Genomic DNA, 56,631 nt, shown 5'->3' on the forward strand with positions numbered 1-56,631 from the left:
TGCGCCGCTTTGCGGACCAGGTATTGGCCGCCGGCCCGCAGTTCCTGCCCCTGGACTTGAGCGGCCTGGCCGCTGGCGCTTACTACTGCCAGGTACGCGAAGCCCAGCGCAGTGGCTCCCGCATTGTGGTGGTGGAGTAAAAAGGCTAAGTGCCAGTAAATAACCCACAATGGCTCCGGCCAGCTTCTGAGGAGCTGAACCGGAGCCATTGTGGCTTCGGCAGATTTTCGTGGAAAAAAGGCAGCCCCGCGCCGGCCTTTTGCGTAAGGCGATACGAAGGCGTTAGCCGCCTCGTCCTCTGTCCCTCACGTTCCTCCTTTTTTCCTTACAGCTTTATGGAAGCGCAAATCGAACAACAACTCGAAAAGATTTTGCCCGAAGACCTCGCCCGCACCTTCGAAAGTGCCTATTATGTGTTTCAGGGCCAGCACGAGCACATGGACGACCTGCTGAAGCACGGCGGCGTGCTGCTGCGCAAAGCCGCCCAGAAATTCACGCCCACCCAAATGATACTCGGCATTGCCGGCCTCGCGGCCGTGGCCGTGGTGCTCATCAACCGCGCCACCGGCGACGACCACGAAGGCGAAGCCCAGGACGTGAGCGACAGCAAGCGCCAGCTAGGCAGCAAAGACGATAAGGACAAGAAATAAGCTTGTCAGCAACTAGCAAACGGCGGCTTCCGTCACCGAAAGCCGCCGTTTTTGGTATGGGTGTGTCACTCTTGTCATCCTGAGCAGCGCGCAGGATGACAGACGCTTCCCAATAGCTTCCGTCTGAATAAGCCGCTGCTGGTCAGCGGATATCAATGACCACCGGCACGGCCAGACGCACGGCCACGGCCTGCCCATTGTGGCGGCCCGGCTCAAAGCGAGGCAGGCGCAGGGCTGCGGCCAGTACGGCCTCATCTATTTCACTGCCAATGCTTTGCAGCATTACCGGGCGCGTTACGCGGCCGTCGGGCTCTACCACGAAACTGACCTGGCCGGTACCGTTTGGGGTGCGTTCGGGGTAGGAAATCAGCTCGGCCAGGGCCGACTGCAGGGCATCGGGGCCGCTGTGGCCGGGCAGCGTGGGCATCTGCTCAACTTGGCTATACACTTGGTGGTCGGGCACGGGCGGCGGGGTGCCAGCGGGCGGCGGGGGCGGGCTGAACCAGATATTTAGCGTTTGGTACACGGATACGGGCTGGTCGTCGTAGCCCAGGGCGGGCTGCCAGCGCGGAAAATTACGCACGAGGCGCAGTGCCTCGTCGTCGCAGCTGGGGCAGAGGGAGTTGATAACTTCGACGGCGCCGGGGCGGCCATCGGGTTTCAGCACAAAGCGTACCACCACCCGCCCTTTCAGGTCGCGCTGCTTCACCTCGGCGGGCGTTGCGCGATTTTTTTGCAGGTACTGCTCCAGGGCCGCATCGCCGCCCGGAAACTGAGCTTGACGGGATACTTCGGTAGCTGCGTACACGTGCCGGGGCGACAGAAACATGACCGGAACGGAGAGCAGCACCGCCACTGGCTGGCCTTGGTAAAGGCCCGGCCGCAGGCGCGGCATGCGCTTCACGGCGGCCAGGGCGGCGGCATCGCAGGCGGGGCTGAGCGACTGCACCACCGTGGCCTGCCGGGCCACGCCACTCACGCCCACCACCACGCGCACGAACACCCGGCCCTCGGTGCGGCCCTCGCGCACCTCAATCGGCAGCTTCACTTGTTGCTGCACCGCTTTCACAAGGGCCAGATTGCCCCCGCCGCTGGGCAGCGAGGGCATCTGGTCTACGTAATTGAAAATCTGAGTAGTATCGATGGCATACTGCCCGTAGTATTGGGCTGCGGCCGGGCGAGAAAGGCTCAGCAACAGGAGAAACAGTAGGCAAGATGGTTTCGGAAAACGACGGCGACTACCATCATGTTGCCAAAGCAGAAGGCGACGAATATCCATACCGCAAATCTATAGCAGACGCCTTTTTTAAGAAATAAGGCCGAGAAAGCCAGCAAAATCACCCCGAAATGTCCTGCTGAGCTTGCCGAAGCATCTCTACCGCGAAGACCAATCCAATCGAAAGGATTACTACAGCGGTAGAGATGCTTCGGCAAGCTCAGCAGGACCGTCCAATGGTTTTTCCAACACACCCCAAGTCTGGTTTGCAGCAGTGGCTCATACGCGTATTCAAACGCATGTCATTTCCCCTGCAACGTCCACGCCGTCGCTACCCGCTTGTTTGGCTCATCCGCACTGCGCAGAAACACCAGCTCATCGAGCTGCCCCACGCGCCAGCTTTCCAGCATGTCGTTGTAATAGCGTGAGCCGGGGTTGCCGCTCTGGCCGCCAGGGTATACGCCGTAGGCGCGCACGTGCGGGCCCAGGGCCACCACCATGCGCCAGCTGGGGCCCGTGCGCTCGGTGGTGGCGTTCACGATGCCTGCGCCACCGCCGCAGTCCACGTCCAGCACGCCAAAGCCGGGCAGCTTGAGCAGGTGCAGCACGTCGGTGCTTTTTTGGCTGGCCCAGCGCCACTTGTCGCTCTGGGTGCCGTATTTGCGGGTGAGGCTGTCCACGGCCCACTTCAGGCTTTGGCGGGCCAGCAGGGGCAAGGTTTCTCGGGCGCGGGTGCGGCGGTCGTCAATCCAGCGGCTGGTGTCCTCGCGCAGAATCAGGTTGTTGGTGCGGTCGCGCGCGGGGTAGCGGTAGGCTGGGCCCTTGGGGTCGGTGGGAAAGTCGTCGTCCCAGAGGCGCTTTACCAGGTTATCGTACCACAGCTCAAATAGGCTCGGGCCGATGGCCTCGGCGGTGTAGTGGTAGTTCCAGGAGCGCAGGGCGGCCAGGGCCCGGCCCTCGGGCGAAGTGGCTGGTAGCGTACCGGCTAGGGCCAGCAGGCGCGGCAGCATTAGCTGGGCATTCATGCCAAAGTTGTCGTTCTGGAGCTGGCGCAAGCTGTCGGCCGTCACGCGGGGCATCTGGCCCAGGCGCTGGTTGATGCGCCGGCCGCGCTCCGACGAGCCGTAGTCCCAGTTCAGGTAGTAGGGGTAGTCCTCGGGCCGCACTGACGACTGGTTGGCCGACGACACAAAACCCCGCGCCGGATTCCGGACGTGTGGATTCTGGGCCGCCAGAATCCAGCCCTGCCAGTCCTGGGCCGGGTCGCGGCCATCGAGCAGGTACTTGCCCTGCTCGCGCCATTTCAGGGGGAAGTGGCCGTTGGGCCAGAGGGCAATGTCCTGCGCAGCATTCGCGAAAATAAAGTTCTGGGCCGGTGCGCCGTAGGTGGCCAGCGCGGCCGTGTAGTCGGCGTAGCTCCGGGCGCGGTTGAGGCGGTAGAAGGTCAGGAACTCGTTGGCCGCGTCGTGGGCGGTCCAGCGGGCGGCGTAGCCGATGGGCGTCTGGGCCAGGAAGGGCTTCTCCTCCCGCTCGTATACCACCGGGCCGTGGTGGGTGTAGAGCACGGTATCGAGACGGTCGGGCTGCCCGCGCACCTTAATACGCTCCACCACGCGACGCACCGGTTTCCACTGGCCCGCGTGCCAGTACTCGCGCCGCGCCACGTCCCGAAACTGCACTTGGTACCAGTCCAGCACATCGGCGTAGGTGTTGGTCACGCCCCAGGCCGCCTGCGCATTAAAACCGATGATGACCGTGGGCGTGCCCGGAATGCTCACGCCGTACACGTTCACGCCGGGCGCGGCCAGCTGCTCCTGGTACCAGATGCTGGGCAGGTTGAGCTGCAAGTGCGGGTCGTTGGCCAGCATGGGAAAACCGGTCGTTGAGCGCGCGCCGCTCACGGCAAAGTTGTTGGAGCCCAGCTCCCGGGCCGGCTCCTGGTTTGGCTGATACGGTGCCTCGGCGGCAGCAAATGCGGCAGGCACGGGCGGCACGGCCAAGGGCTGGAAATCGAGCGGCGTGCCGGCGGGCACTACCGGCGACTCGCGCGTGGGGTAGTCCGGAAACAGGTCGCGCATCACCGCCGGCCCGTATTTGCGCAGGGCGTTGCTCATGCGCAGGTCATCGGAGCGGCCCGTCAGGTCGAAGGCCATGTACTTCAGAATGAGCGCGCTTTTCAGCGGTTCCCAAGGCTCGGGCGCGTAGTCGAGCAGCTTGTATTCAAACGGGGTGGTGGCCGGTGTCAGGCTGTTGATGTAAGCATTCACCCCATCGGAGTACGCCCGCACCACGGGGCCGCTCACCGGGTCGGCCAGGGCCGCCGCGTTCGATTTCTGCGCGCCAAAGCCCAGGCCCATGCGCCGAAAAAATCGGTCGGTTTCCAGCCGCTCCGGTCCCACAATTTCGGCCAGCCGCCCGGCTGCCACGTGGGCCACAAAATCCATCTGCCAGAGCCGGTCGCGGGCCGTGAGGTAGCCCTGCGCCAGGTACAGGTCGTGGTCGTTTTGGGCGAAGATGTGCGGCACGCGGCGGTCGTCGTAGCGCACCGTCACGGGCTGTTGCAGGCCGGCCAGGTCCAGCGTTTGCTGCGCGGGGAAGTCCTCGGGCCGCTCGCCGTTCTGCCAAAAGCCCCGGTAAGGGCTCAGCAGCTTGCCAAAGGGCGGCAGCTGGCCGTGCTTGGTGTTCAGCACCCAAACCAAGGTACAGGCGGCGGCCAGGGCCAGTAGCGCTTTAATCATTCCAGTTGTCCGTTATTGGTTGTCCGTTGTCAGGCCTGTGGGCAAAAGCAAAGGCCAATTAACGACAACGCCGTCAATTGGCCTTCAGAAACTTCTGTTCAACTGACCTGCTGACCACTTTTAGCAATCAACCTGACAACAGACAACTAATAACGGACAACTAACAACCTACCGCAGGGCTACTTCGCGCACCAGCCCGCCAATGCCCCATACCAGCAGCTGCTGGCGCACGGCTTCGGCTTCGGGGCGCTCGCCAAACTGGCCCACGAGCACGCGGCTGCGCTGGCGGCCATCAACGAGGTCCTGCGAAATATTCACTTGCAGTTCGGGCATCAGCGACTTGATGCGGGCCTGCACGCTTGCGGCGTTGGTCGCATCGATGAACGAACCGGCCTGAATGAAGAAGCCCGACGGGCAGTTCACCGATTCGGCGGCCGTGATAACTTCGGCCTTCGTCTCGGCGGAAGCGGCAATGAGCTGGGCCGTGGCCGCAATCCGAGCCACTGAGTCGGCGGGGCTGATGGGCGCATCCGGGAGTACCGCATAGGTGGTGAAAGCGGCTTCAGGGTTGGGGTCGGCAGCATAGAGGGCGGCGAAGTTGCCGGGCGTGGTGGCCGGGCCCAGCGGGGCATCATCGGCTACTACCTGGGCAATGACGGTGGCGGCCCCGCAGTCAACCACCCCCAGCGGACGGGCGGCGGCTTCCGACAAATCGAGGATGCGCTGGTGGCGGAACGGGCCCCGGTCGGTGACGCGCACCACAACGGATTTGCCATTCTTCACGTTCGTGACCCGCAGGCGCGTGCCGAAGGGCAGGGTTTTGTGCGCGCAGGTGTACTGGAAGCGGTTGTAGCGCTCGCCGCTGCTGGTGCGCCGCCCTTGGAAGTAACCGCCATACCAGGAGGCCCGGCCCCGAAATACCGTAGTGGCGGCGGAGCTAGGGGCAGGGACTGCTGTGGTGCCAGGGGTAGGGCGGGCCGAAGCGCCCAGCAAAGTCAGCAGGAAAAAAAAGCAACTGGAAAGGACGAGTACTTGTAGGCGGCGAAATAAAATCATGCGATTCGCAGATGGTGAGCAAAACAAACATAGGCTCATCCACCCCAGCAATACTAAATTTTAGCGGGTGCTGCTAATCGAATTAGGTTAAAAATTGTTCAAAACAAAGAAAACTTGCATTTAATTAATCTTCATGTTAGCCGAAAAAGTAGCTGTGACGTTGCCTCAAACTATATTTTGCCAAAACAGGCCCGACCCATTGCGCAGACGCAAAAATTAGATTATGCGACGGGTATAAAATTTGGGCATCGGCGCTACGAGAACTTTGGAAACCGGGTTGCATAAGTCCCGGTTTTTTCGTAAGCGCAGTAGCCGCCCGCCGGCCCCAACCCTACCTTTGCCCCATGGATTTTGGCCGCCTGCCCGACCTGCGCTACGTTGATTTTAGCCTGCCGCCCGACCACCCCGAAACGGCCCGGGTGCTGGCCCGCGCCCGGCGCACGCAGCCGGCCCCGGCGCGCCTGCACGTGGGCTGCCCCATCTGGACCAATAAGGAGTGGCTGGGCACGTACTTTCCGGCCGGCATTAAGGAGCCGGATTATCTGCACTATTACGCGCAGCAATTCAATAGCATTGAGCTGAACACCACGCACTACCGCATTCCGGATGCCGCCACCGTGCGGCGCTGGCGCGCAGCCGTGGGGCCGGATTCCGGCTTTAAGTTTTGCCCCAAGCTGCCGCGCAGCATCAGCCACGAGCGGGAATTATTCCAGACCGATGACCTGGTCGTGACCACGGCGCGGGCTTTTGAAGGGCTAGGCGACAACCTGGGCTGGGCATTTTTGCAGTTGCCGCCGCACTTCGGCCCCGAGCACCTGCCGCGCCTGGAGCGCTTCCTGCTTGACTTTCCGGAAGCCGTGCCGCTGGCCGTGGAGCTGCGCCACCCGCGCTGGTTTGCCGACACGGTGCTGGCCGATGCCGTGTTTGCCACCTTCGAGGCCCTCAACAAAACGCTGGTGATAACCGACGTGGCCGGCCGGCGCGACGTACTGCCCATGCGCCTCACCGCGCCCGTCGCCTTCATCCGCTTCAATGGCCACGGCCTGCACAGCTCCGACTACCAGCGCGCCGATGCCTGGGCCGAGCGCATAGCGGCCTGGGTGGCGCAGGGCGTGCACGAGGTGTACTTCTTCATTCACCAAAAAGACGTGCGCCACGCGCCGGTTCTCACGCAGTACCTATTAGAGAAGCTGAAAGGCCTGACGGGGATTGACGTGCCACCGCCGCGCATCATCCCGCAGCCGGTGCAGGGTAATTTGTTTGGGTTTTAGGCAATGGGCCTAATAAGCAGGACGTGCTGCTACGAACTAACCGGCTGTTGTAGCAGCGGCCCCAGCACCTGCCACACGTTCTCGGCCAGAATTTTTTGGCCGGCCGCGTTGGGGTGCACGCCGTCGGCGAGGTTGAGCTCGCGGCGGCCCAGCACGCCTTGCAGAAGGAAAGGCACGAAGGGCAGGCTGTTTTTCTCGGCCAGGGAGCGGAACAGGGCTTTGAACTCGGTGGCGTAGTGGGCCAAGCGGTGGCCGCCCAGGGGGCCGAGGTCGAAGGGGAATTCCAGGCCGGCCAGGATGATTTGCGCGTGCGGGTGCTGCCGCCGCACGGCATCGACGATGAATTGCAGGTTCTGGGTGGTTTCGCGAACGGGAATGCCGCGGATGCCGTCGTTGGCCCCAAGGGCCAGCACAAATACATCGACCGGGTGCCGGGCCAGCACGGAAGCCAGCCGCTGCCGGCCGCCGGCGCTGGTTTCGCCGCTCACGCCGTAGTTATAAGCTTTATAAGAAAGCTGCTGCGCGTCGAGCCGCTGCTGAATCAAGGTGGGAAAGCTGGCGGCGGCGGGCAGGCCGTGGCCCGCCGTGAGGCTGTCGCCAAAGAAGATGATGTTTTTCATGGTGTGCTGATTTAACAGCACGGAGGCCGTTTTCGTGCCTAACATCTGCGGCAATGGAAGGCAATTGCAACGGTCACGCTAAGCTGGTCGAAGCATCTCTACCGCTTCGTTGTAGCGGCATTGATTAGTTACGCAGTAGAGATGCTTCGACCAGCTCAGCATGACGGGCGTTCAATCCCTCCGCTGCTGACTTGCCTACTCCATCACCTCCAGCACGGTGCGGAAGGAGACGTATTTGCCCGCGAAATGCTTTTCCATGTCGGCGCGCAGGGCGGGGGCGCAGATGTTCTGATAGTCTTCCAGCTGCTCCAGGCTGAGGCAATAATACTGCGCGGCGTAGGTGATGCCGCCTTCTTCTTCGTTGAGCAGGCGGCACAGCTGGCTTTTGATGAAAAAGCCGGTTTCCATCACCTCGGGCATGTGGGTGGCGCGCATGTAGTCCAGCCACTCATCGGCGACGCTGGGCTCGATGCTGCTGGTGACGTTGTAGAGAATCATGGGATATTAGTTGTCAGTTGTCAGTTGGTTGTTGTCAGGCTTGTATGAATTGAGAAAGGCAGAATAGCCTGACAACTGACAACAAGCAACTAACAACCACTCAGTTCAAACTCGCATGGTGTCGAACTGAAAATCGGTAATACGCGCTTGAATGTCTTTGGGACTAAGTTTTTCCTGCGCGGCGGTCTGGGCCAGGGCGGGCAGCTCGGCATCGCCGGCCAGGCGCAGGCTCAGGATTTGGCTGAGGCTGAGCTGCTTCTCAAGCGGGGCGAAGCGCTGGCCGCTTACTTCAAAGTAGCGCTGGCGCACTTCAAGCCGGCAGATGCGGTCCTGCAAGCGCAGGGCGTAGTGCTGGCGCAACATCACGAGCACGCCCAGGCCAATGACGGCCAGCGCCGCGACCGTGAACCACAACCGGGCCGTCTGGTCGTCGTCGCCGGCTACTTTGGTGTAGCGCGTGATGGCGTAGCCCGCCATCAGGAAAGCCAGCGGCAGCAGCACGAAATGGTGCCACGGGTAGTACATGGTCGTGTTTTTGGTGGGGGTGGCCATAGCATGGGGCGAGGGTTGAAAGGATGAAAGTAGGTAGGCGTGCCGGAAGGCGAGGCATAAAAAAACTCCGGCCGGAGCCGGAGTTCTAAGGAAAGACGGACGGGACAGGCCGTTACTTCATTTCTTTGGCGCGCTTCTTTTCGGCTTTGGCCTGTTCGTGGGCCAGATGCTCCTGCTTTTTGGCTTCGCTGGCGGCGTGGCGCTGCTCTTTGAGCTGGTCTTTCTGGGCGCTTTCCTGGTGGCGCTGCTCGCGGAGCTGTTTTTTGAGGTCGCTTTTCTGGTTGGCGGTTTCCTTTAGCTGGTGGCGGCTGTCGCGCACGGCCTGGTCGCTGTTGCTGCTTTGTTGTTTCTGTGCATCATAGGCCGCTTTTGCTGCATCGGAGCGCTGCTGCTGTTGCTCGGCCGTGAGCGGTACCGTGGCAGGGTCGGTGGGGAGGGGAGCGGTTTGGGCCTGGGCCGCGAAAGCGGTGACGGCGAAAATGGCCAGCAGGCCAAGGGTCTTTTTCATGGAGGGGGACGGTAAACCCATTGGGGCTAGGCCGTGTACGGCGCGCTTTCTGCAAGGTTTTTAATATGTTTCCTTCAGAAATTGCCGAAGCCATGCACGGTCAGCCGCCAGCGCTATTCCTCCACATAGTCCAGGTCTTTGTGGAAGCTTTCGGGCAGCGTGCTCACGGCCCAAAACGCCACCAGCAGCGTGAGGCCGCCCAGGCAGGCCGCGCCGGCCAGGCGCCCGCCCAGGTGCGCCTCGGCCCAGCGGAAGGCCGGCACCAGCGCCACCACCGAGCCCCGCGCAAAATTGGGCGCCGTGGTGGCCACGGTAGCCCGCAGGTTGGTGCCAAACTGCTCGGCCGCCACCGTCACAAACAAGGCCCAGAAGCCCACCGAAATGCCCATCACGAAGCATACGGCATAAAAAGTGGTCTGCGAAGCCCCGTGCAGCCCAAACAGGTACACCCCTACCATCGTCGTGCAGAAAACCAGGAATACCTGCAAGGCCCGGTTGCGCGAGTGCAGCACCTGGCTGAGCGCCCCGCTGGCAAAATCGCCAAACACCAGCCCGAAGTAGCACCAGAACACCGCCAGCCCCGCCGAGAGTGGCTCGGGGCCCGGCTGCACACCCAGGGCTTCGCCAAACTCGGGGGCAAACGTGATGAGGATGCCCACCACAAACCACAGCGGCACCCCAATCAGCAGGCAGCGCACGTAGCGCCCCAGCCGGGCGGGGTTGGTGAACAAGCTCAGGAAGTTGCCCCGGTTGACGTGCGTGGCCGCCTGCGCCTTCTGAAACATGCCCGACTCGAACACGCTCACGCGCAGCAGCAACAGCGTGAGGCCCAGGCCGCCGCCCACGAAGTAGGCGTTGCGCCAGCCCCACCGGTCGCCCACCCAGTAGCCCAGCAGGGCGCCGCTCACGCCCACGGTAGCTACTATCATGGTGCCGTAGCCGCGCTTGCTCTGGGGCAGGCTTTCGCTTACCAGCGTAATACCGGCGCCCAGCTCGCCGGCCAGCCCGATGCCGGCCACCAGCCGCAGCCAGGCGTATTGGTCGAGGGTCTGCACGAAGCCGTTGGCAATGTTGGCCAAGGAATAAAGCAGGATGGAGCCGAACAGCACCGACAGCCGGCCCTTCTTATCGCCCAAAATGCCCCACAAAATGCCGCCGAGCAGCATGCCGCCCATCTGCATCGAAATCAGGTATTCGCCTTGGGTTTTGAGGGCCGCTTTGCCCACCACGCCTAGGCTGGTCAGGCTCTTTACACGCACGATGCTGAACAAAATCAGGTCGTAGATATCAACAAAATAGCCCAGCGCCGCCACAATAACGGCGGCGGTGAATACGGTGCTTTTGGGTGGGATGGAGGCTTGCATGGCCGAAATGTAGCAAGCCCTAGCGCGAACTTTGTGGTTCGCGTCCCCGCGCATTTCGCAATCACTTTACTAGCGCGGGCACGCAAACGACAAGTTCGCGCTATTGGTGAGCCACTTCTGTCGCTACTTCGCAGTGGCTGTGGCAGCCACCGGGGAGCTCGCCGTCCTCCACCTGCACCGTGCTATGATGGATATGAAATTCGGATTCTAAGCCTTTGGAAAGGGCTGCCAGCCACTGCGCATCGGCCCCACCGGGGCGCACGAGGTGGGCCATTAGGGCAGCATCGTGTCCCGAGCTGCTCATGCTCCAGATGTGGAGGTCGTGCACTGATTCCACTTCGGGCTGGCGCAGCAGGTAGGCGCGCACGGCTTCGGGGTCGATGGCATCGGGCACGGCCTGCAGGCCCAGGCGCAGGCTGTCGCGCAGCAGCCCCCACGAGCTATAGGCAATGATACCCAAAATGATAAAGCTAATAGCCGGGTCGAGCCACAGCCAACCGGTGAGCAGTACCAGCCCGCCGCCAGCTACTACGCCCACGCTCACCAACGCGTCGGTCATCATGTGCAGGTAAGCCCCGCGCACGTTCACGTCGCCCTTCTGTCCGCTGCGGAACAGCAGCGCCGTGATGCCGTTGACCAGAATGCCCACGCCCGCCAGTATCATCACCCAGCGCCCATTCACCGGCTCGGGATGGCGCAGGTGGTCAATGGTTTCCCACAGAATAAAGCCCAGTGCCGCGTAGAGTAGGGCGGTGTTGAGCAGCGCCGCCTGAATGGTTGCCCCGCGGTAGCCGAAGGTGTAGCGCCGCGTGGCCGGGCGGCCCGCCAGCCAGGCCGCGCCCCAGGCTAGGGCCAGGCTGAGCACGTCGCTCAGGTTGTGGCCGGCATCGGAGAGCAGGGCGCTGGAATTGGCCCAGAAGCCGCCGATGGTTTCGGCGATGACGAAGGCCAGGTTGAGGGCAATGCCAATGGCGAAGGCGGCGCTGAAGCCGCCGCCGGGCGGCGGGGCGGCGTGTGAGTGGCCGGCGTGGTCGTGCGAAGAATGGTCGTGGGGCATAAGGGAAAGCGTTGGCGCTACGTGAAGAACGTAAACGGCTGGGCTTTCGGTGCGGTTTGGGGATTTTACCGCAATGCTACCGCAAAATGTTTGATGTAAGGAGTGGCTTCTACGACGCCACGGAAATTCTGACGCTGCACTTGCTGCACATCAACTTGCATGCTGTCGCCGGGCAGAAAATTATTGATGCTTCCAATGTCTACACTTGGACCTTTGACGATACAAGGAGGATTAAGGAGTGTATCATTACGCAGAAAGCTAATCTGAGAAAGAGAAACCCTATTGCGTGCATCGTCAGGCATGAAAAACGAAAAATAATAAGATGGAATAGCTCTCAAATTCAGACGTCCTTCCCACTCTTCGCCAGGTTTAAGGTCCGTAGGCTGGGTGTTGCTATAAAAGCATTCTACAGTAGGGAGTGGTGGCGCCACCGCTCTGAATACATGCTTAAACACCAATCCCTGCCCTCGATAAGCCGACATTATAACCACTGAGTCAGAAGGCACAATCAGCAACCGCCGACGCTTGGCATCGAGCCGGACCGTGGCTCCGGTAGCTGTGAAGCGAATGGGCAGTTGGCCTTTGCGTGGCTTGGCTGGTGCAATCAGCGGGTTCTCGCAGTTGAGGAACAGGCGAATGGAATCCGGCTCGATATCCCAACGGACAGCGGTAGGAACCAATTTCAATACCTTTTTACCGGGCTTTGCCGGTCCCCAGTCATCCCATTCAGCGCGCTCGGTCACCATCTGGTACGTCATCCGCCACGGCCCTAGCGGCCGGCCCTGCGCCCGCAAGCGCGGCACGGGCAGCCACAGGCTCAGCAGAAATAAGGCTGGGAGGAAAAGGCGGACACGCATGGAATAGCAGAGAGAGCTACGCTTAAATGTAAAGCGGAAAACGCGGCTGCGTATGCGGTGGTATGCATAGGGCGAACTTTGTCGTTTGCGTGCCCGCGCCGTTCGAACTGCTTTAACGGCGTGGGGGCGCGAACTACAAAGTTCGCGCTACAGTGCTACGGCCGGGTCAGCACCTCGTCAATCAGGCCGTATTCCTTGGCTTCGTCGGCGCGCATCCAGTAGTCGCGGTCCGAGTCGTCGTGGATTTGCTGGTAGGTTTTGCCGGTGCGCTCGGCGTAGATGCCGTAGAGCTCCTGGCGCAGCTTCACCACCTCGCGGGCCGTGATTTCGATGTCGGCCGACGGGCCCTGCACGCCGCCGCTGGGCTGGTGAATCATGACGCGGGCATGGGGCAGGGCCGAGCGTTTGCCGATGGCGCCGCCGCAGAGCAGGAAGGCGCCCATGCTGGCGGCCAGCCCGGTGCAGATGGTGGCCACGTCGGGCTGCACGTACTGCATGGTGTCGTACATGCCGAAGCCGGCGTACACCGAGCCGCCCGGCGAGTTGATGTAGAGCAGAATGTCCTTCCGCGCATCGGCCGATTCGAGAAAGAGCAGCTGGGCGTTGATGATGTTGGCAATGTGGTCGTCCACGGCCTGGCCCAGGAAGATGATGCGGTCCATAATGAGCCGCGAAAACACGTCGATTTCGCGAAAATTCTGCGGCCGTTCCTCGATGACGGAGCGGGTCATGTTGTTGATATAGGGCCGGGTCAGGCCCTCGGTGTGGGCGATATACTGGTCGACGCGCAGGCCGTTCAGGCCTTGGCCGTGCACGGCAAATTTTCGGAATTCGGTTGGGTTCAGCATGGGGGTGGATTGGGGTGAAAAAGGGCCAAACAGCACCTGCCTTGCGTAAAAGCAAGGGTGAAAAGGCCCGCAAAATGGCGAAATCAGAAGCGGGTAGAGACGCGGCACTTCGCTTCTTGTCGTTGAATAATGGGGGGCAGAATTGCCTGATGGCGCAGATGCCGAGACGCGAAGTGGCGCGTCTCTACAGCGGCCAGCAACGGCGAAGCCGCGCCCACCAACTGCCATACAGCCGCGCATGAATCTGGCGCAACTCCTGGCCCAATTGCCGACGGCCGGCCCGGCGCAGGCCGTGGTAGAGCTGCTGTTGCGCCGCCGCATCGGCGGCCAACTCGCCGTCAAGCAACTGGCGCAGGCGCCAGTCCTCCGCCGGCAGGGCGGCGGGGCCGTTTAGCAGCTGCTGCTCAATCAGCCGAAGGCGTTCTAGCTCGGGGCGCATGGCTTACAATTCAAGGGTTTCAGACCGCCATGCCGCCCGCACGGAACTACGCAGCCGCTCCAGGCACTTGAATTTTTGCACCGTGGCCGAGCGCACAGAAGCGTAGCCGTTGGATTCGGCAATCTGCGTCAGGGGCTGCTGGAAATAGTAAAAGCTCAGCAGCACGTCTTTACATTTCTTGCCCAGCCGTTCCACGTAGTCGAGCACGGCGATGGCTGGTTCGGTAACGGCTTCCGAATCTTCCGAGGCCAGGGGTTCAAAGGCGTCGGATAGGGACTGCTCCGGCAGGCGGGCCCGGCGGCGCTGCTCGTGGTGCCACAAGTTGCGGGCAATGCCCACGAGGTAGGTGCCGGCCGAAGACGTAAGCACCAGCGTGCCGCCCACCGCCTGCTCGTAAAGAATGACCATTGCATCATGAAAGATGTCCTGCGCATCCTGGGCCGTGCCACCGTGGCTGCCCACGTAGCGCCGCACCAGCGGAAAGGCCCGGCGGTAAAGCCGGGTCAGGGCCTGCTCGCGGTCGGCGAGCAGGGCATCGCGCAGGGCGGAAGCGGGCGGCGGGGAGGGGGGTAAGAGCGTCATTGGAGCAGGCTTGTACCAATTAATCCATTTCCAACGGAAGTATCACCCGCGCCTTGAAAAAAAGTTGCCCGCCTCCCCTGCCATGCGTGGGCAAGTGTGCATCAGCCAGGCATAAACTCAGCCAGGGCTACTTGAAATGTAGCGGCACCACCAGCCGCACACTCACGTTACGGCCCTGGTTGAACACGCCGGTGCGGCCATTCGCCACGTTGTAGTCCGCGTATTTCAGGCGGCTCAAGTGGCTCTGGTAGCCCACATCAAACAGGTTGTTGGCCGTGAGGTACAGCGAGAACAAGGTTTTGCCCTGCGCATTGGCCAGGTCGGTGCCGAGGCCGGCGTTTACCAGCGTGTAGCCGGGCGTGGCCGTTTCCGTATCAAAAGCCGAGAAGTAGCGGTTCTGGGCGAAGGTGTGCTCCAACTGCAGGCGGGCGTAGGGGTTGGCGAGGCGCTTGCCCTGGCGGCGGAAGTTGGCCCGCAACTCCGATTGCAGCCGGTCGCCGGGGATGAAGGGCAGGTATTTCTGGTCGGCCGGCACGTTCAGCTGCTCGGCCCGCACCATCGAAAACGAGTTTTCGAAGTGCAGCCAGTCCAGCGGGTGGGGGTGCAGGTCGAGGCTGACTTCGCCGCCCACCAGGCGGGCCTGGCCCTGCGCGTACTTATAGGCCGCCGTGCCGTCGCGCAGCGAGTCGGCGCCGCCGGCCGTGAGCAGCCGGCGGGTAAAAATGTAGTTGCTGATGCTATTCTCAAACGCGTCGACGCTGAACCGGACATGGTCCGTGACGTAGCTCACGCCGGCGTCTACTTGCAGGCTGGTTTCGGGGCTGAGGTTGTCGTTGCCGATTTCGTAGCGGATGGTGCCCTCGTGCTTGCCGTTCGAGCCCAACTCGGCAATGTTCGGGGCGCGGAAGCCGCGCGACAGGTTGCCCTTCACCGTCAGTTTCTCGCTCAGGCTATACGCCGCTCCCAGGCTGCCGCTGTAGTTGCGAAAGGTGCTGATGAAGCCCGGAAACTTCGTTTCATCCGGAAAAAGGGGGAAAGTCGGTCCCGGCTCGCGCGGCAGCAGCAGCTTGTCGGCCGAAATCTGGCGCACATCGTACCGCAGGCCGCCGCTAATATCCAGCGCACCAATGGTTTTCTTGCCCACCGCAAACACGCCTCCCTCGCTCACGCGGTAGGCCGGAATCAGGAATTCCTGGCCCAGGTTGCGGTTTTGTTGGTGCAGGCCGCTGGTGCCCACGGTCAAATTCCAGCCGTTCTTTTCGGGCAGGAAATAGCGCAGCGAATAATCCACGGTGCGCAGCTGGAAGTAAAGCGACGTTTCGGCGGGGGCAAGCACGTTGCCGTACTCGCGCCGCAGGTTTTGCTGGTAGCTCACCTGCAAGGCCAGCCGGCCCCCATTCGAGCCCAGAACAAAGCTGTTGTCGGTGCCAACGCGCAGGTGGTTAATCTGCTGCTGGGGCACGGCCAGGCCGTAGCCGCGCAGGTCGGCGTCGCTCACGGGCACACTCAGGGCCGAGTCGCCGCTGGGCACGTCCTTCAGAAAGCGGCCGGTTTGGGGGTCGCGGGCGCCTTCCGTCAGCCCCAGGCGCTGGTTGAACGTGCTGAAGGTGAGGTGCGAATAGCCCCAGCTTTTGTTTACGCCCACGTAGCCGTTGGCGTCCCACTCGTTAAAGCCCGAGTTGTACACCCGGCCATCGTAGCGGTTCTGGTAGTCGCCGGCCACTTTGCGGGTGCCCCGCGCCAGCCAGTTGAAGCCCTTGATATTGCCCGCGTTCTGAAAGGAGTAGCCCTGCTGGTGGTTATTGGTCTGGTAGCTGGCCGTGGCCAGGCCCGTAATGTGGCCTTCGGCAATGGGCTCGGGCGCCAGAAAGTTGATGACGCCGGCCATGGCATCGGAGCCATACAGCAGCGAGCCGGGGCCTTTGATAATCTCGGCCCGGTCCACGCTGAACTCGTCAATCTCAATGCCGTGCTCGTCGCCCCACTGCTGGCCTTCCTGCTTGGCCCCGTTGTTGAGGGTGATGACGCGGTTGTAGCCCAGCCCGCGCACCACGGGCTTGCTGATGGCCGCCCCGGTCGTAATCTGGCTCAGGCCCGGCGTGTGCGCAATGGCATCCACAATATTCGAGGCCGAGGTTTGGTTCAGCCGCGTGCGGTCGACCACGGTAGTCGGGATGGGCGAGCGCCGCAGCTGCGTGGCCTGCGACACGCCCGTGACCACCACCTGCCCAATTTCGGTGGCCGCCACCGTCAGCTTAAAATCCAGGGACTGGCCGCTGCCCGTGTCCACGGTTTGCGTCACGGTGTTGTAGCCCAGCGAGCGCACCTGCACCGTGAAGCGCCCCCGCGGCAGGCTCGAAAAGCTGAAGCTGCCGTCGGGGCCGGCGGCGGTGCCCTGCTTTAAGTCATCAAAAATAATGTTGGCGCCGGGCAGGGGTTCGCCGGTAGCAGCATCGGTTACGCGCCCGGTAAGTAGCGGTGCGGCAGTGCGCGGCGCGCGCGCGGCAACCGGCAGCTGCTGAGCCGGCAGCCATGACGGCACGGTCGCCAGTGCCAAGGGAAAAAGAAACTTATAAAAAGCTGATTGCATGATAAATGCCAAAACAGCCAGCCCCGCCGACCAGCGCAAGAGCGCCGCCGCGGGTGCAGGCAATTGTTACCAATAAGAAGAAGGAGCGGACGCTAGGCGCGGCTGGGCGGCCCCCGCAGGGAGCGCGCAAACAGCTGCTCGCCAGCTACCAGCTGCACGGGCGGCAGGGGCGGAGTGGCCGTATAGCCTGGACCTGTGCGGGGCACGGGGGCCACTACGGGAACGCCCGCCTGGTACGCCACGTTGTAGAACTGCTCCACCTCGCAATGCTGGTGCTTGGCGCTAATCAGGTCCTTGCCCGCGCGCTTAAACGCCGGGGCATGCGCGGGTTCCTCGGTGGTGTGGGCGTGCGGGTGCAACGCCAGCATCCACGCCTCGGGCAGCAGCGTCCGCACCAGGCAGAGCAGCAACAGCAGAGCAATATGGGAGCGCAGGGCTTGCACGGTGCAAAGATTGAGCACAAAGCCGGAAGCTGCGCGCAGAATTAAAAAGGATAGTTTTGGCCATTAACGAAATCCGGTTCGGTGCGGTTTTTCGTAGCCCCTATTATACCTTCGTCCTTTATGGCTGCAAGGCCCTTTCTTTGTGATAATTAATAACATTTCCGACCTTTCTTTGCAATATGACGAGCCGCTGGGCTTGCTGCGCGTCGAATGGGCTTCGGGAGATGATATGCGGGGCTTCCGCAATAGCGCCGAGCAGCTGCTTTATTTGGGCCAGCAGTTGGGCGTGCGGCACCTGCTGCTCAACATGAATACCTTTCCCGACATCTCGGTTTACGACCAGGTCTGGCTGGGCACGCACTGGATATCGGGCTTGCTGCAAATGCCGCTGGAGCGCGTCGTGCTGGTAAACCACCGCCGGCGCCTACACAACCAGATGGCCATCGATTCCCTGATTGCCATTGCCCGTCCATTCATCCGGTTTGATATTCAGTATTTTCCGCAGCCCGTGCCCGGCCTGCATTGGCTCAGCGACCACTCCTCGCGGCTGCCAGCCCTGCTGGCCGAATGGGACGCGCTGCACGGCCCCAACTCCCTGCACGGGTCGGAAGCCGCCGAGTACCGACGGCTCCACCGCCCCCAGGCCTAGCCGCTGGCCTGCGTAAAGGTGGGTTCGAATCCGTTTCACGCCCACGTGCAACGCGTGCAGGACAAATTTCGCTGTCAATCTGACAGCCCTGTCTCCCTTGGAACAGCCTTTGAAAGCTACGGAACCCGTGGCGCGGGCCTTCGCGCCCGGCCATTCCGTCTGTATTCAACCGTTTCCACTTTGTACCATGCAAGAAACCGGCTCCATCTCCATCCATACCGAGAACATCTTCCCCATCATCAAGAAGTTCTTGTATTCCGACCACGAAATTTTCCTGCGGGAACTGGTTTCGAACGCCGTCGACGCCACCCAAAAGCTGAAAAGCCTGGCCCAGCTGGGCGAGTATAAAGGCGATTTGGGCGAGCTGAAAGTGCGGGTGACCGTGGACAAAGAAGCCCGCAAAATCACGATTTCCGACCACGGCCTGGGCATGACGGCCGAAGAAATCAAGAAGTACATCAACCAGATTGCCTTCAGCGGCGCCACCGAGTTTGTGGAGCAGTACAAGGACAAGGACGCCGCTACGAAGGACCAGATTATCGGCCAGTTCGGCCTGGGCTTCTACTCGGCTTTCATGGTAGCCAAAGAAGTCGAAATCTTCTCGCAGAGCTACCAGGAGGGCACCGAAGCCGCCCACTGGACCTGTGATGGCAGCACCTCCTTCACCATTGAAACCACCGAGAAGGCCGAGCGCGGCACCGATGTGGTGCTGCACGTGGCCGAAGATTCGGACGAGTTCTTGGAGGAGGCTCGCCTGCGCACCATCCTCACTAAGTACTGCAAGTTCCTGCCCATTCCGATTGAGTTTGAAGGCGAGGTCATCAACCAGACGACCCCCATCTGGACCAAGCAGCCTTCGGAGCTGACCGACGAGGACTACAAGAAGTTCTACCAGGAGCTGTATCCGATGAGCATGGACGAGCCCTTGTTCTGGATTCACCTGAACGTGGACTATCCGTTCAACCTGACGGGTATTCTGTACTTCCCCAAGGTGAAGGACGAGCTGCAGTTCTCGCGCAACAAGATTCAACTCTATTCCCGTCAGGTATTCATCACCGACGAGGTGAAGGACGTGGTGCCCGAGTTCCTGATGCTGCTGCACGGCGTGATTGACTCGCCCGACATCCCGCTGAACGTGTCGCGCAGCTTCCTGCAGGCCGACGCGGCGGTGCGCAAAATCAACACCTACATCACCAAGAAAGTGGCCGATAAGCTGAGCAGCCTGTTCAAGCAGGACCGCGCCGGCTACGAGGAGAAATGGTCCGACATCGGCCTGTTTGTGAAGTACGGCATGCTCTCGGACGAGAAGTTCTACGACAAGGCCAAGGATTTCGTGCTGCTCAAAAACGTGGCCGGCAAGCTGTTCACCCTCAACGAGTACACCGAGCACATTCAGGCCAATCAGAAAGACAAGAACGACAACACCGTGGTGCTCTACACCAACGATGCGGAGCAGCAGCACGGCTTCGTGGCCGCCGCCCAGGAGCGCGGCTACGACGTGTTGGTTTTCGACCACATCCTCGACCCCCACTTTGTGGGCCAGCTGGAGCAAAAGCTGGAAAAAACCAGCTTCAAGCGCGTGGACGCCGACACGTTGAGCAAGCTCATCGAGAAGGACGACACCACCGAAAGCGTGCTGAGCGAAGACGATACCAAGAAGCTGGAGGAAACCTTTACTACCGCCATTGCCAACCCGGCCATGCACGTGAAGGTAGCCGCCCTCTCGCCCCAGGACGCCCCGGTCGTCATCACCCAGAATGAGTTCATGCGCCGCATGAAGGACATGCAGCGCACCGGCGGTGGCGGCGGCATGCAGATGTTCGGCGCCTTCCCCGAGTCGTACGACGTGACCGTGAATGCCAACCACCCGCTGGTAACCAAGGTGTTGGCCGACGGCGGCTCCACGCTGGCCAAGCAAGCGTTTGATTTGGCGCTGCTGGCCCAGGGCCTGTTAAAAGGCGAGGCGCTGACGCAGTTCGTGAAGCGCAGCACGGAGTTGCTGTAAGCACGAGTGCCGCGAAGCTGTGCTTCGCCTCGCGGTGGTATCGTCCAACAATCAAGAGGCCCAATGTCGGAAAGACGTTGGGCCTTTTGCTTTGAGTAGGCTCTCTGGCGGCGCGGGCGCGAGGCGAAGCACAGCTTCGCGGTACTCGTTCTAGCGCTTCGCTACGGTGCCCTGAGGCTGCACCAACCGCCGCAGTTCCTTTCCCGTCAGCACCGTCACGCCAACCTCACTCGCCAGCCACAACCGCTGCTGTTTATCAACCTCCAGCAATAAAGGATTCCCTGCGCTCGCTGGCAGGCTCACCGGCCTTAGCAGTCGCTTGGGCTCCACTTTGTCAGTAGAAGGAGAAAAGCTGGCGAATCCGGTGGGCTCGTTGGGCAGCAGGAGCAGGCCCTGGGCGGTGGCAAAAAGGCGGCCCACGCCGGGCATGGCGGCCACGCCAAAAACCTCGTTGCCAGGCCGGCCGATAAACTTCACGGTGGGCAGCTCTTCCTCGGCCGCGCCGCGTTGGCCGCCATTCTCAAATACGCAGATGGCGTCCGACATCACCACCCAGAGGTTGCCGGCGTTGTCGGGCAGTAGCTTTTCCACAATGTTGTCGGGGATTTCGTGGTTGGCCACGCCTTCCTCGTTGTAGCGCGTCCATTCGGCGCCTTGCTTGCGGCTGAGGCCGATGCTGGTGGCAATCCACACGGAGCTGTCGGGCGTGGCCACGCCACCATTGATAGCCGGCGTGCGCAGTTCTTGGATGAAGGTATTGTTGGCCCAGCGGAAGACGCCCTGGCTGTTGGCACCCACCCACACAGTGCCCCGCGCATCGCGGAACAGCGCCGTGATGTTGGGCGCGGCATCGGCGCCAGGCAGGGCCAGTGGGCGCGGCCAGAAGGTGCTCGTATTCAGGCGTAGTACGCCCTGGCGGGTGCCCAGCCAGAGCACGGTGTCGGCCAGCGTAGCGCATTGAATAGTGCTGGCAAGTTGCTGCTTGCGCACAAACTCCTGGCCTTCGAGCCGGAATACGCTGCGTTCGGTGATTAGGTAGGTAGCCTTGCCGGAATGAAGCATTGCCACCGGTTTTTTAGCGCCGGCCACGGCGTAGTGCGGGCGCGGGCGGGCCAGCGAAATCGGGGAAAAGCTCAGCAGCAGCAGTGCCGAAAGAAGCGAGGGAATGAAGGTGTTTTTAGTGGAAAATGGCATAGCCCAGAGCCAGTGAAATGGTTCTGGCAAAGGTATATTTTGTATTGCAATGGCCTGATTATGTAATCATTATCAAATCATGGGATTGGTGCTGCATTCTTAATGGATGGTTGATGCCGGAGTAACGCGGGCCTCACGGCAGCCGCCCAATTTTGCCGCCGGATAGCATTCCACTCATCAACCCCAACCGGCTTTTATGAAAGCGAAAATTTTACTTAGCAGCGGCCTGGTGCTGGCGGCCCTGACCGGCGGGCAGGAAGCCCGCGCCCAGGCAGCCAACAACAACGTCATCATCTACATCGGCGACGGCTTTGGGCTGGCCCCGAAAACGGCGGCGCGCATGGCCATGGGCCAGGGCACGACCGGCAAGCGCTTCCCCTCGGACGCCGGCTTTCAGGTCCTGAACCTGGACAAGCTGAAGTACAATGCCACCGTCACCACTCACTCGCTCAACTCCTGGATTACGGACTCGGCGCCCGGTGCTTCGGTGTACGCCTGCGGCAAGCCTGGCAAGCAGGACAACGAGGTTATTGCCCTGAACCCCGGCTCGGGTGCGGCCATCGAAACCATTCTGGAGGCGGCTAAAAAACAGGGCTACGCCGTGGGCCTGGTGAGCACGGCCCGCATCACGCACGCCACGCCGGCCGCTTTTGCCAGCCACATCTGGTTCCGCGACCTGGAAGACTACATTTCGGCCCAGTACATTGCCTCGACTCAGGCGCAGTACGAAGCCATTTTCAACAGCAGCCCCACCACCTCGTACCGCTACACGGCGGCCCGCGATTGGGTGCTGCCTACCCCGAAAGTAGGCGTGGAGCTGGACGTGCTGCTCGGCGGTGGCGCCCGCCACTTCATGCCCCGCACCCGCACGGCGGCCAGCGCCTACGAAACCATCGTGGACCGCAACGGCACGGCCATCATCGACCCTGCCACCGGCACGGCGGCCACCCTGCGCGGCAACCGCGCCGACGATGTGGACCTGGTGAGCTACGCCGTGAACCAGCGCAACTACGGCTACGTGAACAGCCGCGATGCCCTCAACAACATCAACCTGAGCCAGTACGGCGTGGGTGGTAAGAAACTGCTGGGCCTGTTCAACAGCTCGCACGTCAACTACGAGCAGGACCGCCAGACGGGGGCCGCCTGGGAGCCTTCATTGGCTGAAATGACCCACATGGCCATTGAGGTACTGAAGGCCAAGAGCAACGGCAAAGGCTTTTTTCTGATGGTGGAAGCCGGCCGAATCGACCACCTGGAGCACGCCAATACCGGCGGTATTTCGGTAGTAGCCGGCGCCAACGGCAACCAATACACCGTGGATGCCGACCGGCCGACCTACGCCCCCGGCGGCGGCGAGGCCAACTACACGGCCACGCCCACCACGGTGCGCACCACCAACGTGTACGCTTCCGACTACATGATTAAGGAGGTAATGGCCTTCGACTACGCCGTGGCCGAGGGCCGGGCCCTGCTCGCCACGCCTGCTACCACGGGCAATACCCTCATCTTTAGCACTTCCGACCATGAGTGCGGCGGCTTTGCCGTGACGGGCCTGCACGACGAGGCCGATGCCCAGGCCAATGGCACCAAAATCCGGACCTACTCGGGCCAGATTACCAAGTCGGTAGCGGCTGAAGCGGGCTACGCCACCCCCACCAACCTGGTGCGCGGCGACGGCGGCGCGGGCGGCTGGTTCCCTGATTACGTGATGAATACCTTCCAGGGCAAGGACTATCCGCAGCCGGCTTCGGCCACGGGCAAGCGCATTGTGGTGGCCTACGGCTCGAACCCCCTTACCAATGGCAACGGCACCCGCGCCAGCACCGGCGTGGGCACCAACCAGGGTGCCACACCCGGCAACCACACGCCCCAGGACATTTGGGTAGGCGCCGAAGACAACACCAACAACCCTCTCCACGCCGCCGCCATAGTCGGCCAGGGCCTGCTCGACAATACTTCCCTGACACCGGTTATGGCCCGGTTCCTGAACCTGACCACCTTCTTTACTGCCATCACCACCCTGCGCGCCACGCCCAGCCAGCCCGACCAAACGACTGGCCTGCAACTCAGCCCCGTGCCCTTCCTCAACCAGTTCGACGTTGCCTTTACGCTACCCACGGCGGGCGCCGTCACGGTGGAGCTGTTCGACGAAATGGGCCGCCGCGTGCAAAGCGTCGTCACGAACCAGAACTTCGGCACCGGCGCTCACGCCGTCACGGTAGACGGCAGCCGCCTCAACTCCGGTCTCTACATCGCCGCCGTCACCATGAATGGCCAAGTGGTGAGCAAGCGCACCATTAAGCTGTAGACTAGCTTTGGCAAGACGGGCCGACAAAGCCCAGAACGTCATGCTGAGCTTGTCGAAGCATCTCTACCGCTAATAGTAATTAGTTGCTTGCGCGGTAGAGATGCTTCGACTGCGCTCAGCATGACGTTCTTTTTATTCGGCCTACTTCACGTTGCGCGCCACCACAAACATGCGGTCGCCAAACCGACCGGTCAGCTTGTTCAGATAATACGTCGGGTACTGCCCAGCCAGCTTACTGGCCTTCTCCAACAGGCTGCCGCCCAGGCGAATGTTCTTCGGTGGTTTCACCGGGTTCAGCAGCTCCATCACTTCGAAGCCCTGCTTCTTCAGCATTTTGGTGATGGTGGCCGGCGTGAATTCGAAGAGGTGGTAGGGCGGAATATCCATCTTGCGCTCTTTGCCCAGCACGCCGTAGGCGGCGAAGCCCAGCCGCACGGTGGGCAGGTTGAGCGTAGCGGGCAGCGCCAGCACCAGCAGCCCGCCCGGCTCCAGCATGCGGTGGAACTTGGCCAGCGTGGCGCTGGGCGAAAGCAGGTGCTCCAGTACGTCGCCCATGTAGGCCAGGTCGAACTGGTTTTCGTGGAAATCTTCGGTGGTTTCGATGTTGCCGGTCACCACGGGCAAATGCAGCTCGCGGCGGGCAAAGTCGGCGGCGTGCTCCGATATTTCCAGGCCGTGGGCCTCCCAGCCCAGCGCCTCCAGGCTTTTGAGGGTGTAGCCGGGGCCGCAGCCCACGTCGAGGTAGCGGAACCGGCGGCCGGGGTACTTGGCCAGGATGTAGCTCGTGAACTTGTCGGACCGAACCTGGTTTAAAGCAGCCTGCTTCTGGCCTTCTTCGATGAACACGACCTCCTGCTGCGTCCGGTCGTAGTTGGGGCGCTCGGTGAAATAGTCTTTGCCGTAGAGCCGTTCCAGCTGCGCGGGCGTGGGCTGGGGGTCGAGAAACATCAGGGCGCAGCTGCGGCACTGGGTGCCTTGCAGCCGCTGGCCTTCAAATTCGTAGTAGAAAGGCAGCTTCTTAAAATCGGTGCTGCCGCACAAGTCGCAGGTACGCATGGCGCAAAGGTAGGAACGCGCCACGGCGCGTTCGGCGGCCGCACCGTTCGGCTGCAATTATACACCAATTAACTGTGAGGCCGGGCTACTCCCCGTGCAACGACCGAGCGCGCCACGGCGCGTTCCTACACCGCAAATTGTTTATCTTATTATGCTCGACGCTCTCATCATCGGGGCCGGCCCCGTGGGCCTGGCCTGCGCCCTCGAAACCCAACGCAAAGGCCTCAAAACAGCCATTGTCGAAAAAGGCGCGCTGGTCAATTCCCTGGTCGGCTACCCCACCAACATGGAATTTTTCTCCACGCCCGAGCTGCTCGAAATCGGCGGCTACCCCTTCCCCACGGCGCACTACAAGCCCCTGCGCGAAGACGCCCTCGACTACTACCAGCGCGTGGCCAAGTCTGAAAAGCTGGACATCCGCCTGCACGAAAAGGTGCTGAAGCTCGACGGCGAGCAAGGCCGTTTCACCATCACCACCGACAAAGGTGAAATTTCGACCCGCAACGTCATCGTGGCCACCGGTTTCTACGACCTGCCCAACCTGCTCAACGTACCCGGCGAGGACCTGTCCCATGTAAGCCACTACTACAAGGAGCCTTACCAGCACGTGTTGCAAAACGTCGTGGTCATCGGCGCCAAAAACTCCTCGGCCAAAGCCGCGCTGCAAATGACCCGCGCCGGAGCTAAAGTCACGCTCATCGTGCGCGGCCCGGAGGTGAGCCATTCCGTGAAATACTGGATTCGCCCCGACCTCGTCAACCGCATTGCCGAGGGTCGCATCACGGCGCATTTCAATGCCACCGTCACCGCCATCCGCCCCGATGCCGTGGAAGTTCTTACCCCCGACGGTCCGCTCACGATTCCCACCGATTTCGTGTACGCCCTCACCGGCTACCACCCTGATGAGGCGCTGCTGGGCTGCCTCGGCGTGCAGCCCGACCCCGATGACGAAGCCTGCGCCCCGCTCTTCGACCCCACCACCCACCAAACCACCCGGCCCGGCTTGTTCGTGGCCGGCACCGTGTGCGGCGGGCGCGCCACCAGCCGCTGGTTCATCGAAAACGGCCGGCACCACGCGCAGCTGATTGCCGCGCACCTGGCTGCGGAGTTTGGCACCAGTGCCAAAAACAACGCCACTCCCAAGTTTTAAGGGTTGGTGCCGCTTACATTTTGCGACACGTAACGGTGTAAGTATAGGTGACGGCGGGTGTGCCGGCGGTCTGGCTAAGGGTGAATTTAAAAGAAGTATCAGTCAGCTCTACAATGTTATAGTTTTGTGGCGCGCTTCCTGGTACAGCTACGGTAACAATCGTTTGGTCCGAATTGAGGGCCCAGGTGCCGGTGGTCGTCTGGGGGTCGGTCGAATTGCATTTGGTAGCACCTTCATCGTTTTTGAGGATGTTGGGATTTTCAAACCGAAAAAAATCATCCTTATTGCAAAGGCTGAGCTGAGCGTATAGGTCGGTGATGTACGCCCCTCCCAAGGAGATGCCGGGACTCATGGTGTAAGCCGTGATAATCCAGTTGCGATTTGTGAGCAACAAAGCACGGTTAAGTTGGATTACTAATGGCGGCAGGGTGTTGGTGGCACCGGCAGGGAAGGTCACCGCCTGCGTGTTGGGAACTGGATAACCGGGAGACGTGGCATAAGCTATGGTGTAATTTCCTGCGGGCAGGCCGGCAAAAGTGTATTGACCCGTGGCAGCGTTGATGACCGCCGCATAGGGAGTCCCACCCCCGGCAGGAGTAGCCGTTGCTCCAAAAAGGGCCAATGCGGGGACAATTTGCCCCGTTATCGTTCCGGGTTGTGGAGGCGACGGCTCGCTGGTTTTGCTACAGGCACTAATCCACAGCCCTAACCCCACCAGGAGACCCAAAAGGAGGGAACGTAAAGAGAAAGTCATAGTAGTAAATATAGGGGCTGGATAATAACCAGTGTATGAGTGCCCTCAAGCCCGGCCTGTTCGTGACCAGCCCCGTGTGCGGCGGCCGGCCACCAGCCGCGGGTTCATCTAAAACGGCCGTCACCACGCGCAGTTAATTGCTGCGCAACGGGCTTTCGCTGGTTAGTCAGGAAACGGCCGCCTAGCTGGTAACCAGTTGGTTTATGCTTGCTCAGCAAACGCGCTACCGCGCTGTATAGTGTGCGGCGCCCCGTTGCTGGGCTTATGCTCAACGGCACGAGAGGTCCTTGCCGAATCCGGCCACCAACATTCGCCATCTCACAAAAAAGCACCTTCTCCAGATGGAGAAGGTGCTTTTTTAATGGCCTGATTGTAAGCTTGCTGGTTTACTGCGGGAACTGCACTCCGCGGTAAGCATTGGCATCGACTTGCCGCAGCGAACTGCCGTATTTAGCGTTGATGACTTTTATTATTTCGTTGGCTACCACCGCGTAACCACGCGGCGTGGGGTGCACGCCATCGAGGCTGAACAGGTTGCCGGAAATAAAGCCAGCCGTGTTGTTTACGGCGTTGGTGACGTAGCCGCCCTGCGCTACCCCGCGGAAAAACGTGTTGGAATCGAAGATGGCCAGGTCGCGGCTGGTAGCGGCGGCGGTCAACGTCGCATTAAACGTGGTGGTAGCCGAAGCGACGGCTGCCTGCTCGGTGGGGTCCAGCACCAGCGTGCTGGGGAAGGGGTTGCCCGAACTTTGGCCAAATGCCTGCGTGGTATCGACGCCCATGCCGCCTAGGAAAGCATTGAAAGCGGGGTCGGTCGGTCGAGTTGGGTAGGCGCCGGTGGCTTGCCGGTAGAAGTCGCGCCAGTACTTGCCGCTTACTTTGCCGTAAAAACTCACGTAGGGCGAGGCGGTAAGCATCAGCAGCAAGTTGCCACTGCCGCTGGCATCACGAATGCTGGACAGCGTAGTAGTAACGCGGGCATTGGCGCCGGGGGTGGCGCTCGGCGCCAGCGTGCCGGTGGTATAAATGAAGGGTGCGGCGGCCACCGGCACCTTATTCAAGTCTAGGTTGGCGCGGAACGAGGGACCTACCGCTGTAAAAAACGGAATGTTCGTCACGTCCGGAATGGTGATGACCACGCCTTTGGCTCCGCCGGATGTTAGAGCATCCAGCACATAACCGGTATTGACCGCAAAGGTGACGGCGGGGGTTATCGAGTTAGCCGCCCCGCCTGCTGTGGCGTAGCCCAGCACGTCGTTGTTGCCCAGCCACTCAGTGAAGAACGTAGGTTTGATGGAAGCCACCGTGCGCTTCACCCGGTCCAGGTAGCTTTCGTTGCTGTTATCGGGGGTAATGCGCTCGAAATACGAGTTAAAAATGGACGTCGGCGCCGACGCCGTGCCCCCCGTGAGCGCCACGTTGCCAAACCCCGGGGTCAGGATGTCCGACATGCGAATACCGCTGATTCCCAGATTATTTACCTCCGAAAGGTCTTTCGTGTAGATGGGCTGCGGATTGGTGGCCGGGTTGGAACGGGTGACCACGGCCCCGCGGACGGCCAGCTTCGAGGTCACGCTGGCCGTGAGGGGCGCGGACGTCGCCGTCGGCGTGGCCGGCGTGAACCCGGTCAGCTGCAGGTAGCCAGTGCCGTTGGATTGCGCCTCGCTGAACAGCGGTTGTACGAACGGGCCGCCGCCCACCTGGGCAAATTGCTGGGCCAAGATATTGGGGTAGGAGCTCAACTGGCCTTCGCGGTAAAGGCCGCCGTCCGAAACGCCTGCCGTGAGGGAGTTGCCTACGGCGATGTAGCGCGAGAAATCAGCTGAGCCAGCCGTTGCGGCGGGGCGGTTGTCGTCCAGCGTGGGCTGGCAGCTGCCCAACGTCAGGCCCAGCAGGGCCAGCGCAGGCAAGGTATGTTTGGAGGAGAAATTCATGGTTGAACGTCGAAAAGCCGGTGGGAATTAGAATTTAACGTACAGCCCCACGCCGGGCACGGCAATGGTCGTTTTGTAGGTGCCGGCCACGCGGTCGGTGGTGCCGTTGTTCACGAGGTCGGCCTGGCTCTGGCTGCGCTTCATGAAGTCCTCAAACAGGAAGGAGGCATCCACGCCGAAGTGCTTGCCGAAATCATACGACAAGCCCGCTGTCAGGCCGATGCGGTCGGCGTCGGGGGTTTCGGGGCTCACGTAGCCGTCCTTCACCGCCGACTGGTCGAAGAAGCCGCCGGCGCGCACCGTCAGCCCGTCGGTCACTTTGTACTGGCCGCCGAGGCGGAAGCACAACGCATCCTGATAATAGCGCTTGGCCGAGGAAGTGCTGCTGCCGCCCACCAGGCCAGGCGTGGTGCCGTAGCCGTTGTTGCCGCTGAACGTGAAGTCCAGCGTGTGGTACACGTTCCAATACACCAAGTTAGCTTCGACCGAAAGGGTTAGCTTGTCGTTGGGCATCACGGCCAGGCCCACGCTGGCGGTGGCCGGCAGGGGCAGGGTGGCGCTGAAATTGGTGGCCGTAAAGTTGCCGCCCGTCGAGGCAATCACGTCGCGCAGGCGCACGTCGCCGCCTTCAATCTTGGCGTCTACCTGCGAGCGGTAGCTGGCGCCTACGCTCAGCTTGTCGCTGGGCTTGAAGAAGATGCCCACGTTGTAGCCAAAGGTTTGCTTGGCCTTGCCGTTGAGGGTGATGTGGGGCGTGGGTGCGCCGTTCTGGGCCGCGAGCGGAATGTCCTTTTGCAGGTCCACGTCGCCGTAGGCCAGCATTACCAGGCCCGCGCCGATGCTCAGCTGCGGCGTGATGGCGTAGGAACCCGTTACCTGGGCGAAGATGGCGCGCAGGTTGATGTCGGTGAGGGCGTAGCGGCCTTCCCAGTTGTTGGCGTAGTGCAGCTCGCTGCCGAAGGGCGTGTAGGCGCCGACGCCAAATTTCCACTTGCCTTCCTTGGGGCCAAAGGCGGCGTAAAAATTGGCCGGCGTCACGGTCGTGTTGCGCAGGTTGCTCTGGCCGCCCCCGGTTTCGGGAATGAACGCATTGCGTGCAAAGGCAAAATTGGCCCCGATTTGGACCCCGCTCTCGCGCACCATGGCCAGGGCGCCGGGGTTGTAGAACATGGCGGCCTGGTCGAGCGAAAGCGCCACGCCTACACCGCCCATGCCATTGTTTTTCTGTCCGTTAAGGTTCACTTGGAAGCCGCTGGCAGATGCTGCGGACGCGCTGACTAGCAGCACTCCCCCCGCGAGGAGTAATTTTCTAACCGTCATAAAAAACGAGTTTGAGGGTGGGATGAGTGTTTCTGGGCTAAAAGTAACAGATTTTTTTGCGGCAATTAGTAGGCAAGCCGAATAATATCTTTCGTTTCAGCCGTTTGTGACGACTTTCGCCCGCCTTCCGGCGATGCCTTACCTTTGCCCGCATGATTCTCCGCGCCGACCACCTTGTCAAAAAATACAAAGCCCGCACCGTCGTCAACGACATGTCGGTGACCGTGGAACAAGGCGAAATCGTGGGCCTGCTGGGCCCCAACGGCGCCGGCAAAACCACTTGCTTCTACATGATGGTGGGCATGGTGAAGCCCAATTCGGGTCGTATCTTTCTGGATACCACCGAAATCACGACCATGCCCATCTACCAGCGGGCCCGCCTGGGCGTGGGCTACCTGGCCCAGGAGGCCAGCGTGTTCCGGGACCTGAGCGTGGAGGAAAACATCATGGCGGTGCTCGAAATGACGAGCATGAAGAAGGAGGCCCGCCACGACAAAGTAGAGGAGCTGCTCAACGAATTCAGCCTAACCCACGTGCGCAAAAACCTGGGCAAAGTGTTGAGCGGCGGCGAGCGGCGGCGCACCGAAATAGCCCGCGCCCTGGCCGTCGACCCCAAATTCGTGCTCCTCGACGAGCCCTTCGCCGGCGTCGACCCCATTGCCACCGAAGAAATTCAGGGCATCGTGGCCAAGCTCAAGCACCGGGGCATCGGCGTGCTCATCACCGACCACGACGTGAACTCCACGCTCAGCATCGTCGACCGGGCCTACTTGCTCTTCGAAGGCAAGCTGCTGAAGGCCGGCACCGCCGAAGAACTGGCCAGCGACGAAACGGTGCGCCGCGTGTACCTCGGCAAGAACTTCGAGCTGAAGCGCAACGTGTAGAAAAGGGTAGAGAATAAGCAAAAGCACGTCCTGCTGAGCGCAGCCGAAGCAGGACGTGCTTCCAGTTTTACCCAACCACATCCCTAACGCATGCTCGACCAACTCCTCGCCCGCGCCGTTCAATGGAGCAGCCTCCCCCGGCTGGCGCGCGTGCGGGCGCAGCCCGAGAAGTTGCAAAGCCAGTTGCTGGCCCACTTGCTGGCCCGTGCGGCAGGCACGGAGTGGGGCCGCCGCTACGGCTTTGGCGAGAAAATAACGGCTGCCGATTTTGCCCGCCGCGTGCCCGTAAGCACCTACGAGCAGCTGTATCCGGAACTGGAAAAGGTGCTGCGCGGCCAGCCCGACGTGCTGTGGCCGGGGCGCCCACAATGGTTTGCCAAAAGCAGCGGCACCACCAATGCCCGCAGCAAGTTTATCCCCGTCACGGCCGAGGCGCTGCACACCTGCCACTACCGCGCCGGCCGCGACATGCTGGCGCTGAGCACCCATTTTTACCCCCAGGAGCGGCTGCTGGCCGGCAAAACCCTTTCGTTGGGCGGCGCGCACGGCCCCAATCCGTTCCGGCCGCAGGAGCCGGCCTCGCGGGTGGGCGACGTGTCGGCCGTCATCATGCAGCAACTGCCACCGTGGGCCCAGTGGCTGCGCACCCCGCCGCTGGAGTTGGCGCTACTGGATGAATGGGAGGAGAAAATGGAGCGCATTGCCGCGCATGTACTGCGGCAGGATGTGCGTGTGCTGGCCGGCGTGCCTACCTGGATGGTGGTGCTGCTGCGCCGCGTAGTAGCCCTGGCCGGCGCCGACGACATTACTCAGGTGTGGCCGCACCTGCGCCTGTTTTTGCACGGCGCGGTGGCCTTCGGGCCCTACCGGGAGCTGTTTCGCCAGCTCGTTCCCGATGCCCGCATGCGCTACCTCGAAATCTACAATGCTTCCGAGGGTTACTTTGCCATTCAGGACCAAAGAGATAGCGAGGACCTGCTGCTGCTGCTCGACCACGGCATCTACTACGAATTCCTGCCCGCCGACCAGTGGGCGGCACCCGACCCGCGCCCCGTTTCCCTAGCCGAAGTGGAGCTGCACCGGCCTTATGCCTTGGTCATCAGCACCAATGCCGGGCTGTGGCGCTACGTGGTGGGCGACACCGTGCGCTTTACCTCGCTGGTGCCCTACCGGGTGCGCATCACGGGCCGGACCAAGCATTTTCTCAATGCTTTCGGCGAAGAAGTCGTAATAGAGAACGCCGAAGCGGCCGTGGCGGCCGCCTGCCAAGCCACGGGCGCGGCAGTGCGCGACTTCACGGTGGCGCCCATTTGGTTTGCGCCCGGCAGCGCTACCTCCCGCGGCGGGCACGAATGGGCGCTGGAGTTTGCTCCCAACTCGGCCCCGCCCAACCTGGAGCAGTTTGGAGCGGTGCTTGATGCCACGCTGGGCGCTGTCAACTCTGATTACGCAGCCAAGCGCTACCGGAATATGGCCCTGGCGCCGCCCATGCTCCGGGCCGTGCCCGCAGGCACGTTTGATGCGTGGCTGGCCGGGCAAGGCAAGCTGGGCGGCCAGCACAAAGTGCCGCGCCTGCTCAACTCGCGCACCGTGCTGGAAGCCGTACTCACGACGGCTGCCGCCACCCCGAGCCGGGACTAACCCACAGGCAGCAAGCCTTCCGGCTGCATCAGCTGCGCCAAATCTGAGGTTTAATCGTGCCGGTGTGAATTACTCTGGGGATAGGTGGAATTATATCAACGGATAATTGGTAATATTACAGTAATATTCCCGCCCTGCCCTATTTTTCCAACAAGCCCGTGGCCCAAAATTCGGTATACAAACGCCCATACAAATCCCGAAAGCAACGCCGTGAATCGGCTCGTCGCAAACACGACGAATCCAAGGATGCCAAGTACCTCTTGCGCGTAGCCGGAGTAGTTGGCGTTGTGCTGCTCGTGGCCATTGTTTTTGCCATCAAAGGCTTGGCCGACCAATCAGCGGCTGTCTCGCAGGCCCTGCACTAAACGAAGTTAGCTTTCTGCAAAGAAGGGCTTTTCGGTTGGGCTATTCGTCGAGGATGCCGCCCAGCAGACTGCCGAGGACGCCGCCGCTTTCTTTCTGCGCATTGCCGCCGCTTGGCGCAAGGGCCCGAATGAGCTTTTTGACGGGCATCGATTGTATCCACACGCGGCCGGTGCCGCGCAGGGTGGCCAGCAGCAAGCCCTCGCCGCCGAATATCATCGACTTGAGGCCGCCGGCCCGGGCCACGCTGAAATCGATGCCCGGCTCGAAAGCCACCACGCAGCCGGTGTCCACGCGCAGAAGCTCGTTGTTGAGCTTTTTCTCGATAATGGTGCCGCCGGCGTGCACGAAGGCTTTGCCGTCGCCGGTGAGCTTTTGCAGGATAAAGCCTTCGCCCCCGAACAAGCCGGCCCCAAATTTCTGGTTGAAGTGCAGGCTGATTTTGGTGCCCCGCGCAGCGGCCAGAAACCCGTCTTTCTGCACGATGAGGCCAGTGGGCAGGTCCCGCAAGTCGATGGGAATGATGGTGCCGGGGTAAGGGGCCGAGAAGGCGACGCGGCTTTTGCCGTACCCGCCGCGGTGCGTGAAGTGGGTGAGAAACAGCGACTCGCCCGTGATGAGGCGGGTGCCCGCCGAAAACAGCTTGCCCATGAATCCCTGGTCGGGCTCGGAGCCGTCGCCCATCTTGGTTTCGAACGCGATGCCTTCTTCCATGTAAACCATGGCGCCGGCTTCGGCAATAACGGTTTCGTTGGGGTCTAGCTCAATTTCGAGAACCTGAATGTCGGAGCCAAGAATGCGGTAGTCGACGTCGTGCGAGTTCATAGCAAAGAACGGGGCGAATGATGCGGCCAAAGATAGCCGCAAAGCCCACTGGCTCGCCTAAAAGCCGTCCCAACTTCGGCAGCGGGCACACAATATTTTTCAATGACGGCGTTAGGAAAAAGATTTCAACTAATTTTATAGTTAAACTTAACGCTCTCGTCGTATGCGCCTTTCCCGCTGGTTGTTTCTTAGCTACGTAGCGTTGCTAGCTTCGTGTGCCGGTACCAAGTACAGCCCCCACGGTTTCTGGAAGCCCAACCGTTCGGACCGGCACGGGCTAGCCAGAGGACGCTGGCGCACCTATTACGACGATGCTAATAAGCAACCGTTCACCGCCGGGCAGTACCGACACGGGCGGCCCGTGCGCACCTTTCGCTACTACGCGCCCACGGGCCAGCTCGACCACTCTGAGGAGTATGGCCGTGACGGCTATTGCGAAGTAACCTACTGGCACGCCGGTGGACAGGTAGCGCGCCGGGGCCGGGCCCAATGGGTGACTGGCAAAGGCAAGGCGCCGCGCTTCTATTGGTACGGCCCTTGGACGAGCTACGACCCCGATGGGCAAATCACAAGCATTCAAAACTATACTGACGGCACTTTGAGCCGTACTGAAACCTACGAGCACGGCCAACTGACGCAGGTGGAAACCTACGAGGCCAGCCGAAAAATCCGCACTGAAAGCTATGCCGATGGCAAACTCATCAAAGTTGAAAACTTTGAGAACGGCCTCCGCACCGGCACCACGCACACCCTGTAACCCCCCGCCGCGTTACTCCTCCAACGGCAGTTCGCCACGGGTTTCGGCAGCTTCTTTTTCGGGGTCTTCCACTGTCTTTTTGCGCTTGGCCTCGCGGCTGGTGCGCTTGATAAATTCTTCGTCCGATTCTTCGGGCTCGGCCTCGTGGTGTCCGTCTTCGATGGGGAAGGCGTCGTCCTCGGTTTCGCCGGGAGCCGGCTTTTCGCCAAACTGGCCGGCCCGGTCGACCAGCTTCTTGTCGCGCACGTGGCGGCCCAGAAACTGGTTGATTTGCTCAATGCTGTAGTTGGACGTGATTTCGCCCAGCGGATTCACCCCAATCTCAAAGCCCTCCAATTCCTTGTGGACGCGGGCTTTTTTGGCAGGGTCGGCTGCGGTTTTCTTGGGCTTGACGGGTTTCTTGGCCATGACAGAAAGGGAGAGAAACAGAGATGGACTTTGCTTTACGCGAAACAGTGCCGACAGGTAGTGGGTTAGCCTGGCTTCAAGTAAAAAACCAACATTGTCCCACTTGTTTGGTCAGTGGCCGGAAATAAGCCGGGGCGGCGGCTACCTGCCGCCGCCCCGGCAACTGGTAGCGCCTGCCTGGAAAAGCGGTGCAGCCTTAGCCCAGCGCGACTACAGCGGCCCGCAACCGCTCAACTACTTCGGGCACGCCCAGAATCACCAGCGTTTCGAACAAATCGGGGCCGGCGGCAGCGCCGGTTACGGCCACGCGCAGGGCTTGCAGCACCTGGCCGGGTTTAAGGCCCTGGGCCGCCATGGTGTCGTTGAACAAGGTTTTCAGGTCTTCGGCCGAAACTGCGGGGGCACCAGGCAGGGCGGCGGCGTAGGCCGTGAGGGCAGCGCCTACTTCGGCATTCCACTTCTTGCTGACCACGGCTGGGTCGTACTCGGTAGGGGCCTGAAAGAAGTATTTGGCTTCCTGCCAGAAATCTTTCGGAAATGAAACCCGTTCTTTCATCACGCCCACAATCTGCTCGGCTTTTTCCGGCGAGCACACGATGGCGTGCTCGTGCAAGGCCTCCAGCAGGTAGGGCGCCAGCTCGGCGTTGGGTTTGGCGCGGAGGTAGTGCTCGTTGAACCACTTCACCTTGTTCTGGTCGAACTTGGCCGGCGACTTGCTCACGCGCTCAATGGAGAAGGCCTGAATCAGCTCGTCCATCGAGAAGATTTCCTGCTGCGAGCCAGGGTTCCAGCCCAGGAAGGCCAGGAAATTCACCAGTGCTTCAGGCAGGTAGCCGTCTTCGCGGTAGCCGCGGCTCAGGGTCGGCTCGCCGGTGTCGCCGTCGATGCCGTGCCATTCCAGCGGGAACACGGGGAAGCCCAGGCGGTCGCCGTCGCGCTTGCTGAGTTTGCCGGTGCCGTCGGGCTTGAGCAGCAGGGGCAAATGGGCAAACTGCGGCATGGTCTTCTCCCAGCCCAGGTAGCGGTAGAGCAGCACGTGCAGCGGCGCACTCGGCAGCCACTCCTCGCCGCGGATGACGTGCGAAATCTCCATCAAATGGTCGTCCACAATGTTGGCCAAGTGGTAAGTGGGCATGCCGTCCGACTTCATCAGCACCTTGTCGTCGATGGCGCTTGAATGCACCACCACCCAGCCGCGAATCAAATCCTGAAAGCGTACTTCCTCCTTGCGGGGCACTTTCAGGCGAATCACGTACTGCGCGCCGCCGTCGAGCAGGGCCTTCACCTCGTCCTCGGGCAGGGTGAGGGAGTTGCGCATCTGGGCGCGGGTGATGCTGTTGTACTGCGGGTTGGGCACCTTAGCGGCCTGCAGGCGGGCGCGCATGGCGTCCAGCTCCTCGGGCGTGTCGAAGGCGTAGTAGGCGTGGCCGTCGGCGATGAGCTGGTCGGCGTACTGCTTGTACATGGGCTTGCGCTCGCTCTGCTTGTAGGGCGCGTGCGGGCCACCCACGCCCACGCCTTCGTCAATCACGATGCCGCACCAGGCCAGGGCTTCCAGAATGTATTCCTCGGCGCCGGGCACGAAACGGTTTTGGTCGGTGTCTTCGATGCGCAGCAGCATCTTGCCGCCCAGTTTGCGGGCCAGCAGGTAGTTGTATAGCGCGGTGCGCACGCCGCCAATGTGCAGCGGCCCGGTGGGGGAGGGCGCAAAGCGCACCCGAACTTCTCTCTCAGTCATAACAGAAAAAAACGCGCTCCCGAGTTCGGAACGCGTCGCAAAGGTAAGGCCGTTGGCAGTAGCGTGGACCCTGCAAGCCCGCGGAAGCGGCAGGGCCAACCAATGCGCGGACTTACGGAGCCCACGCTACACTACTCGCCCCAGGGGTATAAGTCAGGCGGCCCGCTTTCGGTTGCCTGAATGGCCAGCGGGTGCAGGGCGCTGGTCTGGTCCGGGAACATAAACGCGTCGTACCGTTCCGGAACATCCGACAGCACGTAGTTGCCGAATTGCTCTGCCTGGGGCCGATACCCCACCCCAATGGCCCGATGCCCCAACGGCAGTTCGAAGCGTGCGTCGGTTTTCAACTCTTTGGATAGCAGCAGCGCATTTTGACCGTTGAGCTTGGTGTGCAGCTGGTCTTCCCAGGAGTTCCGAGTGGCCGCCGGCACGGGCATTTGTTCTATCGGCGCGCCCCATTTCTTGCCCGCAATAACGCCGCCTTGGTACGAGCCAACCCCCACGATGAACACCTGTCAACTGGGTGTAGGGGCGGCCGGCCGCCTGGCGGCGCAGCGTTCGAAGCTAGCCGTTGACTTCATGCTGGCAATCTTCCGACACGAAGGCCACGGCGCGGGCATATTCCTACGGGTCGGCGCTGTAGGGCTCGAAGCAACGGAAGGCTTGGCGGGCAGCCGTTGTGGCACCCTCGCCCTGCTGCTCCGCGTGGTGCAGCACTGCCTGCAACGATTCCCAGAGGCTGTACACGTCCAGGCCGTAGAAACCCACGCGGCGTCATTTCGTTCTCGAAGCCGGGTTGGTTGTCTTGTTGCGGCGGCAGGGAGGTAGGCTTGCGTTCCATGGAAGTAAGAGCAGAGTCAAGGTCGATGACCAACCGCCCGGTTCTACCAGTCAGCGTGCTCTCCCCTACGCCCGCTCACCAAGCTTTGTTAACACCGAGCTTGGCGCTACAAGGCCCTGCAAACTGCTTTTTTCTGCTTTGCGCTACGCATGCGCTGCCCTGCCACTCACGAGGAAGCAGCAAGGCAGCGCCACCGTATGCCAGGCTAAAGCAATGTTAATCACGGTTTTTGAAACCCAGCCAGAGCACCAGGCCCAGCAGGGCAATGCCGCCGCGAATGCCCCAGGCCATAGCCGGCCCCCACTTGTCTATCCAAGTCAGAAAAACGTAGTGCAGGTTGGGGTTAATCAGTGGCAGGACCATTGAAATAAGTCCCAGAATGAGCAGGCCGAGTCCAAGTTCTTTCATAAGCGGGTATAGAACATGCTTTAGCTTGTTCCTGCCGATAACGATGAGGCCAAAGCGGTAGTATGAGCAAGCCGTAGCCTGTTTTAGGCCGCCACCGCGATGCAGGAAATTTCCACCTCCACGTCGCGCGGCAATCGGCTTACTTCCACCGTTTCCCGCGCCGGAGCCACGGCTTCGTCAAAGTAGCTCCCATACACTTGGTTGATGGTGGCGAAGTTGCCCAGGTCCTTCACAAAAATGCTGCATTTCACCACGTCTGTCAGGGTTAGGCCGGCTGCGGCCAGCACCGCCGTCAGGTTGCGCAGCACTTGGTGGGTTTGGGCGGCCACATCGCCGGCCACCAGCTGCCCGGCGGCGTCCAGCGGTATCTGGCCCGAAACGTACACGGTGTTGCCTGCCTTCACGGCTTGCGAATAGGGACCAATGGGGGCCGGAGCCTGGTCGGTAAGAATAATTTGGTGGGGCATTTTATGGAGCTTTTAGCTGACAGCTATCAGCCGTTAGCTTTTGTTTGGTGGAGAACGACGGCTGTAAATTACACTGCTCTGCCGCAAAGGTGGTTTAAAAGCCAATAGCGGCTAGCCATCAGCCCCTTTCAAGGGAAGCTAACAGCTAGCCGCAATTGGCCAACAGCTCAAAAAGCTACTCCACCGTCACGGACTTTGCCAGGTTGCGGGGCTGGTCCACGTTGCAGCCGCGTAGCACGGCAATGTGGTAGGAGAGGAGTTGCAGCGGAATCACCGATACCAGCGGCATCAGCACCTCACTGGTATGGGGCACCTCAATTACGAATTCTGCCATGGCCGGAATCACGGTGTCGCCCTCGCTCACCACGGCGATGATGCGGCCTTTGCGGGCCTTCACTTCCTGAATGTTGCTCACCACTTTCTCGTACGAGCTGTCGCGAGTGGCAATGACCACCATCGGCATGTTCTCGTCAATCAGGGCAATGGGGCCGTGCTTCATCTCCGCCGCCGGGTAGCCCTCGGCGTGGATGTAGCTGATTTCCTTGAGCTTCAAGGCGCCTTCCAATGCGACCGGGAAGTTGTAGCCCCGGCCCAGGTAGAGGAAGTTGGTCGCGTCTTTGAATTCCTCGGCGATTTCCTGAATTTGGGCATCCAGCAGCAATGCTTTTTCTACTTTGGACGGAATGGTGTCCAGCTCCACCATCAGCTCGCGTAGCTTGGTGTCGGTGATGGTGCCGCGCTTCTGGCCCATAATCATGGCCAGCAAGGTCAGCACCGTCACTTGTGCGGTGAAGGCTTTGGTGCTTGCCACCCCAATTTCCGGGCCGGCGTGGGTATAAGCACCGGCATCAGTGGCGCGGGCAATGCTGCTGCCCACCACGTTGCACACCCCAAAAATGGTTGCGCCTTTGCTCTTGGCCAGTTCAATGGCCGCCAAGGTATCGGCCGTTTCGCCGCTTTGCGAAATGGCAATAACGATGTCGCGCTCCGTGATAATTGGGTTGCGGTAGCGGAACTCCGAAGCGTATTCCACTTCCACCGGAATGCGGGCCAAGTCCTCAATCAGGTATTCGGCCACCAGTCCGGCGTGCCAGCTCGTGCCGCAGGCCACGATGATGATGCGCTGCGCATTCACAAATTTTTGCTCGTAGGCCCGGATGCCGCCCATGTTCAGGTGGCTGCCGCCCAGCTCCAGACGCCCGCGCATGGAGTCCAGAATGGAGCGGGGCTGCTCAAAAATTTCCTTCAGCATGAAGTGCTCGTAGCCGCCTTTTTCGATGGAGTCGAGCTCCAGCTCCAGCTTCTGGATGTAAGGCGTCTGGCTTACATCTTCCTTGCTGCGGATTTCCAGTTGCCCGTCGCGGATGACCACGATTTCGTAGTCGTTCACATACACCACCTCGTTGGTGTATTCGATGATGGGGGTGGCATCCGACGCAATAAAGAATTCGCCTTCGCCAATGCCAATCACCATTGGCGAGCCTTTGCGGGCGGCGATGAGCTGGTTAGGCGCATCCTTGCTGAGCACCACAATGGCATAGGCGCCCACTACTTCGTGCAGCGCCAGCCGTACAGCTTCTTCCAGCGAGCAATGGTTCTGCTTCTGAATTTCCTCAATCAGGTTCACGAAAACCTCCGTGTCCGTATCGGAGTGGAAAACGTGCCCTTGCTTCTGTAAATGCGTTTTCAGCGAGGCATAGTTCTCGATAATGCCATTGTGAATAATGGCAATGCGCTCCGAAGTAGAATAGTGCGGGTGCGCGTTTTCGTCGTTGGGCTCGCCGTGGGTGGCCCAGCGGGTATGACCCATGCCCACCGTGGCATGGGTGTCTTTGGCCGCAATGTAGGCTTCAAGGTCACTGACCTTGCCCTTCTTTTTGTAAACATTGAGGTCGCCGTTGAGCAGCGCCACGCCCGCAGAGTCATAACCGCGGTACTCAAGCCGATGCAGGCCTTTGAGAATGATGGGGCAGGCCTCACGATGGCCCAGATAAGCAACAATGCCGCACATGGCAGGAAAAATTAAGGACGGAAAGAAAGGGCAAAAGCGGACAGCGAGCCTTTGCTCGGTGCGAAGCTAGCCATGCAGCACTACTTTTTAGACGAGTAGTATACGCGCAATCGAATAGTAGAGGCATCGATGGCCGCGCGGTTCAGCGACAGCGCCGAAGAGGTACGGGTAGCAGGCACGAGGACCAACGAAGCCGGGTTACCGTCGAGCTTGCTTTTTAAATAAGCGTCTAGGTAGCTGGTGATAAGCAAGTTGTAGTACTGCTGCGTCGTGCCGCCGTCTACAATGGTGCCCGCTGCCGGGCTACCTGCGCTCAATTGGTCGCTGCCGTCGCTCTGCACTACCCGGTCGGTGGGCAAATAGTTTATTGTGCGCTGCAATATCTGGTTGCGGGCGTCTACCTCCAGTGCGTAGATATAGGTGGGGTTCACAAACAGCGCGTTGCTGTAGGGCTTGATGGGCACGCGCAGTTCGGCGCGGTTGATGGTCAGGCCGGGAATGTTGGTCAGCTGCTCAAGGCCCTGGAAGGTGATGCGCGTACCCAGGCCCGTGCCTTCCTGCAAGTAGCTGGTCGGCACGCCATTTACCAACAAGTTGCTAGCCGATACCGCTTGGGTAAGGTCTGTCAGGGCACTGAGTGGAGTGCCGGACAGCGAGTTGGTGATTTGCGTGTAGTAGCGAGGGTCGCTGGCTGTGGCCAAGCCAACGCTGCTGTTAACGGGGCCAAAAAAGATGGAATATGAGTGCCAGGCCCGGCGCAACGGGGGCGCAGGGGCGGCCACGGCATCGTCGTGAAAAAAGAAGGCCAAGCGGGCATTATACGTCCGGCCAAAGCTGAGAATGGCACTGGAATAGCTGGCATTGGGGCCAATGGCCAAGCCATTTATCAGGGCGTCAAGCTTGGCTTGCGTGAGGGTGGTGGTGCCGCGTAGCGAGGTATAAAAACCGTCGAAAAACGGCGACGCCACTGCCGGTGCCGGGGCAAACGGCGCACTCACCGCAGCCGTGCGCTGCAGGGCCAGCCGCACCGTTTGGGTAAGCACGTTGGTATAGTACGTCGGAGTGGTCGCCGTCGAATCGGTCTTTACCCGCACCGTGCGGTCGAGCCGGCTGGTCACGTTCAGGCCCAGCGGTTGGGCTGTGGTGGCCGTGGTCGTGCTGCTGCTGTACGTTTGGCGCTCATCCAGGGGTGCTTGCAGATTATAAATGTCGAACCGGGCGGGCGTGGTCGTGCTGCCGTTCACATTATCAAACCCCATCACCAGCACCACCGAGTCGAGCACGGGAGTGGCGTACTTAGACGGCAGCGAGTCGTTCGAGCTGCCCGTTGTTGCGTTCAGGTATGCGCGGGCTTCGGTGGTGCCGGCCACGTTGTCGGCCAGGCGGCCAATCAGGAAATGGTCGGCTTTCTGGGTTCTTACCGGGGCAAAGCGCACGGTGGCCACGTCCACGCTCAGGTCTTTATAGAGCGTGTTGACGGCCGTGGTGTCGGGGAGGTCCACGTTCAGGGCCGTGCCGGTGTCGCAGCTGGCCAGGGCCAGCGCGGCCAGGGCCGTCAGAGGAGCACAGCGGCTAGTTAGCCAATTCATTGTAGAGCGCTAGGTAAGAAGAGTGCAGGTTTTCGTCGGTGGCCACCTGGCTGAGCCGGCTGTGGAGGGCGTATTCGTGGAACATGCCGTTCATGTTGTCGCTAAAGTCCTCGTCGGACCGTACCACGGTATCGGCATACTCCATGCCCATTTTGATGAAGCCGCTGAAATCGGCCGTTTTCAACGACGCCAGCATGGCATCGTCGATGTCGAGCATCTTCGCTTTTTCCAGAATGTTGCCCTCAAATTTGTCGTCGAACTCGTTGTTGTAAATCGAGAACACCGATTTGGCATCCTTGAACACCGGGTCTTTTTTGTAGGTGGTTTTCAGGTATAGCGGAATCAGGCCCGTCATCCAATCGGAACAGTGCACGATGTTGGGCGACCAGCCCAGCTTCTTCACGGTTTCGAGCACACCTTTGCAGAAAAAGATGGCGCGCTCGTCGTTGTCGGCGTAAAACTTGTCGTTTTTGTCAACCAGGGCCGATTTGCGGTGGAAATAGTCTTCGTTATCGATAAAATATACCTGCAGCTTGGCAGTAGGAATAGAAGCTACCTTGATAACCAAAGGTTTCTCGTCGTCGCCCACGGCAATGTTGATGCCCGAAAGGCGCACTACTTCGTGCAGCCGGTTCTTGCGTTCGTTGATGATGCCAAAACGTGGGACGAAAATGCGAATTTCGCAGCCCATTTCCTGCATGCTGGCGGGGAGCCGACGCAGCATTTCAGCCACCTTGGTGGTCTGCAGAAACGGGTCAATTTCGGTGGCCGCGTAGAGGATGCGTAGCTTCGACATAAAGGGATTATTGAAGAGAATGGAACAGGGCCATACTATGGGTGCACAAAATTACACAATTTTGCGCGGAAATTCAACATAAATCTACTTCGGGGGCTATTCCAGCGACCTTCCACGTTCATGCAGATACTCACTACCGCGGCCGGGTTGCAGGCCTACACCGAACAAGCCCGCAGCCGGGGCCAGCGCATTGGCTTGGTGCCCACCATGGGGGCCCTGCACGCCGGCCACCTGCAACTGGTGCAAGCGGCCCGTGCCGAATGCAACGAAGTGGTGGCCACCGTCTTTGTCAACCCCACGCAGTTCAACAATCCGGAGGACTTTCGGCTGTACCCGCGGGTGCCGGAGGCCGATGCCGAGTTGCTGGCCCCGGCCGGCTGCACGGCGCTGTTCGTGCCGTCGGTGGCCGAAATATACCCCCAGCCAACGGTGCTGAAATTTGATTTTGGCCCCCTGGAACGGGTCATGGAAGGGGCGCACCGGGCCGGGCATTTCAACGGCGTGGCCACGGTAGTGAGCAAGCTGTTCCACCTGGCCCGCCCGCACCGGGCCTATTTTGGGCAGAAGGACTGGCAGCAGGTGGCCATTGTGCGCCAACTGGTGGCCGACTTGTCGTTCGACCTGGAAATCGTGGCCCGTCCCACTGTTCGGGAAGCCGACGGGCTGGCCATGTCCTCGCGCAATCGCCGGCTGGGCCCGGCGGCCCGCGCCGCTGCTCCGCTGCTGCACCAGGTGCTGGTTGCCGCTGCTGCCCAGGTTCGGGACGGGGTAGCGCCCGCGCAGGTCCGGGCGGCGGCGGAAACGGCGCTTGGGCAAGAACCGCTCATTGCCCCCGAATACGTGGAAGTGGCCGATGCCCAGACCCTGCAACCACTGGAAACTTACGTGCCCGGCCGGGCCGTGGTGCTGTGCCTCGCCGCGCACCTAGGGGGCGTCCGGTTGATTGACAACGTGCTGGTGGAATAGGGCGGTTGCTTTCGCGTGGCACCGATGCACCACGCGGTTCGGTTTTACCTTTGTCGGCTTACGGCATCCCTATCCGTTTCCATTACCATTGAAGAATTTCGTTACCATCGTAAAGTATGCTCTGCTGCTGAGTATTTCGGCCGCGCTGATGTGGTATGCGGTACGGGGGCAGGACCTTTCGCGCATTGGGCATTACATCGCCACGGCCAATTATTTCTGGCTGGCGCTGACGCTGTCGCTGTCGACGCTGGGCTATTTTAGCCGGGCCTACCGCTGGCAGATGCAGCTCAAGGCTTCGCAGACTCCGGCACCGTACTGGCCCGTGTACCACGCCATGATGGTGGGCTACCTGGCCAACCTGGTGCTGCCGCGCATGGGCGAAGTCATTCGCTGCTCGGTGCTGCGCCGCACCAGCGGCGTACCGGTGCAAGTAGCCATTGGCACGGTGGTGACGGAACGGGTAATTGACGTGCTGGTCTTGTTAGGGCTGCTCAGTACGCTGCTGTTACTGGATTTTAATACCTTCTGGAGGTTTGTAGCGGTCGAAATACTGGGGGGGCGCTACGAAACGCTGGCCCGCAACCCGCTGCCACTATTCATTGCCGGCTTTGTGGGCGCGATTCTGTTGGTAGTGGCCGGAGTCGCTCTGTTCCGCAACTTGGAGCGCCTGCGCCAGAATGCGTTTTTCAACAAAGCCATTGTCTTCGTGAAAGGCTTGTTGGCGGGCGTATTCAGCGTACTAAAGCTGGAAAACAAGTGGCTGTTCGTGTTTCATACCCTCTTTACCTGGGGCGTGTATTACCTCATGGATTACCTGGCCTTCTACTGTTTTCCGGAAACTTATAACCTCGACATGCGGGCCGGCCTGGCCGTGCTGACGTTTGGTGCCTTTGGCATGGCCGCGCCGGTGGCGGGCGGCATTGGGCCATTCCATGTGCTGGTGCAGGGGGTACTCATTGTGTATGGGGTGAGCAAAGAGGCCGGCATTGCCTACGCCCTGGTGGTGCACGGCGCGCAAACCCTGCTGGTGGTGCTGATGGGCGGCATCAGCTTCATTGCCGTAGCCGCAGTGGACAAAGGCAGCGTGCTGACCGAAGCCGAAGCGCTGGCAGACGAGCCGCTCACGACGGAGTGACGCTGCGCTTAATGAAGGATTAAGAATGAGGAATGAAGAATTGGGATGGTTCATCCTGCTTTTATCCTTCAATAAACAGCCGCGTCAATTGCTCATTCCTTATTCTTAATTCTTCATTAAGCGCAGCGTATCATGTGGACCAAGGATAAAATTCTGACCCCGGAGCAGGTGCCCGCCGCCGTGGCGGACTGGCGCGCTGCCGGGCGCAAAGTGGTGTTCACCAACGGTTGCTTCGATTTGTTGCACTTGGGCCACGTCGACTATCTGGAGCACGCCCGGCACCTGGGCGATGCCTTGGTGGTCGGCCTCAATACGGATGCTTCGGTGAGCTGTTTGAAGCCCGGCCGGCCCATTCAGGACGAGGGGGCGCGGGCCCGCATCCTGGCCTCGCTGGCCTTTGTAGATGCGGTGGTGCTTTTTGGCGAGCCCACGCCGCTGGCCCTGATTGAACTGGTGCAGCCTGACGTGCTGGTGAAGGGCGACGACTACGCCATTGACGGAATTGTGGGCCACGAATTCGTGTTGAACCGAGGCGGGCAGGTGCTCACGGTGCCGTTGGTGCCGGGCTACAGTACCTCGCGCATTGTTGAGCGCATTTTGCGCACGACCTAACTGTTTTTTCCCATTCCCTTATCATGTATTTCCTGCTCATTCTGCTCACGTTCGTTAGCTGGGGCATCCAGTGGCGGCTGCGCAGCAAATTCAAACAGTACGCCCAGATTCGGTTGAGTTCGGGGCTGAGTGGGGCCGAAGTCGCCGCCAAGATGCTGGCCGACCACGGCATCTACGACGTGCGCGTCATCAGCACCGACGGCCAGCTGACCGACCACTACAACCCCGCCGACAAAACCGTTAACCTGAGCGAGGGCGTGTATGCGGAGCGGAGCGCCTCGGCGGCGGCCATTGCGGCCCACGAGTGCGGCCACGCGGTGCAGCACGCCACGGCGTATTCCATGCTGCAGTTTCGTTCGGCGCTGGTGCCCACGCTTAGCGCGGTGTCGCGCTACATGCCCATCATTTTGCTGATAGGCTTCTTCACCATCAATCGCACGCCCTACCCGTTGGGCATTGGCATTGCGTTGTTTGGCCTGACCACCCTGTTTTCGTTTATCACGCTGCCGGTTGAGTTCGACGCCTCGCGGCGCGCCTTGGCTTGGATGGATAAGCGCGGCGTGGTGAATGCCGAGGAGCACGCCATGGCCCAAGATGCGCTATGGTGGGCTGCCATGACGTATGTGGTCGCCGCGCTGGCTTCGCTGGCCTCGTTGCTGTACTACGTCAACATCTTTATGCGGCGCCGCTAGGGGCGTTGCGCCCGTTGCCACGGTTTGGAGCCGCCGGCCTGCATCGCAGGCCCGCGGCTTTTTTTGTTAAGCACTCATGCTCAGCAGGCTGCTTTATTAGCGACATGCTTTAAGTTTCACAACGCATCTATTGGTACATATAAAATAATAATTATTGATAATTGGCTTATACCTGCTACTTTGCAACTGCCTTCCTTCTTACTGCGGTTCGGCTGCTATCACCCTTTCCAGGTAGCACAGTCGCCGGCCGCGGGGTCCCTTTTTCTGCCTGCGTCATGATTGTGTCTACCCCGGCCGCTCTGGTAGCGGCCCCGCCCACCCTGTTTCGGCAGGGCCTGCTGGCCTTATTGCGCGAGCAATGGCCCCAGCTACAGCTCACCCTCACGGCCGATGCCACGCAGGTACCCGACCTAGTGGCCCGCCACACTTTCGAGCTGATTGTGTTTGACGGCGCCCTGCCCGGACTGGCCCTGCCGGCCTTGCTGGACCGCCTGCACCGCCTGCGCCCCACGCAGCGCCTGCTGGTGCTGGCCGACCCGCGCACCCTCGCCCAGCGCAGCGATGCCCTGACGTGGCCCGGCACGCAACTGCTGCTGCCCAGTCATGTGCCACCCCACGCGCTGGCTGCCGCCCTGGCACCCTGGCTGGATGCTCCGCCGAAGGAGGCGCCGGTGCCCTCGCGCCTCAACCCGCCTTATACCATCCAAAACGGCTTTAGCAGGCGGGAGCTGGAAGTGTTGCGCCTGGTGGTGGCCGACTGTTGCAACGAGGAAATTGCCAACCGCCTGTTCATCAACGTGCGCACCGTGGAAAGCCATCGGCGCAACCTGCTGCAAAAGGCGGGCACCCGCACACTGGTGGGGCTGGCTGCCCGCGCCGTGCGCGAAGGCTGGGTGGCATAAGCAGGTTTCAGTGCTGGCACTGATGCAATAGGGGTGAGAAAAGCCTTGCTTTATCAACCTGTGGCGTAGTATTGAACGGCGGCGTTATGCGGCTACTTACTCACTCTTTTCTGCAGTTGCATAGCGGCCGGAGCTGACCTGCTGCACCTGGCAGAAGACCACATCGGCAAAAAATACGTGCATGTGCTGGTGCCAGAGGACACCCCTAACTCGCACGGCCCTTGGAACGGAATCTGCACCTACGCCCAGCGCAACCCCGGTGCCGCCTGGTACCCCGAGCTGCAAAGCCGCCTCACCCGCCTGACCGACCTGCGCGAAGCCGTGAAAGGCGAAATCCACCGCCTGCTGGCGAATGATTTCGGGTATTTCAGCTAAAAACAGCTAATTCGGGATAGTCCCTCCATCAGAACGGTCATGCTTCGACAAGCGCAGCATGACCGTTCTGATAGGCTGTGTCTTACTTTCTCCTCAACTGGTACCCAAGCTTCTTATGCCGTACCCGCTTCGGCTCCACATTGCTCAGGCGGTGCAGAAACCACCAGCAAGGCGAGATGCTATACGCAAGCACGCAGCTCAGCAGTGAGATTCTGGGTATGGCACGCTGGCGAGCAGGTGTGTTAGTGGCTGAAAGAGTGGTGCAAAGAAAAAAATGGCCGGACCGGCTGGTTTATAGTGCTTTGCGCTTGCCAACGCAGCATTTTCACCTTATACTCATAGGAGGATGGCCAACTTGCTGCCCTAATTTAACCCACTTCATTATGCTGAATCTGTTTACTCCTGCAGCGCTCCGGCGCTGTTTAGTGGCTGGTGCTGCCCTGCTTGGACTGGCGGCTCCTGCCCTGGCTCAGCGCCTGCCCTCCTTTCCGGGGGCCGAAGGGGCGGGCCGCTACGTTACCGGCGGCCGGGGCACGGCCTCCGTGCCCACCACGGTGTTTGAGGTGACGAGCCTGGCCGATACCAACACGCCCGGTACGCTGCGCTATGCGTTGGGGGCCACGGCCACGGCCCGCACCATTGTGTTTCGGGTGTGCGGCACCATTCACCTCACGTCGAAACTCAATATCTCGCGGCCCAACACCACCATCGCGGGGCAAACGGCTCCCGGCGACGGCATTTGTCTGGCCGATTACCCGGTGGCCGTGAGTACCGACAACGTGGTCGTGCGCTTTATGCGCTTCCGCATGGGCGATAAAAACCAGAAGCTGGTGGATGCCTCGGGTAACCCGCTGAACGGTAGCGGGGGCGACGACTCGTTCGGGGGCCTCAACCACAGCCGCATTATCATCGACCACTGCACCATGAGCTGGAGCGACGACGAAGCCTTCACCTTCTACGGCGCTACCACCGACAGCATGACCCTGCAATGGAACCTCATCAGCGAGCCGCTGAACTACTCCTACCACTTCGAAACCGGCGATACGGACTACGAGCGCCACGGCTACGGCGGCATCTGGGGCGGGCGCTACGCTTCGTTTCACCACAACCTGTTTGCCCACTGCAACAGCCGCACTCCGCGCTGGAACGGCGCCCGCTACGGCGTGCCCATCGGCTCCGAAAACTGTGACTTCCGCAACAACGTCGTCTACAATTGGGGCATTAACAACACCTACGGCGGGGAGGGCGGCAACTACAACATGGTGAATAACTACTACAAGTGGGGCCCCAACAGCAGCTCGCATACCCGTATTCTGAACCCCAGCAAGCAAACCACGGCCCCCATTCTGCCCTATCCGCAGGTGTACCTGACGGGCAACTACCTGGATGGCTCGTCCACCATCACGGCCCACAACTGGAAGGGCGTGGTGATGGGCGGTGGCGTGGCAGCCGATACTGTGCAGTCCAAAGTGAACACCCCTTTCTCCTTTCTGCCCATCACGACCCAAACGGCTACCGATGCCTACAGCTCGGTGCTGCAATATGCCGGGTGCGTGCTGCCGGCGCGCGATTTATTGGACCAGCGCATTATCAGCGACGTGCAAAATCGGACGGGGGGCTTCATCGACGTGCAGGGCGGCTTTCCGCACGGCACGGCCTACGCCCTCACCACCGGCGCCTGGCCCGTGCTCACCTGCGGCCCCGCGCCCGCCGACACCGACCATGACGGCATGACCGACGCCTACGAAACCGCCCACGGCCTGAACCTGAACGACCCCACCGACCGCTACGCTATTGGTGCGGGCGGCTACACCAACCTCGAAAACTATCTCAACGGCCTGGCCGCCACCGTCGTTTTGGCCACCAGCAACCCGGCCCAGGCCCTCGCCCGCACCCTCGAAGCTTTCCCCAATCCTACCACCGACCAGCTCACCCTGAGCTACCCAGCGGCCAGTGTCGGCGCCACCTTCCAGGTCCTGGACGCGCTGGGCCGCGTGGTGCTGGCCGGGGCGGCGCCGGTAGGCTCAACCCAGGCCTCGTTTAGCCTCCAGGCCTTGCCCGCCGGGCTCTACGAAGTACTGTATTTGAATGCCGGCCAGCGCCTGACAAAGAAGGTGAGCCGACAGTAGTTTGAGTTAACCGATAAAAAGAAGAAGCGCCGCGTCAGGGAATTCCCCAGCACGGCGCTTTCTTTTTTTACGGGCAATTACCCCAGCTTCTTGTACCGCACGCGCTTGGGCTCCACGTCGCCCAGGCGCTTGCGCTTGGCTTCCTCGTAGTCCGAGAAGTTGCCCTCGAACCACACCACCTCCGAGTCGCCCTCGAAGGCCAGGATGTGCGTGGCCAGCCGGTCCAGAAACCACCGGTCGTGACTGATGATGACGGCGCAGCCGGCGAAGTTCTCCAGCGCGTCTTCCAGCGCCCGGATGGCGTTTACGTCCAGGTCGTTGGTGGGCTCGTCGAGCAGCAGCAGGTTGGCGCCCTGCTTGAGCGTCATGGCCAAGTGCACGCGGTTTTTCTCGCCGCCCGAGAGCGTGCCGACTTTCTTCTCCTGGTCGCCGCCGCCGAAATTGAACTTGCTCACGTAGGCGCGGGAGTTCACCGGCCGGCCGGCCAGCAGCATGGTTTCGGTGCCGCCCGTGATGGTGTCGAACACCGACTTGGCGCCGTCCAGCGTGTCGTGCTGCTGGTCGATGTAGGCCGTCTGGACGGTGGGCCCGACCACAAACGTGCCCGCGTCAGGTTGCATCTGTTCCGTGATGAGGCGGAAGAGCGTGGTTTTGCCCGCCCCGTTCGGCCCGATGATGCCTACGATGCCGCCCTGCGGCAGCGCAAAGCTCAGGTTCTCAAACAGCAGCTTGTCGCCAAACGCTTTGGTGATGCCCTCGGCCTCAATGACCTGCGCGCCCAGGCGCGGGCCGTCCGGAATGAACAGCTCCAGCTTTTGCTCCTTGTCCTTTGCTTCCTCGCTGGCCAGCTTGTCGTAGTTGGCCAGGCGGGCCTTGCCCTTGCTCTGCCGGGCTTTCGGCGACATGCGTACCCATTCCAGCTCGCGCTGCAGGGTTTTGGCGCGCTTGCTTTCCTGGTTTTCTTCCTTGGCCAGGCGGTCGGTTTTCTGCTCCAGCCAGCTGCTATAATTGCCCTTCCACGGAATGCCGCTGCCCCGGTCCAGCTCCAGAATCCAGCCCGCCACGTTGTCGAGGAAGTACCGGTCGTGAGTCACGGCGATGACCGTGCCTTTGTATTGCTGCAGGTGTTGTTCCAGCCACAGCACGCTTTCGGCGTCGAGGTGGTTGGTGGGTTCGTCCAGCAGCAGCACGTCGGGCTCTTGCAGCAGCAGGCGGCACAGCGCCACCCGGCGCTTCTCGCCCCCCGAGAGCGTTCCGATAATGGCCTCCTGCGGCGGCGTGCGCAGGGCGTCCATGGCGCGCTCCAGCTTCGAGTCGAGGTTCCAGGCGTCGAGTTGGTCGAGGCGCTCCTGCACCTTGCCCTGGCGGTCGAGCAACTTGTCGAAATCCGCGTCCTCGGCCCCGAAGGCCTCGTTAATTTCGTCGTATTCCTTCAGCAAAGCTACGGTTTCGGCGGCGCCTTCTTCCACTACCTCGCGCACGGTTTTAGTGGGGTCGAGCTGGGGCTCCTGCTCGAGGTAGCCCACCGAGTAGCCGGGCGAAAACACTACTTCGCCCTGAAACTGCTTATCGACGCCGGCAATGATTTTCAGCAGGCTCGACTTGCCCGAGCCGTTCAAACCCAGCACGCCGATTTTGGCGCCGTAAAAAAAAGACAGATAAATATTCTTAAGAACTTGCTTCTGCGGCGGGTAAATTTTACTCACGCCGGCCATGCTGAAAATGATGGTCTGGTCGCTCATGGGAAGGGCTTTGCGGATGAAAAGTGTGCGGAAGTGCTAGGATTTGCCCAATCTGGCGGCTGCGCAGCGTGCGTAGGCCCGCTGCCGCGATAAGGCAGGGCAAAGAACGGCAAACCTGTCGGGAGAACCTGCATCTGGTTTCGGCTTCCCCGCACAATCGAGAATCGGCTAACCCGCCGCGTCAGCACATCATTTCATCACCTTTTTACCGTAAACTTGTAGTTCCTTCCCGGTCCACGTTCCAACTTTAGCCCCCTTTCTGCCCGCTCAATCATATATCCCACCCTCCTACCCTCGAGCTTCCCAACACGAGCTTACCAATTAGTATGGAACCAACCGACCACTTGCTGGCCGAAGCCCAGCGCTACGGCTACGTGGAAGCCGACGGCGTGTGGCTACGCCCGGTGCTCAACCAGCCCGCTCGCCAGATAGGCCTGGTTAAAGAAACGGACGATGCCGCTCTGCGGTATTTTGGCCAGCGTTTCGAAGCCCTGCGCACCAAAGTAGACGCCTTGCTGGCCAAAATGGAAGCCAGCGACAACAAAGGCTCCTTCCTGATGAAGGCCCAGCACCTCAAAGAGCAGCTGCTGACCTACGACGGCCTGGGCGATTTCGCCAGCCTGCACCGCCGCCTCAGCGAGGCCGAAGCCGCCATTGCTGTGACCGTGGCCCACAACCGCGAGCGCAACCTGGCCACCAAGCTCAGCTTTATTCAGGAAGCCGAAGCCCTGAGCGAAAGCGTGGAATGGGTGTCGGCCAGCGAGAAGGTGAAGGACCTGCGCCAGGGCTGGCTCAAAACCGGCCCCGTCGACAAGGCCATGACCGATGAGTTGGAGCGTCGTTTTCAGGCCGCCATTCAGGTGTTTTTTGACCGCCGCAAAGCGTTTCAGGCCGATAAGAAGTCGATGGTTTCGCGGGTGCAAAACCGCTACCGCGAACTGATTCAGCAAGCCGAAAACCTGAAGAATTCCGACCAGTTCGAAACCACTTCGCGCCAGCTCAAGCTCCTGCAGCAGCAGTGGCGCGAGGTGAACGGCAACTTGCCCAAAAAGCAGGCGTCGGAACTCTGGACGCGCTTTCGCGCCGCCAACAACCACTTTTTCGAGCGGCTCAAGGTGCACATTGCCGCCCAGCAGGCCGTGGGAGCACCCGGCGCGCCGGCCTCGCCCGAGGTGCTGCTGGCCCGCAAGCGCGCCCTCGCCGACCGGGCCGAAGCCCTGATGGCCGTGCCGCCGCAGGAGGCCATTCACCAGGCCAAGGCCCTGCAAGCCGAGTGGAAGCAGGTAGGCACCGTGCGCGGCGAGGAGTCGGACCGCATCTGGCAGCGCTTCATGGTGGCCTGCGACAAGATTTTTGAGCTCAGCGCCCTCGAATACCACTTGCGCAAGCGCACGGATGGGCCGCCCATGCCCACTGCGCCCGCCGAGCGGGCCCGCTTCCGGGCCAGTACCCTGCGCGAACTGCTCAAGGACGACCACCAGGAGCTGGCCACCCTGCGCGACAACCTCGACAAGCTCAGCCCCAGCGCGGCCAATGACGCCTTTCGGCAAATGCTGCAAACCAAAATTCGCTCTTTCGAGCGTAAAATTCGCACCAAGAACGATTTAATCGTCTTATTTACCCAGCAAGCCCAGGCTGCGGGCTAACCTTGGCCAACCTTTTGCGTTGTCGGTTGCAGCACGGTTTCCGGCTTGGTATCTTGCCAGGAAACGATTACCTTCGCCAACCCTTTTTTTATCCACTTCACTATGTATTGGACACTCGAACTGGCTTCCTACTTGGAAGATGCTCCCTGGCCCGCCACCAAAGACGAACTGATTGACTTTTCTATCCGCTCGGGCGCGCCCATGGAGGTAGTGGAGAACCTGCAAGCCTTGGAAGACGACGGCCAACCCTACGAAAACATCGAGGAAGTATGGCCCGACTACCCGACCAAGGAGGACTTCATGTTCAACGAGGACGAGTATTAGCATGAATGAGGAATTAAGAGCGAAGAATGACGAATTGGGAACATCCCAAAATTCCTCACTCCTCACTCCTCATTCTTCATTAATAATAGAAAATCTGGTTGCGGGCTACCCCGGCAGGGTGTTGGTCCGCAACCTTTTTTTGTCTCTGCCCGCGCCGGCTTTCGTGGCGGTGGTGGGGCACAACGGCAGCGGCAAAACCACGCTGTTTCGGGCCATTACGGGGCAGTTGCCGTACCAGGGCAGCATCAAACTGCTGGGACAAGAGGCAAGGACATTGCGCCAGGCGTCCACGGCCGGCCTGTTGGGCTACCTGCCGCAACGGGGCAGCCTAGGCTTTTCCATCTTGGTGCGGGAGCTGACGGTGATGGGCCGCTACCGTCACCACGGCCTGTTCAGTGCCTATGCCCCGGCCGACTATGCCGCCGCCGATGCGGCACTCGAACGCGTGGGCATGGCCCACTTGGCGGCCCGCGATTTCACCGAACTATCTGGCGGTGAGCAGCAATTGGTGTGGCTGGCTCAACTCAGCCTGCAAGACGCCCAGATGTACCTGCTGGACGAGCCAACCCAGCAGCTCGATGTGTATTACCGGCGGCAGGTGTTCACGCTGGTGCATAGCTGGGCTACCGTAGCGCAAAAAACGGTGCTGTGCAGCACCCACGACCTCGATAACCTGCCGGAGCTAACCGGCTACCTGCTCAACCTGTCGGAGCCGGAACCCCAGCTTCGCCCGATTTCGGCCGCTACGGTACGGGAAGCTAAGGCCTGGCTGGAGCAAGCGCCGGAACGTGGTGCTTAATGGGCAACGATGAATGAGGAATAAAATGAGGAATAATAAGAAACGGTCATGCTGAGCGCAGTCGAAGCATCTCTACTGTGTAAGTAAATCCTGCCGATTGGATTACTCACGCGGTAGAGTTGCTTTGACTGCGCTCAGCATGACGTCCCTTTTACTCATCGCCGTCCCGGTCGGCCGCGCAGCACCTGCCCAATGGACCGCATAAATGGGCCGGCCGATACCGAATTCATCACCCGCAGGTTATCGGCCCACGAAGTTTGCTCATCGAGGAAACGGAAGATGCGCTCAACCGGATTGCGCTCGAAAAGCTGTCGGAAAATGTCGCGCGTGCTTTCTCCCTGCCGCTGCATGATGTCGAGCAGCAGCGTATCGAAGAGTCGGAATTGCCAGTTGTCGCCCGTGGCATCGGCGGGCGGCCGGCCGGTAGCTGCCAGCGCTGCCACCAAACGTGCCGAATGCTGCTGAATGCGCTTGAAGGCGTAGCCGGTGCTGGGTTTGGCTCGGCCACCTCGCGTGCCCAGATTGATGATGTGCTGGCCCGTGCGCGCCGGTAGCGGGTGGTCGGTCATGGGAATCGCGCCTGCTTCCTCGGCCGTGATTTGGTAGCTTTTGAGCTTTAGGGTGTTGGTCAGGTAATGTCGAATGGCCGCTTCGTACTCGGCCTTTGGCAGCACTGTTTCCGAAAACAACGTATACTCCACCAGTGCCTTGCGTGGCGAATAAGGCAGCACGTACATAAACCGCGCCTCGTGCTGCTGCTCGCCGCGGAAGTCCATAAACTCTACTGTAGTTGGGTCAAATACATCGGTTTCGGTTTCAATTTCCCAGCCCACGAAGTGCTGCAACAGGTAGCGGTGCTTCTCCGGCTGCTTCAGCTCCGCCAGGTTTGGTGGGCGGCTGTCGAAGGCGTAGCGAGCTGTTATTTCACTGTCGGTGATGGTGGCAACTGCGCCGGTGGGCGTGTTTGCCAATCGGGTTACTTCGCCCTGCATGCTTGCAAACTGCGGACTGGCGGCCACTGCCCGGTGCACAAAACGGTAGTAGTCCAGCCCGTTAATCGTTTTGTAGCGGTAGCGACCCAAATCAATCACCCGCTCGAAACCGGGGCTGCGAAAGGCAAATTTGCGCCATTCGTGCGCTACAATGCCATCAAACAGCCCCGGCTCATCGGCCCAGAACGACCAGGTTCGGTCGTTCCGGGTTTTGGCATCGGGCTCGATGAGCAGCACCTTCTTATCGGCTAGCCGGGGCTCGCGGGAAATGTGATACGCCAGACTAAGGCCCGCTGCCCCGCCGCCCACAATGAGGTAATCGTATTCGGATAAATGGTTGGTGGGGGAGGACATGAAAAAGGGCTTGAGCAGCTAGCCAGGGCTACGCAACGGCGAAGCTAGCCACAAAAAAAGCCGCTCCCGAAGAAGCGGCTTCTCTCATCAACTGTTTGGCCGGTGCGGCAAAGAATCCGTTTTTATCCGTCAAATCTGCGAAAATCTGCGGTCTAGAAATTCGGCGACAGCAGGTACTTGTGGTAGAAGTCGTCGATGATTTTGACGGCTTCGCTGGCATCGTCCACAATTTGCACTAGGCTCAGGTCCTCGGCCGAGATGTTGTGCTCCTCGTGCAGCATCACATTCTTAATCCATTCAAACAGCCCGTTCCAATACGCCGAGCCCACCAGCACGATGGGGAAGCGGCTGATTTTCTTGGTCTGAATCAGCGTCATGGCCTCAAATAGCTCATCCAACGTGCCGAAGCCGCCGGGCATGCCCACGAAGGCCTGCGCATACTTCACAAACATCACCTTGCGCACAAAGAAGTAGTCGAAGTTGATGCACTTGTCCTGGTCGATGTAGATGTTGTGGGTTTGCTCGAAAGGCAGCTCAATGTTGAGGCCCACCGACTTGCCGCCCTCGGCGCGGGCGCCTTTGTTGCCGGCTTCCATGATGCCGGGGCCGCCACCCGTGATGACGCCGTAGCCGTGGCGCACCAGCTTGGCCGCAATCTCCTCGGCCAGCTGGTAGTACTGGTTTTCGGGCTTGGTGCGGGCCGAGCCGAAAATGCTGACGCAGGGCCCGATTTTGGACATCTTTTCGAAGCCCTCCACAAACTCGGCCATCACCTTAAAAATCTGCCAGCTGTCGGCAATCTTGATTTCGTTCCAGTCCTTATCCACGAAGGCTTTGCGCAGGCGCTGCTCGTCCTCAATGGGCATAGTGATTTGCCCGTTGGCGGTCTGGCGCATCTCCGTGATGGAGGTCAGCTTGTCGTCGTTGACGTTGGGCTGCTTAATGGTTTTGCCGCTGCCGGCGTTCAGCATATCGTCAGCAACCTTGGTTTTGCTGGTTTTGGGCTTTTTCAGAGTAGACATACGTTCAATGGTGGGATTCTAATAAAAACAAAATCGCCCCGGAAATGGGGCGACCAAAAGTAGGGCGTCAAAGTTATCGAATTGTTACCAAATAAAAATGCTGCGGGTTAAGTGATTCAGTGGAGTTATAAAAACGTCATGCTGAGCGCAGTTGAAGCATCTCGCATACAGCAGTAATCCTTTCGACTAGGTTTACTATTGCACGCGAGATGCTTCGACTGCGCTCAGCATGACGTTCTGTTTTCGCTTACTCGCTTACACCAGCTGGCGCAGGGCCATTTCGAACGAGCGCTGCGCGATGCCCGTGGCCTGCGCATTTTCCCGGTGCGTACGCTCGAGCGCGGCCCCGATGATGTGCGAGGTGTCGGCAAAAATGGCTTGGTCGGTGATTTCGGCCCCGGTTTCCATCAGGTAGGCAAATACGCGGGCCATGCCGCAGTTGGCAATGAAATCGGGAATGACGGCCGTGCGCTCATCGGCAAAGACGCCGGTGGGCCCAAAGAAAATTTCGGGGTCGGCAAAGGGCACATTGGCTCCGCAGCTGATGACTTTGA

54 protein-coding genes (2 of these 54 cut by a window edge) are annotated in these 56,631 nt (G+C 60.8%); 20 read left to right on the plus strand and 34 right to left on the minus strand.

Annotated elements, in window-relative coordinates:
• A protein-coding gene (locus JKL48_RS02020; RefSeq protein ID WP_201977837.1) for a DUF1501 domain-containing protein crosses the window boundary here: on the plus strand, nt 1–140 show its final stretch. It extends 1,438 nt beyond the left edge of the window; 140 of the gene's 1,578 nt are visible here — the last part of the coding sequence; its start codon lies off the left edge, out of view; its stop codon occupies nt 138–140.
• A gap of 195 nt (nt 141–335) precedes the next feature.
• The gene (locus JKL48_RS02025; protein WP_201977844.1) at nt 336–650 is read left to right on the plus strand and encodes a hypothetical protein; all 315 of its coding nucleotides are present in this window, start codon (nt 336–338) and stop codon (nt 648–650) included.
• Between the two features lie 142 nt (nt 651–792).
• Here JKL48_RS02025 and JKL48_RS02030 read toward each other — a convergent pair whose 3' ends face one another.
• The 3 genes from JKL48_RS02030 to JKL48_RS02040 all read right to left on the minus strand — a co-directional run bounded on the left by JKL48_RS02030 (nt 793) and on the right by JKL48_RS02040 (nt 5,660).
• The gene (locus tag JKL48_RS02030; RefSeq protein WP_201977845.1) at nt 793–1,845 is read right to left on the minus strand and encodes a TonB family protein; all 1,053 of its coding nucleotides are present in this window, start codon (nt 1,843–1,845) and stop codon (nt 793–795) included.
• A 323-nt stretch (nt 1,846–2,168) separates the two neighbouring features.
• Nucleotides 2,169–4,604 (minus strand): penicillin acylase family protein, encoded by a 2,436-nt coding sequence (locus JKL48_RS02035; protein ID WP_201977846.1) that lies wholly within the window; start codon nt 4,602–4,604, stop codon nt 2,169–2,171.
• Nucleotides 4,605–4,772: 168 nt separating this feature from the next.
• Complete coding sequence (locus JKL48_RS02040; RefSeq protein WP_201977847.1) at nt 4,773–5,660, minus strand: septal ring lytic transglycosylase RlpA family protein; 888 nt, start codon at nt 5,658–5,660, stop codon at nt 4,773–4,775.
• A gap of 344 nt (nt 5,661–6,004) precedes the next feature.
• On the opposite strand from JKL48_RS02040, the gene JKL48_RS02045 reads away from it, so the two are divergent.
• Complete coding sequence (locus tag JKL48_RS02045; protein WP_201977848.1) at nt 6,005–6,931, plus strand: DUF72 domain-containing protein; 927 nt, start codon at nt 6,005–6,007, stop codon at nt 6,929–6,931.
• A 29-nt stretch (nt 6,932–6,960) separates the two neighbouring features.
• Here JKL48_RS02045 and JKL48_RS02050 read toward each other — a convergent pair whose 3' ends face one another.
• The 12 genes from JKL48_RS02050 to JKL48_RS02105 form a co-directional block, all read right to left on the minus strand.
• Nucleotides 6,961–7,551, minus strand: a complete 591-nt coding sequence (locus JKL48_RS02050; protein WP_201977850.1) for an arylesterase — start codon at nt 7,549–7,551, stop codon at nt 6,961–6,963.
• Nucleotides 7,552–7,746: 195 nt separating this feature from the next.
• Entirely contained in the window at nt 7,747–8,049 is a 303-nt protein-coding gene (locus JKL48_RS02055; RefSeq protein WP_201977852.1) for a DUF4286 family protein, read from the minus strand.
• Between the two features lie 105 nt (nt 8,050–8,154).
• Complete coding sequence (locus JKL48_RS02060) at nt 8,155–8,601, minus strand: DUF6526 family protein (protein ID WP_201977858.1); 447 nt, start codon at nt 8,599–8,601, stop codon at nt 8,155–8,157.
• Nucleotides 8,602–8,713: 112 nt separating this feature from the next.
• Nucleotides 8,714–9,109, minus strand: coding sequence for a hypothetical protein (locus JKL48_RS02065; RefSeq protein WP_201977860.1), 396 nt, complete (start codon nt 9,107–9,109; stop codon nt 8,714–8,716).
• Between the two features lie 113 nt (nt 9,110–9,222).
• Nucleotides 9,223–10,473, minus strand: coding sequence for an MFS transporter (locus JKL48_RS02070; protein ID WP_201977862.1), 1,251 nt, complete (start codon nt 10,471–10,473; stop codon nt 9,223–9,225).
• A gap of 100 nt (nt 10,474–10,573) precedes the next feature.
• Nucleotides 10,574–11,530, minus strand: a complete 957-nt coding sequence (locus JKL48_RS02075; protein ID WP_201977864.1) for a cation diffusion facilitator family transporter — start codon at nt 11,528–11,530, stop codon at nt 10,574–10,576.
• Nucleotides 11,531–11,595: 65 nt separating this feature from the next.
• Complete coding sequence (locus tag JKL48_RS02080; protein WP_201977867.1) at nt 11,596–12,387, minus strand: hypothetical protein; 792 nt, start codon at nt 12,385–12,387, stop codon at nt 11,596–11,598.
• 155 nt (nt 12,388–12,542) lie between these two features.
• Nucleotides 12,543–13,235, minus strand: a complete 693-nt coding sequence (locus JKL48_RS02085; protein ID WP_201977869.1) for a ClpP family protease — start codon at nt 13,233–13,235, stop codon at nt 12,543–12,545.
• 184 nt (nt 13,236–13,419) lie between these two features.
• Nucleotides 13,420–13,674 (minus strand): hypothetical protein, encoded by a 255-nt coding sequence (locus JKL48_RS02090; protein WP_201977871.1) that lies wholly within the window; start codon nt 13,672–13,674, stop codon nt 13,420–13,422.
• Between the two features lie 3 nt (nt 13,675–13,677).
• Nucleotides 13,678–14,256, minus strand: a complete 579-nt coding sequence (locus JKL48_RS02095; RefSeq protein ID WP_201977873.1) for an RNA polymerase sigma factor — start codon at nt 14,254–14,256, stop codon at nt 13,678–13,680.
• A gap of 127 nt (nt 14,257–14,383) precedes the next feature.
• Nucleotides 14,384–16,846 (minus strand): TonB-dependent receptor, encoded by a 2,463-nt coding sequence (locus JKL48_RS02100; protein ID WP_201977875.1) that lies wholly within the window; start codon nt 16,844–16,846, stop codon nt 14,384–14,386.
• 92 nt (nt 16,847–16,938) lie between these two features.
• The gene (locus tag JKL48_RS02105) at nt 16,939–17,307 is read right to left on the minus strand and encodes a hypothetical protein (RefSeq protein ID WP_201977877.1); all 369 of its coding nucleotides are present in this window, start codon (nt 17,305–17,307) and stop codon (nt 16,939–16,941) included.
• Between the two features lie 124 nt (nt 17,308–17,431).
• Here JKL48_RS02105 and JKL48_RS02110 point away from each other — a divergent pair, with 124 nt between their 5' ends.
• Both JKL48_RS02110 and htpG read left to right on the plus strand, forming a co-directional pair.
• Nucleotides 17,432–17,938: a hypothetical protein gene (locus JKL48_RS02110; protein ID WP_201977878.1), complete on the plus strand. Its 507-nt coding sequence runs from the start codon at nt 17,432–17,434 to the stop codon at nt 17,936–17,938.
• 187 nt (nt 17,939–18,125) lie between these two features.
• Nucleotides 18,126–19,943, plus strand: a complete 1,818-nt coding sequence (gene htpG / locus JKL48_RS02115) for a molecular chaperone HtpG (protein WP_201977886.1) — start codon at nt 18,126–18,128, stop codon at nt 19,941–19,943.
• Nucleotides 19,944–20,093: 150 nt separating this feature from the next.
• On the opposite strand, the gene JKL48_RS02120 is transcribed toward htpG, so the two are convergent.
• A complete protein-coding gene (locus JKL48_RS02120) occupies nt 20,094–21,137 on the minus strand; it encodes a ligand-binding sensor domain-containing protein (protein ID WP_201977888.1) in 1,044 nt (347 codons plus the stop codon).
• A 196-nt stretch (nt 21,138–21,333) separates the two neighbouring features.
• Between JKL48_RS02120 and JKL48_RS23495 the strand changes: the two genes are divergently transcribed.
• Entirely contained in the window at nt 21,334–23,445 is a 2,112-nt protein-coding gene (locus JKL48_RS23495) for an alkaline phosphatase (protein ID WP_201977897.1), read from the plus strand.
• A gap of 141 nt (nt 23,446–23,586) precedes the next feature.
• On the opposite strand, the gene JKL48_RS02130 is transcribed toward JKL48_RS23495, so the two are convergent.
• On the minus strand, nt 23,587–24,501 hold the full coding sequence (locus JKL48_RS02130; protein ID WP_201977899.1) for a methyltransferase domain-containing protein: 915 nt from the start codon (nt 24,499–24,501) through the stop codon (nt 23,587–23,589).
• Between the two features lie 151 nt (nt 24,502–24,652).
• On the opposite strand from JKL48_RS02130, the gene JKL48_RS02135 reads away from it, so the two are divergent.
• Complete coding sequence (locus JKL48_RS02135) at nt 24,653–25,651, plus strand: YpdA family putative bacillithiol disulfide reductase (RefSeq protein WP_201977904.1); 999 nt, start codon at nt 24,653–24,655, stop codon at nt 25,649–25,651.
• 13 nt (nt 25,652–25,664) lie between these two features.
• Here JKL48_RS02135 and JKL48_RS02140 read toward each other — a convergent pair whose 3' ends face one another.
• From JKL48_RS02140 to JKL48_RS02150, 3 genes are all read right to left on the minus strand, one after another.
• A complete protein-coding gene (locus JKL48_RS02140; protein WP_201977905.1) occupies nt 25,665–26,405 on the minus strand; it encodes a carboxypeptidase-like regulatory domain-containing protein in 741 nt (246 codons plus the stop codon).
• Between the two features lie 386 nt (nt 26,406–26,791).
• On the minus strand, nt 26,792–28,339 hold the full coding sequence (locus tag JKL48_RS02145) for an SGNH/GDSL hydrolase family protein (RefSeq protein WP_201977906.1): 1,548 nt from the start codon (nt 28,337–28,339) through the stop codon (nt 26,792–26,794).
• Between the two features lie 27 nt (nt 28,340–28,366).
• Entirely contained in the window at nt 28,367–29,659 is a 1,293-nt protein-coding gene (locus JKL48_RS02150; protein WP_236668559.1) for an OmpP1/FadL family transporter, read from the minus strand.
• A gap of 152 nt (nt 29,660–29,811) precedes the next feature.
• Here JKL48_RS02150 and lptB point away from each other — a divergent pair, with 152 nt between their 5' ends.
• The gene (lptB, locus tag JKL48_RS02155) at nt 29,812–30,543 is read left to right on the plus strand and encodes an LPS export ABC transporter ATP-binding protein (protein ID WP_201977923.1); all 732 of its coding nucleotides are present in this window, start codon (nt 29,812–29,814) and stop codon (nt 30,541–30,543) included.
• A gap of 90 nt (nt 30,544–30,633) precedes the next feature.
• Complete coding sequence (locus tag JKL48_RS02160) at nt 30,634–32,184, plus strand: GH3 auxin-responsive promoter family protein (protein ID WP_201977925.1); 1,551 nt, start codon at nt 30,634–30,636, stop codon at nt 32,182–32,184.
• Between the two features lie 405 nt (nt 32,185–32,589).
• Here the strand turns inward: JKL48_RS02160 and JKL48_RS02165 are convergent, their stop codons facing one another.
• Nucleotides 32,590–33,372, minus strand: a complete 783-nt coding sequence (locus JKL48_RS02165; protein WP_201977927.1) for a TIGR00266 family protein — start codon at nt 33,370–33,372, stop codon at nt 32,590–32,592.
• A 163-nt stretch (nt 33,373–33,535) separates the two neighbouring features.
• Between JKL48_RS02165 and JKL48_RS02170 the strand changes: the two genes are divergently transcribed.
• Nucleotides 33,536–34,129 (plus strand): toxin-antitoxin system YwqK family antitoxin, encoded by a 594-nt coding sequence (locus JKL48_RS02170; protein WP_201977929.1) that lies wholly within the window; start codon nt 33,536–33,538, stop codon nt 34,127–34,129.
• A 12-nt stretch (nt 34,130–34,141) separates the two neighbouring features.
• On the opposite strand, the gene JKL48_RS02175 is transcribed toward JKL48_RS02170, so the two are convergent.
• The 9 genes from JKL48_RS02175 to JKL48_RS02215 form a co-directional block, all read right to left on the minus strand.
• On the minus strand, nt 34,142–34,537 hold the full coding sequence (locus tag JKL48_RS02175; RefSeq protein WP_201977931.1) for a hypothetical protein: 396 nt from the start codon (nt 34,535–34,537) through the stop codon (nt 34,142–34,144).
• 196 nt (nt 34,538–34,733) lie between these two features.
• Nucleotides 34,734–36,275, minus strand: coding sequence for a glutamate--tRNA ligase (gene gltX, locus JKL48_RS02180; RefSeq protein ID WP_201977938.1), 1,542 nt, complete (start codon nt 36,273–36,275; stop codon nt 34,734–34,736).
• Nucleotides 36,276–36,406: 131 nt separating this feature from the next.
• On the minus strand, nt 36,407–36,778 hold the full coding sequence (locus JKL48_RS02185) for an erythromycin esterase family protein (protein WP_201977939.1): 372 nt from the start codon (nt 36,776–36,778) through the stop codon (nt 36,407–36,409).
• A gap of 121 nt (nt 36,779–36,899) precedes the next feature.
• The gene (locus JKL48_RS02190) at nt 36,900–37,043 is read right to left on the minus strand and encodes an erythromycin esterase family protein (protein WP_201977942.1); all 144 of its coding nucleotides are present in this window, start codon (nt 37,041–37,043) and stop codon (nt 36,900–36,902) included.
• A gap of 289 nt (nt 37,044–37,332) precedes the next feature.
• Complete coding sequence (locus JKL48_RS02195) at nt 37,333–37,524, minus strand: hypothetical protein (protein ID WP_201977943.1); 192 nt, start codon at nt 37,522–37,524, stop codon at nt 37,333–37,335.
• Nucleotides 37,525–37,607: 83 nt separating this feature from the next.
• The gene (locus tag JKL48_RS02200; RefSeq protein WP_201977946.1) at nt 37,608–37,991 is read right to left on the minus strand and encodes a RidA family protein; all 384 of its coding nucleotides are present in this window, start codon (nt 37,989–37,991) and stop codon (nt 37,608–37,610) included.
• A gap of 175 nt (nt 37,992–38,166) precedes the next feature.
• Nucleotides 38,167–40,002, minus strand: a complete 1,836-nt coding sequence (gene glmS / locus JKL48_RS02205) for a glutamine--fructose-6-phosphate transaminase (isomerizing) (protein ID WP_201977948.1) — start codon at nt 40,000–40,002, stop codon at nt 38,167–38,169.
• An 80-nt stretch (nt 40,003–40,082) separates the two neighbouring features.
• On the minus strand, nt 40,083–41,591 hold the full coding sequence (locus tag JKL48_RS02210) for a DUF4270 family protein (RefSeq protein WP_201977950.1): 1,509 nt from the start codon (nt 41,589–41,591) through the stop codon (nt 40,083–40,085).
• On the minus strand, nt 41,575–42,387 hold the full coding sequence (locus JKL48_RS02215; RefSeq protein ID WP_201977952.1) for a glycogen/starch synthase: 813 nt from the start codon (nt 42,385–42,387) through the stop codon (nt 41,575–41,577). The genes JKL48_RS02210 and JKL48_RS02215 overlap by 17 nt, the downstream gene beginning before the upstream one ends.
• Nucleotides 42,388–42,507: 120 nt before the next feature.
• Between JKL48_RS02215 and panC the strand changes: the two genes are divergently transcribed.
• From panC to JKL48_RS02250, 7 genes are all read left to right on the plus strand, one after another.
• Complete coding sequence (gene panC / locus JKL48_RS02220; RefSeq protein ID WP_201977953.1) at nt 42,508–43,353, plus strand: pantoate--beta-alanine ligase; 846 nt, start codon at nt 42,508–42,510, stop codon at nt 43,351–43,353.
• A gap of 88 nt (nt 43,354–43,441) precedes the next feature.
• On the plus strand, nt 43,442–44,488 hold the full coding sequence (locus JKL48_RS02225) for a lysylphosphatidylglycerol synthase transmembrane domain-containing protein (protein WP_201977954.1): 1,047 nt from the start codon (nt 43,442–43,444) through the stop codon (nt 44,486–44,488).
• 132 nt (nt 44,489–44,620) lie between these two features.
• The gene (gene rfaE2, locus JKL48_RS02230; RefSeq protein WP_201977955.1) at nt 44,621–45,100 is read left to right on the plus strand and encodes a D-glycero-beta-D-manno-heptose 1-phosphate adenylyltransferase; all 480 of its coding nucleotides are present in this window, start codon (nt 44,621–44,623) and stop codon (nt 45,098–45,100) included.
• 23 nt (nt 45,101–45,123) lie between these two features.
• A complete protein-coding gene (locus JKL48_RS02235; RefSeq protein ID WP_201977956.1) occupies nt 45,124–45,792 on the plus strand; it encodes a zinc metallopeptidase in 669 nt (222 codons plus the stop codon).
• Nucleotides 45,793–46,067: 275 nt separating this feature from the next.
• Nucleotides 46,068–46,694 carry a helix-turn-helix transcriptional regulator gene (locus JKL48_RS02240; RefSeq protein WP_201977958.1) on the plus strand — a complete coding sequence of 209 codons (627 nt, stop codon included), beginning with the start codon at nt 46,068–46,070 and terminating at the stop codon, nt 46,692–46,694.
• Nucleotides 46,695–46,883: 189 nt separating this feature from the next.
• Nucleotides 46,884–47,069, plus strand: a complete 186-nt coding sequence (locus tag JKL48_RS02245; protein ID WP_201977959.1) for a hypothetical protein — start codon at nt 46,884–46,886, stop codon at nt 47,067–47,069.
• A 383-nt stretch (nt 47,070–47,452) separates the two neighbouring features.
• The gene (locus JKL48_RS02250) at nt 47,453–49,198 is read left to right on the plus strand and encodes a T9SS type A sorting domain-containing protein (RefSeq protein ID WP_201977967.1); all 1,746 of its coding nucleotides are present in this window, start codon (nt 47,453–47,455) and stop codon (nt 49,196–49,198) included.
• Between the two features lie 77 nt (nt 49,199–49,275).
• Here the strand turns inward: JKL48_RS02250 and ettA are convergent, their stop codons facing one another.
• Nucleotides 49,276–50,940 carry an energy-dependent translational throttle protein EttA gene (ettA, locus tag JKL48_RS02255; RefSeq protein ID WP_201977971.1) on the minus strand — a complete coding sequence of 555 codons (1,665 nt, stop codon included), beginning with the start codon at nt 50,938–50,940 and terminating at the stop codon, nt 49,276–49,278.
• Between the two features lie 326 nt (nt 50,941–51,266).
• Here ettA and JKL48_RS02260 point away from each other — a divergent pair, with 326 nt between their 5' ends.
• The 3 genes from JKL48_RS02260 (at nt 51,267) to JKL48_RS02270 (ending at nt 53,709) form a co-directional block, all read left to right on the plus strand.
• Nucleotides 51,267–52,586, plus strand: coding sequence for a DUF349 domain-containing protein (locus JKL48_RS02260; RefSeq protein WP_201977972.1), 1,320 nt, complete (start codon nt 51,267–51,269; stop codon nt 52,584–52,586).
• A 102-nt stretch (nt 52,587–52,688) separates the two neighbouring features.
• On the plus strand, nt 52,689–52,910 hold the full coding sequence (locus JKL48_RS02265; RefSeq protein ID WP_035561220.1) for a DUF2795 domain-containing protein: 222 nt from the start codon (nt 52,689–52,691) through the stop codon (nt 52,908–52,910).
• A gap of 139 nt (nt 52,911–53,049) precedes the next feature.
• On the plus strand, nt 53,050–53,709 hold the full coding sequence (locus JKL48_RS02270; RefSeq protein WP_236668560.1) for an ABC transporter ATP-binding protein: 660 nt from the start codon (nt 53,050–53,052) through the stop codon (nt 53,707–53,709).
• 155 nt (nt 53,710–53,864) lie between these two features.
• Here JKL48_RS02270 and JKL48_RS02275 read toward each other — a convergent pair whose 3' ends face one another.
• The 3 genes from JKL48_RS02275 to JKL48_RS02285 form a co-directional block, all read right to left on the minus strand.
• Nucleotides 53,865–55,055 (minus strand): lycopene cyclase family protein, encoded by a 1,191-nt coding sequence (locus tag JKL48_RS02275; RefSeq protein ID WP_201977974.1) that lies wholly within the window; start codon nt 55,053–55,055, stop codon nt 53,865–53,867.
• A gap of 152 nt (nt 55,056–55,207) precedes the next feature.
• Nucleotides 55,208–55,921 (minus strand): LOG family protein, encoded by a 714-nt coding sequence (locus JKL48_RS02280; protein WP_394368843.1) that lies wholly within the window; start codon nt 55,919–55,921, stop codon nt 55,208–55,210.
• A gap of 411 nt (nt 55,922–56,332) precedes the next feature.
• Nucleotides 56,333–56,631, minus strand: partial view of a Glu/Leu/Phe/Val dehydrogenase dimerization domain-containing protein gene (locus JKL48_RS02285; protein WP_201977978.1) — the final stretch only. 931 nt of this gene lie beyond the right edge of the window; 299 of the gene's 1,230 nt are visible here — the last part of the coding sequence; its start codon lies off the right edge, out of view; the stop codon is at nt 56,333–56,335.

This window comes from Hymenobacter rubidus, assembly GCF_016734815.1.
GTDB lineage: Bacteria > Bacteroidota > Bacteroidia > Cytophagales > Hymenobacteraceae > Hymenobacter > Hymenobacter rubidus.

Coding starts and splice junctions, on each gene's coding strand:
- JKL48_RS02025 (WP_201977844.1), top strand. CDS start 336: ATGGAAGCGCAAATCGAACAACAACTCGAAAAGATTTTGCCCGAAGAC.
- JKL48_RS02035 (WP_201977846.1), bottom strand. CDS start 4,604: ATGATTAAAGCGCTACTGGCCCTGGCCGCCGCCTGTACCTTGGTTTGG.
- JKL48_RS02040 (WP_201977847.1), bottom strand. CDS start 5,660: ATGATTTTATTTCGCCGCCTACAAGTACTCGTCCTTTCCAGTTGCTTT.
- JKL48_RS02045 (WP_201977848.1), top strand. CDS start 6,005: ATGGATTTTGGCCGCCTGCCCGACCTGCGCTACGTTGATTTTAGCCTG.
- JKL48_RS02050 (WP_201977850.1), bottom strand. CDS start 7,551: ATGAAAAACATCATCTTCTTTGGCGACAGCCTCACGGCGGGCCACGGC.
- JKL48_RS02055 (WP_201977852.1), bottom strand. CDS start 8,049: ATGATTCTCTACAACGTCACCAGCAGCATCGAGCCCAGCGTCGCCGAT.
- JKL48_RS02060 (WP_201977858.1), bottom strand. CDS start 8,601: ATGGCCACCCCCACCAAAAACACGACCATGTACTACCCGTGGCACCAT.
- JKL48_RS02065 (WP_201977860.1), bottom strand. CDS start 9,109: ATGAAAAAGACCCTTGGCCTGCTGGCCATTTTCGCCGTCACCGCTTTC.
- JKL48_RS02070 (WP_201977862.1), bottom strand. CDS start 10,473: ATGCAAGCCTCCATCCCACCCAAAAGCACCGTATTCACCGCCGCCGTT.
- JKL48_RS02075 (WP_201977864.1), bottom strand. CDS start 11,530: ATGCCCCACGACCATTCTTCGCACGACCACGCCGGCCACTCACACGCC.
- JKL48_RS02080 (WP_201977867.1), bottom strand. CDS start 12,387: ATGCGTGTCCGCCTTTTCCTCCCAGCCTTATTTCTGCTGAGCCTGTGG.
- JKL48_RS02085 (WP_201977869.1), bottom strand. CDS start 13,235: ATGCTGAACCCAACCGAATTCCGAAAATTTGCCGTGCACGGCCAAGGC.
- JKL48_RS02090 (WP_201977871.1), bottom strand. CDS start 13,674: ATGCGCCCCGAGCTAGAACGCCTTCGGCTGATTGAGCAGCAGCTGCTA.
- JKL48_RS02095 (WP_201977873.1), bottom strand. CDS start 14,256: ATGACGCTCTTACCCCCCTCCCCGCCGCCCGCTTCCGCCCTGCGCGAT.
- JKL48_RS02100 (WP_201977875.1), bottom strand. CDS start 16,846: ATGCAATCAGCTTTTTATAAGTTTCTTTTTCCCTTGGCACTGGCGACC.
- htpG (WP_201977886.1), top strand. CDS start 18,126: ATGCAAGAAACCGGCTCCATCTCCATCCATACCGAGAACATCTTCCCC.
- JKL48_RS02120 (WP_201977888.1), bottom strand. CDS start 21,137: ATGCCATTTTCCACTAAAAACACCTTCATTCCCTCGCTTCTTTCGGCA.
- JKL48_RS23495 (WP_201977897.1), top strand. CDS start 21,334: ATGAAAGCGAAAATTTTACTTAGCAGCGGCCTGGTGCTGGCGGCCCTG.
- JKL48_RS02130 (WP_201977899.1), bottom strand. CDS start 24,501: ATGCGTACCTGCGACTTGTGCGGCAGCACCGATTTTAAGAAGCTGCCT.
- JKL48_RS02135 (WP_201977904.1), top strand. CDS start 24,653: ATGCTCGACGCTCTCATCATCGGGGCCGGCCCCGTGGGCCTGGCCTGC.
- JKL48_RS02140 (WP_201977905.1), bottom strand. CDS start 26,405: ATGACTTTCTCTTTACGTTCCCTCCTTTTGGGTCTCCTGGTGGGGTTA.
- JKL48_RS02145 (WP_201977906.1), bottom strand. CDS start 28,339: ATGAATTTCTCCTCCAAACATACCTTGCCTGCGCTGGCCCTGCTGGGC.
- JKL48_RS02150 (WP_236668559.1), bottom strand. CDS start 29,659: ATGACGGTTAGAAAATTACTCCTCGCGGGGGGAGTGCTGCTAGTCAGC.
- lptB (WP_201977923.1), top strand. CDS start 29,812: ATGATTCTCCGCGCCGACCACCTTGTCAAAAAATACAAAGCCCGCACC.
- JKL48_RS02160 (WP_201977925.1), top strand. CDS start 30,634: ATGCTCGACCAACTCCTCGCCCGCGCCGTTCAATGGAGCAGCCTCCCC.
- JKL48_RS02165 (WP_201977927.1), bottom strand. CDS start 33,372: ATGAACTCGCACGACGTCGACTACCGCATTCTTGGCTCCGACATTCAG.
- JKL48_RS02170 (WP_201977929.1), top strand. CDS start 33,536: ATGCGCCTTTCCCGCTGGTTGTTTCTTAGCTACGTAGCGTTGCTAGCT.
- JKL48_RS02175 (WP_201977931.1), bottom strand. CDS start 34,537: ATGGCCAAGAAACCCGTCAAGCCCAAGAAAACCGCAGCCGACCCTGCC.
- gltX (WP_201977938.1), bottom strand. CDS start 36,275: ATGACTGAGAGAGAAGTTCGGGTGCGCTTTGCGCCCTCCCCCACCGGG.
- JKL48_RS02195 (WP_201977943.1), bottom strand. CDS start 37,524: ATGAAAGAACTTGGACTCGGCCTGCTCATTCTGGGACTTATTTCAATG.
- JKL48_RS02200 (WP_201977946.1), bottom strand. CDS start 37,991: ATGCCCCACCAAATTATTCTTACCGACCAGGCTCCGGCCCCCATTGGT.
- glmS (WP_201977948.1), bottom strand. CDS start 40,002: ATGTGCGGCATTGTTGCTTATCTGGGCCATCGTGAGGCCTGCCCCATC.
- JKL48_RS02210 (WP_201977950.1), bottom strand. CDS start 41,591: ATGAATTGGCTAACTAGCCGCTGTGCTCCTCTGACGGCCCTGGCCGCG.
- JKL48_RS02215 (WP_201977952.1), bottom strand. CDS start 42,387: ATGTCGAAGCTACGCATCCTCTACGCGGCCACCGAAATTGACCCGTTT.
- panC (WP_201977953.1), top strand. CDS start 42,508: ATGCAGATACTCACTACCGCGGCCGGGTTGCAGGCCTACACCGAACAA.
- rfaE2 (WP_201977955.1), top strand. CDS start 44,621: ATGTGGACCAAGGATAAAATTCTGACCCCGGAGCAGGTGCCCGCCGCC.
- JKL48_RS02235 (WP_201977956.1), top strand. CDS start 45,124: ATGTATTTCCTGCTCATTCTGCTCACGTTCGTTAGCTGGGGCATCCAG.
- JKL48_RS02240 (WP_201977958.1), top strand. CDS start 46,068: ATGATTGTGTCTACCCCGGCCGCTCTGGTAGCGGCCCCGCCCACCCTG.
- JKL48_RS02250 (WP_201977967.1), top strand. CDS start 47,453: ATGCTGAATCTGTTTACTCCTGCAGCGCTCCGGCGCTGTTTAGTGGCT.
- ettA (WP_201977971.1), bottom strand. CDS start 50,940: ATGAGCGACCAGACCATCATTTTCAGCATGGCCGGCGTGAGTAAAATT.
- JKL48_RS02260 (WP_201977972.1), top strand. CDS start 51,267: ATGGAACCAACCGACCACTTGCTGGCCGAAGCCCAGCGCTACGGCTAC.
- JKL48_RS02265 (WP_035561220.1), top strand. CDS start 52,689: ATGTATTGGACACTCGAACTGGCTTCCTACTTGGAAGATGCTCCCTGG.
- JKL48_RS02275 (WP_201977974.1), bottom strand. CDS start 55,055: ATGTCCTCCCCCACCAACCATTTATCCGAATACGATTACCTCATTGTG.
- JKL48_RS02280 (WP_394368843.1), bottom strand. CDS start 55,921: ATGCCCATTGAGGACGAGCAGCGCCTGCGCAAAGCCTTCGTGGATAAG.